Below are 57,671 nucleotides of genomic sequence, written 5' to 3' on the forward strand. Positions count from 1 at the left end.
ATTGTACCAATATTAATATGTGGTTTTACTCTTTCAAATGTTTGTTTGCTCATTTTATTCTCCTATATTATTATTTGTCTAATACTTGTTCTTTTACAGATTCTGGAACTTGTGCATAGTGGTCGAATTGCATAGAGTATGTTGCTCTACCTTGAGTTTTACTTCTTAGGTCTGTTGCATATCCGAACATTTCTGATAGTGGAATGAAGGCATCTAGAACGTGAATTCCATCTTTTGGATTCATTCCGTCAATCTTTCCTCTTCTTGATGAAATATCGCCCATTACATCTCCGAGGTATTCGTCTGGAGTTGTAATTTCTACTTTTTCTAGTGGTTCTAGTAGGATTGGGCCAGCTTTTGCTACTGCGTTTTTAAAGCCCATGCTTCCTGCAACGTGGAAGGCAACTTCTGATGAGTCGACTTCGTGGTAAGAACCATCTACTAGGATTACATGGATGTCTACCATTGGGTAGCCACCAAGGATTCCGCTTAGAGCTGCTTCTCTTACACCTGCTTCTACTGGCTTGATGTATTCTTTTGGTACAGCACCACCGACAATCTTAGATTCGAAGGTAATTCCTTCGCCTTCCTTGCCTGGCATAACTTGAAGTATAACATCACCATATTGACCAGAACCACCTGATTGTCTTACAAACTTACCTTGTGCTTCTGCTTCTTTGGTGATTGATTCTCTGTAAGCTACTTGTGGGTTACCGATGTTTGCTTCTACTTTGAATTCTCTTAGAAGTCTGTCTACGATTACTTCAAGGTGAAGCTCTCCCATTCCTGAGATGATTGTTTGACCTGTTTCTTCGTCTGATTTTGTTTGGAAGGTTGGATCTTCTTCTGCAAGTTTTTGAAGACCTACAATCATTTTATCTTGAGATGCTCTTGTTTTTGGTTCAATAGCAACTGAGATTACTGGGTCTGGGAATTCCATGTTTTCAAGGATTATTGGGTTATCTTGATCGCATAAGCTATCTCCAGTTGTTGTATCTTTAAGTCCTAGTAGGGCTACGATATCTCCAGAGAAACCTGTTTCGATTTCTTGTTGTTTGTTGGAGTGCATTTGCATGATACGTCCAACTCTTTCCCTTTTTCCTTTAGTTGCGTTGTAGATGTATGAGCCTGATTCGATTGTACCAGAGTAGATTCTTACATAGATTAGTTTACCTACATATGGATCTGTTACTACCTTGAAGGCTAGAGCTGATAGTGGTTGCTCATCTCCAGGGTGTCTTTCTAGGATTACTGAGTCATCTTTAGGGTCAGTTCCTTGGATTGCTGGTATATCTAGTGGGCTTGGCATAAATTCTACGATAGCATCAAGAAGGGCTTGTACTCCCTTATTCTTGTAAGCTGATCCACATAGACATGGGAATATTTTCTTTTCTATAGTTCCTTTTCTAATTGCAGCATTGATTTCTTCTACAGATACTTCTTCGCCTTCAAGGTATTTCATCATGATGTTATCATCAATTTCTGAAAGTTCTTCAAGTAGGTTAGCTCTGTATTCTTCTGCAAGATCTACTAGGTTTGCTGGAATTTCACCTTTGATTGGGTGAGCTCCAAGGTCTTCCGTGTTGTAGGTTACAGATTCCATAGTTACAAGATCAATTACTCCTTCGAATTGTTGCTCTGCACCTATTGGAATTTCTATTGGAACTGCGTTTGCTTTTAGTTTATCTTTAATAGTATCAACAGCCATGAAGAAGTCAGCACCAGTAGCATCCATTTTGTTAATGAAACAAATTCTTGGAATGTCGTACTTGTCAGCTTGTCTCCAAACTGTTTCTGATTGAGGTTCTACACCGCTTTTTGCATCAAATAGTGCAACTGCGCCATCTAGTACCCTTAGTGATCTTTCTACTTCTACAGTAAAGTCCACGTGGCCAGGAGTGTCTATGATGTTGATTCTGTTGTTGTTCCAATAACAAGTTGTAGCAGCAGAACCGATTGTGATTCCACGCTCTTTTTCTTGTTCCATGGAGTCCATTACTGCGGTACCATCATGAGTATCTCCAATTTTATAGATTTTTCCGGTATAGTATAACATTCTTTCTGTTACAGTTGTTTTACCAGCATCTATATGGGCCATGATACCTATGTTTCTGGTGTCCTTTAATGAGACGTCTCTTTTCATTTGTCCCCCTATTTCTAGTATCTATAGTGTGCGAAAGCTTTGTTTGCTTCTGCTGCTCTGTGCATTTCTTCTTTTCTTCTTACTGCTGCACCAGCGTTGTTTGAAGCATCTAATATTTCTTTAGATAATCTTTCTACCATAGTTTTTTCGCCACGTGCTCTTGCGAAGTTAACTAACCATCTAAGAGCAAGTGTTTGTCTTCTTTCTGGTCTTACTTCCATTGGCACTTGGTAGTTAGCACCACCAATTCTTCTGGCTTTTACTTCTAGTGTTGGCATTATATTTTCCATAGCTTGATAGAATACTTCTAAGGCATCGTTACCTGTTGTTTCATTAACGATATCAAAAGCTTCATAAACTATTCTTGTAGCAAGGCCTTTTTTACCATCTAACATTACGTTATTGATTAGCTTAGTAACAACTCTATCGTTGTACTTAGCATCAGGCATTACCTCTCTTTTTGGTATATGTCCTTTTCTTGACACTTTTCTTCCCTCCTTTACCAATTATGTGTAATATCTTGAGTACTCGATTACAAAGTAATCGTTAGTGTGCACATATACCTTGTATATAAATAGGTACATTATGCACTTATTTTGCTAAATACTAAGCTTTTTTAGCTCCGTACTTAGATCTTCCTTGTTTTCTTCCGTCAACTCCTGCTGTATCTAGAGTACCTCTGATGATGTGGTATCTAACACCTGGAAGGTCCTTTACTCTTCCACCTCTAATTAATACAACGCTGTGTTCTTGAAGATTGTGTCCAATTCCTGGAATGTAAGATAGTACTTCAGCTCCGTTTGTAAGTCTAACTCTGGCAATTTTTCTTAACGCTGAGTTTGGCTTTTTAGGTGTTACAGTTCTTACAGATGTACAAACTCCACGTTTTTGTGGTGATTGGTTTGGTGTAATTCTACTTTTAAGTGTGTTGTAGTTGTAACCTAAAGCTGGTGTATCTGATTTAGATTTTTCGCTTTTTCTACCTTTTCTAACAAGTTGATTGATTGTAGGCATAATGCACCTCCTTTTCTTTTATAATTAAATAATTGGCAATCTATGCCAATCTTTAAATATTTTACATGTATTATGCTTTATTGTCAAGTAAATTACTTATATTTCTTGACTTGATGGTCTTTGTGCTTTTCTTTTTTTGCTTCTTACTTTTCTTTCTATGAATGAAAGATATTTTAGGATTATAAAGTCTATTACTACATAGTATTGAGAAATCGGCGATATCTTCATCCTTTGGTTGAAGTCAAAGACTTCGTGAGTGACGAAGGCTATGTTGTAATCAGACCTGTGGGATATGGTGTTGTTGGATAGTTTGGTTATGGATGCTATGACCACGTTTTTATCAAGCCTATCTAAAAAGTCTATTAAGCTCTTGTTCTCTCCCCTAAAGGATAGGACAAAGAGGACGTCTCCTTCGCCAATCATATCTACATATTGTTCGTAGTCGCTGGCTTGGTCTATGATATTTACGATTTTTCCAACATTTAGGAAGTTTCTTTTGAGTTCTTCTGCTACATTGTGTTGGACATAGCCATTGCCTATTACGAAGATCCTTTCCGCCTCATTTAGGCTTTCAAAGAGTCCATCAAGGTTTAGAGAAGACATCATAGTCATAGTTAGGTTGATGTCATTTTTGGTATATTCTATCTCATTGTCATCGAAAGAAGAGCCCTGGATTTCTTCCTCGCTCCACTTGATTAGATATCTTAGTTCGCTATAGCCTTCAAGTCCCAACTTTTTGGTAAAGGTCATGATGGAACTTGTGCTTAGGTCAAGTTTATCGGCAAGTTCATTAATGGAAAGCTCATTGGCCTCGCTTTTGTTTTGTACTATGTAGGAATATATTCTAAGATCATTTTTGTTGAGCTTAGAATAGTTTTCCCTAATTAAATTCATCAATATCATGGCTATGCCTTTCTATAAATCCAGTAAAAAACTTTTCCAATTCTAAGATGTAGGGACTGATCAATCTTAATTTTCTATTTTCTTCTTTCAAGAATATATTGTAATCACTTTTTGTCATAGACCTATATTCGCTTCCTATTATAATTTTGCCACAGTTTATGCTTGCAATTTGAAACATAAGTTCTTCGCTTCTTTTATCATTGGAAAAGTCGACTATGATAACCAAACTATCTTCTAGCATTTTTTTGTCAAAGGCAACTATCTCCTCAGCCCCAGCGTAGCTTTCAGCGAGGATGCCTACGTCAAAGAGAAACCTTTTTATGGAATCCTTTATTATATTTTCATAGGCTCCATTTCCGTAGATAAAGGCTCTTTTGCTCGTTTCTAGTTTTTGGTAAGTTTGCTCTAACTTTAGGTCTTTTTTGCTTGAAGTTGATGTTACAATGTCAATCTTTTCGTTTAATATATAATATTTTAAGTCATTGTAACCATTAAAGCCCAGCTTTTTGGCAAATCTTAGGACAGAAGTCCTCGATGTGTAACAAATTCCTGCAAATTCATTGATGGTTAGCGAATAGGCAAGACCTCTTTGTAATATTTCATTGGCTATCACATAGTCTGTCTGGGTAAATTTGTGTTCATTATCCCTTATTAATTTTTCTAAACTGATAGTATCACCCCTATTGTTAAACTTATATATAAATTTTTCCACTAAAAAATCTCTACTAAGCATACTATACGCCAAGTAGAGATTTTTAATATTATATATTTACTATTAGTTTAGTTCTGGCCAGTAACCCTTGTTTGCTTCTATTAAATCATCAAGAAGTTCCCTCGCAACTTTTGCACTTGGTACTGTTTGTGAAAGGGTTAGGGCTTGCCACATCTTTAGGTAGCTTCCTTCAATCCAAGCTTCTACTACGAGTTTTTCTACTGAAACTTGTTGTTCCATTAGTCCTTTTTGGAATTGTGGAATTGGGCCTTGGTTGATTTTTTCGATTCCATTTTTACCAACTAGGCAAGGAATTTCTACCATTGCTGTTGGGTCGAAGTTTGGAATTGCCCCATTGTTTTCAACTATAAGTAGGAATCTTTCCTTTGTGTTTTCAGCAAGGGCAATGGCAAGGTCTACGATGTAGGTTGCGTGAGCGTCAAGTTCTATTTCAACTCCTTCTGCTGTTCCCTTATCGATTATATCTTGACAGAAACCAAAGACTTGTTTTTCTCTTCCTTCTCTTACTTCATCTACTCTTGTGTGTTTTGGATCGGTATGCTCCAATACAAAGTCTGGGTAGAAGTAGTATTTGAGGTAGGTATTTGGAATTGTTGCTGGGTCTAGGGCATAAACGTCTTTTGCCTTGGTGAAGGTTTCTACCCATGATGGATCAAGGTGTTGAGCTGTTCCTATTCCATCAGCAAAGCCATTAACTGAAACGTGCTTTTTGATTTGAGGCATAAGGTCATTACCCTCTTTGTCAGAAATCGCTGTAAACCAACCGAAGTGGTTTAGACCATAATAAGAGAAGTCAAGCTCTTGCCATTCTTTAAGTCCTACCATATCTGCCATCTTATACATTAGATCGATTGGCATATCGCAGATGTTGATGATTTTTGAGTTTGGTCTTAATCTTCTTGTAGCTTCTGCAACGATTGCAGCTGGATTTGAGTAGTTAAGCATCCAAGCATCTGGTGAGTATTCTTCCATATAGTCTAGGATTTCTAGAACTCCACCGATTGAACGCATACCATAGCTCATTCCACCTGGTCCGCATGTTTCTTGACCTATACAGCCATGTTTTAATGGAACTTTCTCATCCCTATCACGCATTTCATACTTACCAACCCTTAGTTGGGCAAGAACGAAATCAACATCGCTAAAGCCTTCCTTAGGATCTGTTGTATAAGTGAATTTAATTTCTGGATGTCTTTCCTTTATAAATATTTCAAGGGCCTTACCTATTATTTCTTGTCTTTGTGAGTCATTATCATATAACTTAACTGATCTTAGTGGAAATCTGTCGAGATTATCCAAGAGCATGCCGATAATTCCTGGTGTAAATGTTGATCCACCACCTGCGATTACGATTGAATGTTTTTGTGTCATAATTTTCTCCTTCTTTTGCTAAATTTTTCTTTTATTCTTTTCTATCTTTTCTTTTCTATTTATACTAATTCGCCAAAGGCGTCTGCTACATATTGGATATCCATTCCAACTATTACATGGACAGAATTTCCGCTTTTAGCAATTCCATAGGTTCCTATTTCCCTGAAATAAGAATCGTCAGCTACTTTTTCTGGGTCAATCACGTTAACTCTAAGTCTTGTTACGCAATTAGTAAAGTCTTTGATATTTTCCTTACCACCAAGGCCTGCTAGGATTTCGTCAGCCATTAACTCAAACTTATCTGCTTCTTTTACGATTTTTCCTTCTGTTCCTTCTTTTTGCTTTTTAGCCTTGTAGTCTTTCTTTGTATAAAGCTTGTTAGAGTCCTCTGAAGCAGTTCTGCCTGGTGTTTGGAAGTTAAACTTAACTATAAGGAAGCTAAATACAAAATACCAAACTGCTATTGCAATAAGACCGATTACTAACATGATTAGGTAGGTCTTCCAGTGATGAGCACCAAGAGGTATCCAGTTTAGGGATGCCATCTCTATAACTCCTCCAGAATATATTCCTACAACACCGAATATATTCATGACCATAGCCAAGATAGCTGCGAGGATTGCGTGAACTACGAATAATTGAGGAGCGATAAACAAGAAAGTAAATTCTATTGGTTCTGTAACTCCACTGAGGACTGCAGTAAGGACTACCGGAATCATAAGTCCTGCAATTTTCTTTTTGTTTTCTGGAAGGGCTGTCTTGTAGAAGGCAAGTCCAACACCGACACAGCCGAATATCTTAGACCAACCTGTTGCAGTTAATTGGGCATAAGGTGCAATTTCCTTTAGAGAGCCAGCTGCTTTTGCGATTTGTGGAAGATTTTGTGCCCAATAAGCATAAATTCCTCCAGGAACAACCAAGCTATCATAAAACATTGGTGCATACAACAAGTGGTGAAGACCAAAGGGAATCAAGAGTCTTTCCAAAAGAACAAATATTCCAACACCAGCTGTTCCAGAGTTTAGAATCACATCCCTAAAGATATTCATTCCAGCTTGAACCTTAGGCCAAATCAATACCGCTAGGAAAGCCACAGGTATCATTACTATAAAGCCAACTCCCAAAACAAAGGCTGAACCCTTAAATACTCCCAAGGCTTCTGGAAGTCTAGTATCGAAAAATTTGTTGTGTAGGTAAATAGCGATGCCAGATATTAAAAGGGCTCCCATCATTCCCATATCTAGGGTCTTGATATTTGCAATCATAGCAAGACCGCTTGCTCCGCCCACCTCTTGGGTGAAATCTACTCCAAAACTTCCTCCCCAATGTTTTAGAATTGTTGATACATAGTTTAAGAAAACTAGGTAGATAACAAAAGCTTCCATGCTCGCTCTGGCATTTTGCTTCTTGGCAAGTCCTATTGGAAGAGCTATTGCAAATAATAATGGTAATTGATTAAATACTACCCAGGCTCCGGATAGAATCATATCCCAAAATCCAAACCACAGTGTTCCTTCACTAGCTATTGGACCCATAATTACTTCAGTTGTAAAAAGGATTCCAAAGCCTATTAGTAGAGCACTGACTGCAAAAAGCATAACAGGTGTGAACATCGCTCCACCAAATCTTTGAATTTTTTCTTTCATGTGTATCCTCCTCAATACATATTTTTTTCTTACAATTATATGATAGCATCCCTAGTCTTCTAAGTCAATTAAGCTTGAATTTTAGGGATTTGTGTCGGAGATAGGAATTTTTTACATGCTAAGTGAAATTTCACAACCACTTAGAATAGGCAAAGAGCTAGCAAAGTAATTTATAAGATAAATTATTAGAATTTTTAAATTTAGGGTACTTTTTTAACATTATTTGGGTATAATAATTTTGTAAAAAGATATTTTTAGGAGGAATTATGAATATAACATTTGCAGGAAATAAAATAAATTTATTAGGTACACAAGTTAAAAAGGGAGATAAGGCAGAAGCTTTTACAGCAACAAAGAATGACCTTTCTGATTTCAACTCAGAAGATTTGAAGGGAAAGCTTGTTGTTTATTCAGTAGCACCTTCACTTGATACAAGTGTATGTGCTCTTCAAGCTAAGAAATTCAACAAGGATGCCCTAGAATTATCTGATGATATAGTAATTGTTACTATCACAGAAGACCTACCTTTTGCTCAAGCAAGATTTTGCTCTAACGAAGATATCAAAAACCTTGAAATGGTTTCTGACTACAAGGAAAGAGAATTCGGTTACAAGTACGGCTTCTTGATTGATGAGCTAAAGCTTTTGACAAGGGGAGTAGTAATCGTAGATAAAGAAGGAATTATCCAATATGTAGAATATGTTCCTGAAGTTACTAACGAGGTTGACTTCGATAAGGCTCTAGAAGAAGTTAAAAAATTAATCTAATTACAAACAAGGCTCGGGCTTAGGCTCGAGTTTTTTTTGTTAATAGATAAATAAATGTTATAATCAAAGAAAAAAGGAGAAATTATGCCAGTAATAGGAAGCGGAATTATCGGAGATTCCAATACATTTAACCTCAAACAAATTGACCTTAGCAAAGTTAGAAAGGAAGTCTTGGACTTTCTTGTTGGCGGTGAGGATATGGTTCAAGCTTTTGAAACTATAAGAGATCAGGTTATTTTTACTACAAAAAGGATTCTTGTTGTAAATGTTCAGGGAATAACAGGAAAGAAAAAATCCTACATTTCCTACCCTTATTCTAAAGTTCAATATTTCGGAGTAGAAAGTGCAGGTCTTCTCGATATAGATAGCGAACTTATCCTCGCCTTTACTGATGGAAGCAAGCTAAGCTTCGATTTTAGGTCTAACGTCGATATAATTAAGATTTCCAAATGTATAGCTCAATTCGTCCTATAATTTATTGACTTTTGGAAATTAAAATATAAAGTATATTCATCTAGTTTTAAAAACGAGGTGATTATGAAATTTATTAAAAAATATTGGAAAAGAATTATTGTCGCTTGCCTATTTCTTATAATAGGAACGACTTATTTTGTGGGTTCTTATTTTGTAAACTACGCCCTTGTAGCAAATGCTGGCGGAAAGAATAGGCCCAAGAAGAAAAACCCTACAGTTTATGAAGATATAAAGGAAAAGCGAAAGAAAGAATTGGAGAATAAGAGGGATGAATGGCTAGTAGATGTAAGAGAGCTAACTCGCGATATAAAGGTAAAGACTAAGGATGACTTGACCCTCTACGGACACATCTTTAAGCAAGCCCAAAAGACGGATAAGTGGATTATAGTTGTTCATGGCTACCAATCCAGCGAAAAGAAGGCCCAAATCCTTGCTGCAAACTTTTACGAGTTAGGCTACAATGTCCTAACCTATAGCTTGCGAGGTCATAAGCCTAGCCAAGGAAAATATATAGGCATGGGTGGTAGGGATAGTGAAGACTTGATGAATTTTGTAGCTTACATTATAAAGGAAAATCCAAAAGCCCAAATTAGCCTCCATGGTACTTCCATGGGAGCAGCCACAGTCCTAAATGCTTCAGGCTTTGATTTACCAAAGAATATTACATCAATTATTGACGATTGCGGTTATAGCTCTGTGTGGGAGATATTCTCCAAGGAATTAAAGCTAAGATTTAAACTTCCAAGCTTTCCAGTCTTAAATATGGCAAACACCATGGCAAAAATTAAGGCTGGTATCGACCTAAAAAAGATTAGGCCCATAGACCAAGTAGCCAAAGCCAAAGTCCCTATAATGTTTATCCATACTACTGGTGATGACTTCATCCCAAAAGAGATGACCGATGAAATGTTTGCTATAAAAAAGGGAGTTAAGGAGAAATTAATCATCCAAGGCTTTCGTCATGCTGATTCAGTCTATGCTGACAAGGACTATTTCAAAAAAATAGATGAATTTATTAAGAAAAATTCTACTGATATTAGTAAATAACTTAAAAATATGAAAATGAACTGATCTTGTTTGTTAGTTTTTGGGCTAACTTTTAAGGTCAGTTCATTTTTAATTAATGGCTTATTGATTAAGGGCAATCCTTTATTAAAATATTAACTTGTAAGAGTCTTTTCTTATTTTTTCGTAATAAATAGAAGAAATTACTAGATTTGAAAACCAGCCTATTGGTACTGCATACCAGACCATGGAAATACCTATCTTATGGGCAAGGGTCATTGAAAGAAATACTCTTAGGGATAGGTTAACTATATTAGCTAGGGTAAAAACTCTCACATCTCCCACTCCCCTTAGAACGCCGTCAACACAGTGCTTGCCTCCTACTAGGATAAAGAAAAAGGCTATAAATTTAAGATAGGAGTCGGCAGTCCTTATGGCAAGCTCAGATGAGTTCTCATTCATAAAGAAGGCTGTTATAGCTGAGTAATTTGTCCTAAGGATTATAAAGACTAAAAGGCAATAGCCTACAAGCAGTATTAGGGATGCCCTAAGCCCTTTTCCTATCCTATCTAGCTTTCTTGCTCCAACATTTTGCGAACTATAAGAAGAAATTGCATTACCGAGGCTTGTTATCGGTACAATAATCAGGCTTTCTACCCTAATGGCAGCCGAAAATCCCGCAAGACTTTCTACGCCGAAAGAATTTACAACCGCTTGGACGAGAAGCTGACCTATAGTTACAGTTGATTGTTGCAAGATTGATGGAAGGGCTAGCCTTCTTATTAGTCTAAGCTCCTTAAAGTCAAAGAGCTTATCAGGATTGACATCAAATTTTCTCAAATGTCTAATAAATACTAGAAAAGATAATATTGCTGAAAGACCTTGGGCAAGGAGGGTCGCATAGGCTGCTCCCTTTATGCCATAAGCTAAGTCCCTAACCATGTAAACATCCAAAATCACATTCAATACTGAAGAAAAAATCAAAAAGTATAGGGGGATTCTGGATTCTCCAAGGGCCTGATAGAGGGCTGAGATAATATTGTACATAAACAAAAAAGCTAGACCATAAAAATAAATGTCTAAATAAACAACTGACATATCCAAAATATCAGCTGGAGTATTTAGCATAGCCATTAATTTCCTAGAAAATATAAGGCCAAAGGCTGAAAGGCCTATGGCTATAATAAGGAAGGCAAGCATGGATGTAAAAATGGCACTCTTCATCCTTTTATAATCTCTTGACCCAAAATATCTAGCTATAAGAACCGAAGCTCCTGCCCCACCACCTACAGCTATACAAATAAAAATTGTAGTAAGGGCAAAGCTTGCTCCAATGGAAGCAAGAGCAGCTTCGCCCACATATTTGCCAACTACAGCAGAATCTACTAAAGTATAAATTTGTTGGAAGAAGGATCCTATAATCATAGGAAGGGAAAATTTGATAATGGCCTTGCTTGGCTTATCATCAGTTAGGTAATGATTCATAATAACTCCTAAAAAATCTGCGATTTATGCTAATATATGATAATACATAGAAAAGTCAATATAAATCAAGGAATTAAATTATCTCTTTTAATCTCATAGTATATCAAAGACTCCTATAAGTTTTACAATTGAAAAAAGCCCCAGAGGAGCTTTCTTCAATAACGATATTTCATTCGGATTAAAATTAATTCGGTAAGTTTACTAATTCTATTTGCTTTTTAAGTTAATCAATATCTACCAATTTTCCTGTTTCAAAGCTTTCCTTGCATTTGTAGGCTATATGAGATACTGCTGTGCCATCATAGACAGTTATTTCTGGCTTTCTATTTTCTTTTACGCAGGCTACAAATTCTTTTAGTTCATCTTTGAAACTTTCTGAGAATCTTTCTATAAAATCTTGGCTAATTTCTTTTCTTATGCCATTTTTATCATGATTTCTCCTTATAGCTGGTCGAGCATTATTCTTTCGACATTCATAGTTAGATAATCTGTTTCAGATATTAGTTCTACTTTTGTGTCGGTTGAATCTACCCTTCTTAGGTATTCCTTGATATGATTTTCCAAAATATGAGCGTTAGGGGCTACAAGTATGTGGGTATATTTTTCCTTGTTAAGCCTATCGACAAAGTCATTCAAGCTTGTTAATTCAACATAAGCGCATGACTTTGAGATATCTATAAAGTGTTGAAATTTTTCTTTAAATAGTTCTGCGGATATTCCTGTTTCTGCTATTATTAGAATTTTCTTTTTTACACTCATTAGTCAATCATCCTTACTTTGACTGCTTGTCCAGAATCTAGAGATTCTTTGGCAGCTATAGCAATTCTTTGAGCCATGATTGCATCTTCAATTGTTACTGATGTTTCTCTATCATTGAATACTGCATCAGCAAAGTCATTTATTTCTGCATTGTAAGCTCCTGTATATCTTTGTAGGAAGAAGAATTCAGGATTTGGTGCATGATAGCCGTCCTTGTCAGCAAAAATTACATTAGCTTCTAGGTCATTTTCAACCATAGCAGTTCCCTTTGAACCAAAAGCTTCTACTCTTTGATCGTAACCGTAGGCAGCTCTTCTTGAATTTAGGATTACACCTATTGAATCATCTTCAAATCTTAGATTGATAATTGCTGTATCTACGTCTATTCCTTCAATTTCTTTGTTGCATTTAACTGTTGCTTGGGTATAAACTTCTACAACTTCTTTGCCTGTCAAAAATCTTGCCATATCGAAATCATGAATTGTCATGTCCATGAAAAGTCCACCTGAAGATTTAACATATGATAATGGTGGAGCTTCAGGGTCTCTTGAGTCTACTCTTACTAATTCAAGTTCTCCTACTTTTCCATCATCAATTAATTTTTTGGCATAAGCGAAGTTTCTATCATATCTTCTATTAACACCGATTTGGAATTTTACTCCCGCTTCTTTTACTGCCTTGTAAGCTCTCATTGATTCTTCATCTGATAGAGAAACTGGTTTTTCACAGAAGATGTGTTTGCCTTTTTCAGCTGATTTTACTATATAGTCAACGTGAGTGTCTGTTGGTGTACAGATTAATACAGCTTCAATTTCTTCATCATTAAAGATAACTTCAGGGTCTGTTTCTAATTTTATACCGATTTTTTCTTCAAAGTCTTTTAACTTATCTGCGAATGGATCAACAATCCTTTTAATTTTGATGTTTGGATTGTTTACCAAGTTCATTGCATGGATTTGACCGATTCTTCCTGCTCCAAAAATACCTACATTTAATTTTTTCATAATTTTTCTCCTCTTTCTATTTATTTATTATACACTTGCAATTCCCATAGGTGAGAAGAACAAGTATGTTCCAACAACAACTAAAGTTATTATAATTGAGCAAATTGTAACCTTTGACCAAGGTTCTACTTCTACCTCCTGGGCAATCGAATAATCGCTCAAGTTAAAACCTTTTCCTTTAAAAGTTAATTTACTAACTACAATCATTACTAGGAAATCTATAAAGAATAGACCACTTAATACATATAAGAAATGTACATCTCTTAATACAATTTTTGATAGGGCATAAACAACAACATGGAATATCATTGTAGTTTTTGCTCCTATTGCAGTAGCTTCTTTATAATAAAAGGCACATAGAATCATTATTAATAGTGGCATGTTGTATAGGCCGTTAAATTCTTGTACGAAAGCGTATAGGCCTGAGCCTGCTTTTGAAATAAAAGGTGCAACTATTATAGAAATTATACCCAAGCTTACATTTGTTATTTTACCAATCCTTGCCATCTGTTTATCAGTAGCTTGTTTATTAATAATTGGTTTATAGAAGTCTAGGGCAAAAAGTGTTGATGTTGATGATAGACTTCCTGCAAATGATGATAGGATAGCACCAAATATAACTGCTCCAAATAAGCCCATAGCCCATTGTGGTAGGACATCTACTACTAATTGTGGATATGCGCCATCTTGTAAGCTTAAGAATTGATCACCAAACATATTTCTTGCCACTACTCCAGGAAATACTAGGAATAAGGCTCCAAATATTTTGAAGGTTCCAACTATTAAAGCTCCCTTTTGTGCTTCTTTCAAATTTCTAGCTGCAAAGGCTTTTTGAACTATCATTTGATTTGTACACCAGAAGAAAAGATTGTTAAAGAACATTCCAGTAAACAAGGTTGGCCAAGGAACAATTTTTGAATCAACCGCTCCTATTGAGTTTAACAATTCTGGTGTGTTTTGAGTTACATGTTCAATTCCTGATAGGAAGGAACCACCACCTAACAATTTCAATCCCAAAAATGGTATGGCAAGTCCACCTATGATTAAACCAAATTGGTAAATAGTATCTGAGTAAGCTGATAGGGTCATTCCTCCCAAAAATAGGTACAAGACACCAACTACTCCTATAAATATTACCATTAGGGTAACTGCTGATAGCTGAGAAATACCCAAAAGTTGGTCAACCCTAAATAATTTATTAAATACCAAGGCTCCAGAATACAATACAACTGGCATGAATGATACCATGTAGGTGATTATAAAGAGGATTGATACTATTCTTTTTGTTGCAGTATCATATCTAATCTCTATAAAATCGGAAATTGTATTTATACCATACCTAAAATATTTAGGAAGAAAAACTGCTGCAAGAAGAGCTATAGCAACAGCACTTGTTACTTCCCAAGCCATTACCTGCATTCCAGCAACATAGGACTGACCATTCTGTCCTACTATTTGTTCTGTTGAAAGGTTAGTCATTATTATTGTTCCAGCAACTACTGGGGCAGCTAATGATTTACCTCCAAGGAAATATCCTTCAGATGATGATGTATCTACTTGGCCCATAGTCTTCTTATAGGCGATAAAGCCTATAAGACAAACTATGATGGCGAAGCTCGCTATTACAAAAAACATAAGTCCACCATTATTTCTTAGCTATAAGTTTATTGGTTATTAACATATCCATAAAGTTTTTAGCTTTTTTATGATATAAGAATGGATTTGCTAGGGCTGGATCTTGTTCTGCTTCTACTACGATCCATCCTTCATAGCCATCTTCAAGAATCATATCTATGATAGTTTCAAAATCTATGCATCCATCTGAAGGTACTGTGAAAGTTCCTTGGAATACAGATTTTAGGAATGACCATTCTTCTTCTTTTGATTGTTTTTGTTTTTCAGCTCTTATATCTTTGAAGTGGATGTGTTTAATTCTTTTTGAGAATTTTTTGTAAAAGGCAATTGGGTCTTCCCCTGAAAATACTAGGTGGCCTGTATCATAGAGTAAGAATACTTTTTCAGGATCGGTCATTTCCATTAATTTTTCAACTTCTGCTGTTGTTTGAACACCTGTTCCCATATGGTGATGGTAAACTATCTTCATGCCTTTTTCTAGAGCAAGTTCACCTAGTTTGTTTAAGCCACAAGCTAGTCTATCCCATTCTTCATCAGTGAATGTAGGTTTTTTGCTAAATACTGGTGTATCCATTTGACCTTGGATTGAATGACCTTGTTCAGCTACAACGATAACTTTTGCTCCCATAGCATGGAGGAAGTCTCTGTGTTCAATAAAGGCTTTCTTAGTTTCTTCATATGGTTTTGTTGTTAAGAATGCAGAAAACCATGCACTTGCTACTTCTAGATTTCTTGGTTCTAGGTAGGATTTAAGAACTTCTGGGTCTCTTGGGTATTTGTTTCCAACTTCTGTTCCTTGATAGCCAGCAAGAGCCATCTCTGAGATACATTGTTCAAATGTATTTTCTTTCCCAAGTTCTGGTAGGTCGTCGTTAGTCCATGCAATTGGTGCGCAAGCAAATTTGATAGTCATAATATTTCTCCTCTTCTTTTAATATTTTCTAGCTTCGTTTCTTCCTTCAACAACTTCTTGGTAAACTTTTTCTTGTTCCTCGTTTTTACCAACTTCAGCTACACCTACATTCCACCAAGATTCATATCCATCAATCATAGTTTTTGGTATAACTTTCAAATCTATTAATACAGGTTCTTCTACATCTTTAGAGTCAGCTAAGGCTTTCTTAAATTCCTCCAAGGTCTTTACTGTATAACCCTTAAAACCATAAGCTTCTCCAACCTTGGTGTAGTCCGCTGTTAATAGGCCACCGTCAGGTCTTTGACCATTTCTTTTTCTAAACTCTGTCGCTAAACTTCCTACAGCATGATTCATTTGTAGGTTGTTTATACATCCAAAACCACTATTGTCGAAAACTAAAATATATACTTTTTTGCCTTCTTGAATAATTGTGGAAAGTTCACTATTTAGCATTTGGAAACTAGCATCACCAACTACAGCATAGACATCACTAGCTTCATCAGCCATCTTTACTCCAAGGGCGGCAGCTACTTCATAGCCCATACATGAATAACCATATTCTGCGTGGTAAGCGTCCTTTTTGTCAGTCCTCCAAAGTCTTTGTAAGTCACTTGGCAAGCTTCCTCCAGCTGTGATAACGATTCCTTTATCCTTGATAAAATCGTTAAGGGCTAGTATGGCAGATGTTTGTGTTATCTTTCCCCCAGTTTTTTCTATAAATTCATTTACAGTTCTAGGATCTTGTGGTTTTATTATTGTTTCGAAATTTTCGCCATAAGTATAATTTTTGAGTCTAAGAACTTCCTCATCCCACTTTTCTTTAGCTTCCTTTATCTCGTCTTTATAAGAAGATTTATAGGAAAGCTTGTCTAATTGCTCATCCAAAGCGTTGATTGCAAGTTTTGCATCTGCTACTATTTGATGGGCATCCATCTTGTAGGCGTCAAATCTATCGACATTTATTGTTATAAATTTTGCATCCTTATTTTTGAATAATCTCTTAGATGATGTTGTAAAGTCTGTAAGTCTTGATCCAATCGCTATTATTAAGTCTGCTTTTTTAGCTAGGATGTTTGCGGCATAGGTTCCTGTAACTCCTATTCCCCCTAGGCACATCTTAGATGATGATTTGATAGCAGATTTTCCAGATTGAGTTTCTCCGAAAGGTATCTCGTATTTGTTTAAAAATTCATCTATCCTCTCGCCAGCTTCTGAATATTTAACTCCTCCGCCTATAATAGCTAGTGGATACTTAGCATTTTTAATAAGCTCTGCTGCTTCTTCTATGTCCTCTTGTATTGGAATCCTTCTTTGAATTTTATGTATTCTTTTTTCAAAAAAATACTCAGGATAATCGTAAGCTTCACCCTCAACATCTTGAGGCATAGCTATTACACAAGCACCAGTATCTGCAGGGTCGGTTAACACTCTCATAGCATTGATTAGCGCTGTCATAACTTGCTCTGGACGATTTATCCTATCCCAGTATTTGCTTACTGGTTTGAAGGCATCATTAGTAGTTATTGTTAAATCATATGCTTGTTGAACTTGTTGTAAAACAGGATCTGGTTGTCTAGATGCAAATGTGTCTGATGGAAACAATAATAGTGGAATATTGTTTACAGTTGCTGTTGCGGCAGCAGTTACCATATTTGCACTACCTGGTCCTATGGATGCACTACAAGCTATGATTTTTCTTCTGTTGTTTTGTTTAGCAAAGGCTGTAGCTACATGGCACATTCCTTGCTCGCTTCTTCCCTGATAAACGTTTAAGTTATGATCATCTTGGTCTAGGGCTTGACCCAAACCAACTGCCATTCCATGACCAAATATTGTAAATATACCGTCTACGAATTTGCTAACTTCTCCATCGTATTTGATATATTGACTATCAAGAAATTTAACTATTGCTTGAGCCATAGTAAGTTTCATTATAAATCACCTCTTGCTACAAATTCTCCATGTTCCTCTTTGGCTTCTTTGATAAATTCTTCAAGCTCTTTAGTATTTGGCAAATCTGATGATGAGTTTGATCTAATCATCATAGAAGCTTCTGCTGAAGCATATTCTAGGCATTCAATCATGTCATGATCTGTAAATAAAGCATAAAGGAAGGCTGATGCATAGCCATCTCCACCACCAAAACCTTTTCTCGCCTTTACTGGGAATGGCTTGATTGAATAAGATTCGCCATTTTTCACATAGGCATTTGAACCTTTTTTGCCATGTTTTATTACCAAAATTTCTGCTGATTGGTCAAACCAAAGTTTTGCACTTTCTTCATCTTCTAGGGCCTTATCGACTATAAGTCTTTCAGTTAAGTCAAATTCTTCCCTAGAACCCATTATTATATCTGCTTGTTTTGCTACAATTGAATAATAGATAGAAATCTCATCTTCATTTTTCCAATTGTAATTTCTGTAGTCTACATCGAATATTACCTTACAGCCAGCTTTTTTAGCTAGTAAAATCGATTTCAATACTGCTTCTCTTGAAGGACTTTCTGCAAGGGCTGTGCCTGATACCAAGATTGCCTTTGCCTTTTTGATGTAGTCATAATCAATATCATCTACAGAAAGTGCCAAGTCTGCTATCATGTTCCTATACATCAATATAGAAGACTCATTTTCAGACTTCATTTCAGTAAAGGTTAGGCCTATTTTTTCACCATTTTGGGCTCTAACTATATGACTTGTATCTATATTTTCTTCGTTGTTCAAATGATCTAGGACAAAATCTCCTAGTTGATCATAAGAAATTTTTGCAATCATTCCTACTTTTAGGCCATGTCTATTAACACCTATGGCAGTATTTACTGTCGATCCGCCAATATATCTTTCAAATTTTACAACTTGACTTAGTGGCTTGAACCCTTCCTCTGGGGAAGGATTAAAGTCAACAGCCACTCTTCCAATAAGAATAAGATCAAGTTGCCTATCTTCTGGAAAATTAATGTATTTCATTATTTGTCAAACTCTCCTGTCTTTAGTTGGCTAGTAACAACCTTTCTTCTTGTATAGAATAAGATAGAGTCTTTACCATTGCAGTGAAGGTCGCCATAGAATGAATGTTTCCAACCTGAAAATGCGAAGAAGGCTACTGGAGCTGGAACTCCTAAGTTTACTCCCAACATGCCTGCGTCGATATTTTCTCTGAAATATCTTATAGCTGCTGCATTATTTGTGAATATACAAGATCCATTAGCAAATTCATTTTGGTGGGCAATCTCAATAGCTTCCTTTAGGCTCTTTACTCTTATTATAGAAACAAATGGAGCAAATATTTCTTCAGCCCAAATTTTCATTCCTACCTTACAATTATCAAAGATAGTTGGTCCAACGAAGAAGCCTTTTTCTGGAATATTTTTTCTACCATCTAAGATAAGGCTAGCTCCTTCTTCGATTCCTTTTTCTATATATCTGAAAGTTCTTTCTTGATTTTCTTTTCTTATAACAGGTCCTAGGAAGACATCATCATCCTTAGATGCATCTCCAACTTTTAATTCTTTAGCTGCTTTTGTAAACTTTTCTACAAATTCGTCTGCAATTTCTTCTTCTACTAGGATAACAGAGCCTGCCATACATCTTTCACCTGCAGAACCAAAAGCTCCACCGATAGCCTTAGTTACAGTATCTTCTATGTCGGCATCTTTAAGTATTATTGTATGGTTTTTAGCACCAGCTAGGGCTTGAACTCTCTTATCGTGTTGGCATCCTTTTCTATAAACTAACTCGCCTATGTTTTTACTTCCTACAAAGGAGATTCCTGCAACTTGTGGATTTTCTAAAAATTCATTAACAACTTCAACTCCACCATTTACGACATTCAAAACTCCCTTTGGAAGACCAGCCTCTTCGCAAAGTTCTGTAACTCTTTGCATTAAGATTGGTGTTTTTTCACTAGGCTTCATAACCACTGTATTACCACAAGCTATAGCCATAGGGAACATCCAGAAAGGTACCATCATAGGGAAGTTAAATGGAGCAATTCCTGCGATAACTCCTATTGGATACTTATAATTGTGAACTTCTACATCTGTAGCTATGGTTGAAAGATTATCACCCATCAAAAGATTTGCTATACTTGCTGCATGTTCAACATTTTCAATTCCTCTTCCAACTTCTCCCTTAGCTTCTTTGAAATTTTTACCATTTTCTAGAGTAATAAGTCTTGCTAGCTCATCGGTATGTTCGACTAAGATTTGTTGTAATTTGAATAATATTTTTTGTCTTGATAGAACTGAAGTTTTGCCCCAAGTTTTAAAAGTCTCTGCTGCATTTTCTATAGCTTCTTTTGTTTCATCTCTTGTTGATAGAGGGCATTTTGCAATAACTTCTCCATCACCTGGGTTATAAACATCTTCGAATTCTTTTGCCTTAGATTCAATCCATTGTCCATCTACATAGTTTTTGATAAGTCTCATTATTCTACATCCTTTCTATCTATAATCCATTCATGATCTTTTTCATTATGGAATTTCCACTCTTTATTTGGTCCTGCCATTACATTTAGATAATAGGAGTTATATCCATAAGGAACAGCAACTGGATGATATCCTCTTGGAACCATAACGGCGTCCTTATTATAAAGACTCATAGTTTCATCTAAAACCCTATCGTCTGTATAAACTCTTTGGAAGACAAATCCTTGTTCCTTATCCATCTCATGATAATAAATCTCTTCGAGGAAGGTCTCTGTTTCACTAGCTGTATCATGTTTGTGTGGTGGATAAGATGACCAATTAGCCTCATCTGTATATACTTCAACCACTATAAGCTTGTCAGAAATAGTTGATGAATCAGGAAGAATATTATTGACTAATCTCTTATTCATTCCCTTTCCTCTCTTTTCAACACTATTATCTTCTGCTTTAATTAACCTTGATTCTAAAACCTTATCTGAAATAGCATAGGAGATAACAACCCTAGCATTAGAATCAGAACTTATCTCAAAAGAATCCTTGTTTGTTATATAAACTGAATCAGTTGGATTCTTGTCAAAATTCTTCTCTCTTCTTCCAATATTCTTGTATTCGTTTTCCCCTACTTTAACATTAGCCTTTCCACATAAAACTGTAACGCAGGCTTCTTGTCCATCTAAGCTTTCCTTATATAATGATTTGTCATTTAACTCCAAGGCTCTTAATCCTATGTAGTTCAGAATTGACTTTTTTGCTTCAATATTTTGTAATAGTACATAATTGCCTAAATCTATATTTAGACATTCTTTTTTTAAACTTGCCAAAAAAACACTCCTTTCGAACAAAACTATCATTTATTTGATTAACTTTATCATTTACACCTAAATTATATGATTGTTTTGATAATATGTCAAGAGAAAAAAACGTTTTATTTGATATATTTGCTCATAAAAGTTATAATGTTATCAACAGAATGATTTAATACGGAGATTAATAATGAATAATGACAGAATTTCAAACATGGGAAAATACATAATAAATCAAGGAGAGGTCACTACAGAAGAGCTCTCCCAAAAATTTAACGTTTCTATAGTTACCATTCGAAGGGATTTGAAAAAGTTAGAAGAAGATAATATTATTACAAAAATATATGGTGGTGCAAAGGCAAGGTCAGATAAGTTAAAATCTTTTGAACAAAGAGAGAACCTAAAGAAAGATGAGAAGGCTCATATTATAAGTATAGCTAAGAATTTTATTACTAGTGGCGATAGGATTTTTATAGATTCTGGTACGACAACTGAAAATTTAATAAACGATTTAGACAATAATATTCATTTGACAATTTTTACTAACAACTTATCTATTATAAAAAAAGCTGCTAGTATGGAGAATGTAAATTTGTTCGTTGTTGGTAATTATTACAACCACACTAGTAATTCCTTCACATATTGGGGAAGCTCTCCTACCATCAAAGATTTTAATATAGACAAGGCCTTTATGTGTACTTCTGGTCTTACCATCAAGGATGGTCTTACTAACAAAAATCCTATTGAGCAAAGAATAAAAAGCACAATATGCTCTATTGTCGATCATATCTACTTACTAGTTGATGATTCAAAGATTGGGATAAGCTCTTTGATGACCTATGCTAAGCTAGAAGATATTGATACGATGATTACTAACAAAAGGCCTCCTGCCGAATACCTAGACTTTCTAAGAGATAAGGATGTAAAACTTGAATACTAATCAAAAGGGGCTGTTGCAGAATGAATAAATCGTCCCAATATCATTAGAAGAACCTCCACGGAAAGTCTCATAACGCCGACGGGCTAAATGCCTCCATCAGTCGGCAGGCACTAATATGCCCACCGGCAAGGAGAGGTAAAATTTCCTAAGAGAACCTTCTAATAATGGGACGATGATTATTCATAATTTTGCAAAACAGCGCCTATAATGTGCGAATACCGGCACGCCCCTATTGGAGCTGTCGAGTATTCCATCACATGCACCACTTTCCCAACTACTGCTTAAGCAGTTTTTTTATTTGTTTTTATTTGACTTCCTCTCCAGTAAACGGGTCATAGTATTCCTTTATACTTATTTGGTCAGTGTAATAGTCTTCTTTTGATTGATTTTGTATATATTCTTTTATTTTCTTTTCATTTTTTCCCACTGTATCTACATAATATCCCCTACACCAAAATGTCGGTTTCCATATTTATATTTTAAGTTCGCGTGTCTATCGAATATTATCAGCGAACTTTTTCCTTTTAAATACCCCATTATTTGTGATATTGAATATTTTGGTGGTATTTCTACAAGCATGTGTACATGATCTGGACATAGCTCTGCTTCTATAATGTTTATTCCTTTTCTTGATCCTAATTCTCTAAGTATGCTCCCTATGTCTTTTCTTAGTTGTCTGTATATTACTTGTCTTCTGTATTTTGCTGCAAATACTATATGATATTTGCATCTCCAACTTGTATGTGATAAAGTATCTTTATCCATGATTACCTCCTTATTTAATTGTGCATGTGACTATCACAATTATACTTTAAGGAGGTTTTCTTGGTGCTTGAAGCTAAAGCTAAATCCCTCCACCTGCATAGCAGGTGGTTTTTTGTTTCGCTCTCTTTCGTTCGCTCAACTCACTTAAGTGAACAATGAAATAAAGTGATGAGAAACTTTAAATATCTCATCACTTTATTTTCCTTTATACTTTTAATTTTTGCATGAAGCAATAATATCATTTAATATTTTTTCACCATTAATCATCCCATAGTCAGCCATATTTATAACATCAACAAAGGTGTTTTGTTCTTTATATATATTTTTGAGTTCATTGAGCTTAAACCTAACTTGTGGTCCTAACATTATGGCATCTATATGCTCTTTTCCATTAATTTCTTCTAAGCTAGATACTGGAACTGCCTTAATCTTTGCATTTATTCCCTTTTCATCAGCTGCTTTTTTCATATTCTCAACTACTAAACTTGTACTCATCCCTGCTGAACAGCACAATACTATATTGATTTCATCACTCATTTTTCTCTCCTTTTATAAGCTTGAATGGGTTTTTTTCGGATATCATATCCATAATCACTTGCTCATCAAAATTTAACCTACCGACTAAATTTCTTTCTCCAGTATTTTTGATTTTCTTTTTTACAATTTCGACTTCTCCCCTATAGTGAGAAAGATTGTTATTTACTATTAGGATATCTCCTTTTTCAAAGTATTCTTTCTTGCAGTTCCTATAGGGAATATCTTTGTCATTCCCATAAGATCTTGTGACACTACTTCTGATGAAATATTCAGATGAATCAATCCTATCGGAGTGAGTAAAATTGTACATAATTTCTTTTTCAACTTTAATTATATCATAATTTTCATCCACTTCTAAGCTTGGTATCGATAAGTCAATTTTACCAAGCTTTTCAAGTTCTTCTTCTGAGGCATAAGCATTTCCAATTATGATATCGTTAATTTTCCTGTTTGCAATCATATACCTCAATTGATATCCTATGTCTTTTCCCCTATGTTCTTCTAGTGTGCATAATCCCTTATATACTGGCCAAGGCCCAAATGTGTTTTCATTATTGCTTGATATAAATCCATGAACTGGTAGTGCTTGCTTATAATATTTATCTGTAAAATAGTCAAATCTTCTTTTGCTTAAACCTGTATATTCTTGTGGATAAAAATTATGGCATGTTGACATATTTGTCCTATTTGCTCCATTCTTTATCAACAAGTCAAGTGATATATCAGAGCTTGCATTAAATTCAATCAATATAGAGTATGGATTATTGGTAAGAATTATGTTTTCATAATCAGACATTGCCCAATCAAGCCTTATTATATCAACTCCCATTCTGGCAAAGACTGAAATATCACTAGCTGTCGCTCCAAAAAATTCAAATACTTCTCTATTGGTATCTACAGAAACCTTGAATCCCAGCTCATGAGCTTTTAAGATAAATGATTTAAAATTTTTTATTGTATTATCCTTTGTATCTTTTACAGATAAGAGGCAAGTAAATATTCTTGAAAACCCATTCCTAGATGCTAATTTAATATATTCATAATCTTTTTCCTCAGTTGAATGTTCGGGATAAATAGATATTCCTAGTTTTCGCATTATTTTTCCTTATTTTCCTTAATTAAATTTTCTTCTTGTAAAATATTGTTTTTATCCACAGCTACAACAAAAGGATAATAGATTATGCACCCAAGCACAATTAAAAAGACTTGCAATACAGCACCTTGCCAGTTACTTGATAAGAAACCTGATATAACGGGAGGAGTAGTCCATGGCATTATAATTCCATTTGTTATTGGAACTAAGCCAATACTCATCGTTATATATGTTATTATTATATTTATCATAGGTACAAATATGAAAGGGATTAACAATAATGGATTTAAAACTATTGGCAAGCCATATATAACTGGCTCGTTTATCCCAAATACAGCTGGGAGTATAGATAAACTTGATAATTGTTTTAATCTTTTAGATTTTGATATTAATACAGCTACTATCAATAATGATAGTGTTGAACCTGCCCCACCGAATGTTGCAAATAAATTCTGAAATTGTACATTGATTATGTTTTCTGGTAACAATCCTGCATTTACTTTTGCTAAGTTTTCTGCTGATAGTGCATATAGTACTGGCATAAATACAGAATCTGTAATATTTGTTCCATGTATTCCTAGAAACCACAATACATGGGCGAATAAATAAACCAAAATAATTGCTGGTAACGAGCCACCAACGTGTTGCAACGGCAATTGTAAAACACTATACACAAATGAAAAAGCATTTTCCCAAGGTGTTAATGAAAATATGAACCTAATTATTACAAAAGTAGCCATCACAAAAGTCGCTGGAAATAATGAGGCAAATGATTCGCCTACTGTAGGAGGAACCCCTGTTGGCATTTTGATTACTAGACCCCTATCGACCACCATTTTATAAATTCTTACTGCCACAAAAGCTGTTATGATGCCTATAAATACTCCTTTTGCTCCAAGCCAATCAAGGGATAAACCGCTTACTTTCAAAGCTTCTTTTCCATCCTCTGGGGTGAAGTCAAATTCAAAGGGCATAAGTATAAACCATGCTACTAGGGAAACTACTCCACTAAATAATGCATTTACCTTTATCCTACTTCCATAAGCATTTCCAATTCCTATTACTACAAAAATCGACATTATTGTAAAAGAAGCATTAGTAGCTGCTGAAAAATATGAGGCTATCGTGTTTCCATTAACTTCAGTATTTCTTAATAGATCAATCCATGCTTGAATTGGAAAATTTGATATTAGCATGAACATTGAGCCTATAATTAGTAAAGGCATAGCTAAGGCAAATCCGTCTCTTATTGATTGTAAGTGTACATTTCCACTAATTTTTGCAGCCATTGGCATAAGTTTTGCTTCTAATATGTCCATAAAATTTCTTTTTTTCATATACAGTCACCTCTTGTTTTCTAAATTTTCAATCCTTTCATAACATTTCATAAGTTCACTTGCTAGTATATATATAGTTTCACAAGCCATCATTTGATCTTCTGCGTGCATTAGTAGTACATTTTGTAAGGAATCTTCTATTTCATATTGTTCACCAAACATCTTCTGATGAATTTTATGACATTCATTATAGGCTGTTTGTCCTTCTTTTATAAGTTTATTTGCACTATTCTTATTGCCTAATCTTCTTTCTGCCATTGCCTCGATATAATATGACTTGGCAATACCAGCATAAGTTATTAACTGCATACACACATTTTCTAAAGTCGAATTTTCCATCTCAATCACCTCCCAACTTCATAAATTTCCTAAATTCTTCAAAATCTTTGATTTCAATTAATTGCTTAATTAGTTGCTCATTCCTTATAATTTTTGTAAAGATTGCTATTACCTTTTCAAAATCTCTATCTATTCCCTGAGGTGGCGAGATATAGAATACTATTCTTACATTCTTATGCAAATCATCCCAAAATATATCTTCACTCGATATAATTGTAAATATCTTTCCCTTAGTTTCTATTGGATGCACAGGATGTGGTATCGAAATAATATCCCCAAAAACTACACTTCCAAATTTTTCCCTCAAGTCTGTTTCCTGCTTATACATTTTCTGTATTTTCCCTTCATAGGACAATGATTTATATATCAAGCTTAATGCATCATTCCTAGAAATTCGTCTGCTATTTATATAAAAATTCTCTTGTGAAAAATACTTATCAAATAAATTATTTTTCACGTAACCCTCTGAAAAAAAGGATTTACTGTGTGATTTTTCATATCTTATCTCTTTAATTTTTCTATCTATTAAATTTAAATCATCTTCATCCAAGAACACACTTACTTTTACATAAGGAACTGGTATGAGCAGACCTTCTAAATCAATAGTGGAAATTATAAGGTCAATATCTATTAGGTTTTCTGAACTTAATTCATAGTACCCCAAAACGCCAACTATCCTAAAAGTTCTACTGTATTCATAGGAAATCCTTGTTTTAAGCATAAGACCTGTACTAAAACCTGAAGCACAAACAACAAGAATTTTAAGTTTATTATTGACTTTGTTTCTCTCTATAGCAGAAATTATATAAATCACCAAATAAGACCATTCATCATCAGTCAAATCTCTCCAACCTAAGAATTTATCGAAACTTTCTTTTACCAGATCCAAATACACTTTATACTTCGAAACAATCTTATCCGTCAATGGGTTGGAAACTAAAAATCCTGATTCCACTCTTTTTTCTAAAGAAGCTAAGTGTTCTAAAAAGCTATTTAGAAATACATCATCTTCCAATAAGTCAACCTTTAATTTTTTTGATATATGCTTTATTAATCCTATATATCTCATATCATCATTTGACTCAACGCTTAATATTGACGATTTTGTTTTTGATAGCAATTGTATAAAGATATAGTTTTTTTCCTTTACAGGTAAATCAATTCCAAAAGTTTTTGATATCCTTTCACATATATCTAGTGAAAAGTTATAAATATTTTTATTATCAATATATGTTAACTCAAAACAATCATTTATTATGCAATTTCTCTTTATTCGCTCTATAAGCAAAGCAAAATGCACAACCAAATTTTCTATAGTATAATCATTTACAGATATTTTATGATTTCTAACTTCATCTAGTAAAATCAAAAGAAGTTGTCTTATAATATCCTTATCAAAAATATCCACTTCATCCATATTACTTAAAAAAGAATTAGAAAATCTTCCAGAAAAAAAATAATCTAAGATAAAATGTCTCTTATCTATCTCCTCTCCTCTTACAGAAAGAGAATCATCTTTGTTTTTTTCTAAATATAGTTTATAATCCCTAAGCTTTCTATTCAAATTATAGATATCTCTTTGTAAAGTTGAGTCACTAACAAACAGCATTTTGGATGTTTTTCTAAAGTTTACACTACAATTTTCTAGCAGTAAAATTTCTAGAATATATTTTTCTCTTCCATCTTTGTCACATATCTGACCTCTCCCCTTTTTCAACTTGTATATCAAATCAATATATTCATTATAGTTATTAATAATCAAACGATATCCTTTTCCTCTAACAGAATCTATCTCAAATATTTTTTTAGATATCTTATTGCATATATCATTTATAGAATTTCTTATAGTTTTTTCCGAAAATCCAACATTAAAACCAATCGTATTGCTTGAAACATATTTACTTTGATTTTTATATAAAAATTTAACTATCTTAATTTCTCTATCAGAAAGCATGAATCACCTCTCTACAAATATACTTGCAAACTCATGTTAGCACATTCTATCTTTTACCGTTAGGATAACGGTAAAAGATGGTAAAAATAGCCCTATCTTAATGCTAATGTAACTCCATAAATCTGGACCTAAAACCAGAGTTAGAACTCAACTAGCTCTGGTATTTTTTTGTCATGGGGCTGTTGCAAAACTATGAATAATCATCGTACCATCGTTATAAGGTTCTCTTAGGAAATTTTCAGTGGTGCCTGCCGGCTGATGGAGGCAAAATTTCCGTGGAGGTTCTTCTAACGATAATGGTACGATTTATTCATTCTGCAACAGCCCCATTTTTATGCTGCATTCTTCTTTCTGTATTCTATTGGTGATAAGTATCCTAATTTTTCTTTTATTCTTTCCTCATTGTAATATTTTATGAAATCTTTTATTGTTTGTTTTAAGTGTTCATATGAATAGAATTTGTGTCCGTAATATATTTCTTGTTTTAGTATTCCAAAGAAGTTTTCCATTGGTGAGTTGTCTAAGCAGTTACCTTTTCTGGACATAGATTGGCTGATTTCATTTGTCTCTAACCTTGATGTGTATTGTTTTGTTTGATATGCCCAACCCTGATCTGAGTGGAATATTCTTTTTTCTTTGCTTTTATTAGTTATTTCTATGGCTTTGCCCAGGGCTTTTAGGATTGGTTCTATTGTTGCCTGTTTTGATATTTCATAGCTTAGTATTTCACTGTTGTACATATCTAGGTATGGGTTTAGATAAAGTTTCTTTATTTGATAGGTTCCTGTTTTTTCTTTTTCAAAGTACTTAAATTCTGTTGTTTCTGTTGTTATTTGCGTGTATGGTTTTTCTACTTTAAAGTTTCTTTTTATTTTATTATCAGCTATTTTTCCAACAGTTCCCTTGTAGGATGAGTTTTTATTGTTTTTCTTGAAAAGTTCTTTACTTGTATTTTTAATTTTTGAACTAATCTTTGTACTTTCTTTTTGTTTATTATTAGTCCTGATTTTTTAACATTGCTGTTATTCTTCTATAGCCATAGTTTGGATTGTCTTTTCTTATATTAAGTATTTTCTTTTCTGTTTCTATATCTTTATTTGGTTTATTTAATCGTTTTGCCAATACATGTATGTTGATTTGCCAATATTAAAGTATTTTAACAAGTCTTTTAGTTTGTATTTATCTCTTAAGTCTTCAATTGTTTCAGCAATTGTCTTATTTCTGTATCTGTCATTCGAGACACTTCTATCTTTTTTTATTGCATCATTTTCTAGTTGGAGCTAATAGTTTTTTTCTTCTAATTTCTTTATTTTTTCTTTTAATTGTGCTTGTGTTAATGATTCATTTTCTAAATTAGTTATGTTTGTTGATGATTTTATGTTAGTGTCTTTTGATCTATTTGGGGATTTTGGCATTTCTGAAGGTCTTCCTATCTTTTCAGATTTCAGTAATTCTATGCCTTTTTCTCTATATTCATTGACCCATCGGGTGATTATTGATGTATTATTGATTTTAAGATTGTTTGCTAGGCTTGATAGGACATTTCTCCTGTTTAGCACAAGTTTACTACATTTAACTTAAATTCCAAAGTGTATTGTGTATTTTCTCTTTTTACTTTTAGTCCTTCATAGCCTTGTGATTTTTATGCATTTACCCATCTTTTTACTATTTCCTGTACTACTTTCATTTTAAATTCTGTACTATATTTTTCCATTAAAAAACTGACCTCCTTTAGTTAGTTTTTTGGTCTAACTTTTGGGGGTCAGTTCATTCACTTTCCTAGTCTTTTTTATATCTTGGGATTTTTGCAACAGCCACTTTTTTTATATAATCTATATTATATATTATTGTATTATATATTTGTTTGTTCTATATAATATGATAAAATATAAACATCTAGTTTTCAAAACTAGATTGGAGGTTATATGAAAAAAGGAAAAAATATTTTAAAATTTATATTAATTATCCCTGTAATTCTAATACTAGCTATAGTATTAGTATGGAGAAATGAAATTTTTACTATTATGAGCATTAAAGAAATTATGCCAGAAGATAAAAATCACTCAGATGGTAAAGTATTGACAATTGATGCCAAAGGCGACTATTATCTTGACGACCTACTTAAACAAGGTGGAGTTAAATCGGATAAAGAATTAATCAATTTTTTAACCCGAAAAATCACTAAGGGTCTTTTTAAACTGTCAATTGAAGAATCAAATATTGGTTGTTCTTCTTATACAGCAAGTCTTGCTGATGGTGATAATATATTTGCTAGAAATTATGATATGAAAACAACGCACATAGCACTTGTACATACTAAACCATCAAAAGGTAGGTATGAATCAATTTCCACTGTAGATTTATCATTTTTGGGTGTCAAAGCTGAAGATAATCCAAATACATTAAAGAGTAAATTTAATATGCTAGCTGCAGCCTACACTCCACTAGATGGAATTAATGAGAAAGGCTTATCTGTAGGAATCTATATGTCTTACCAAGGACCTTCAAAAGAAGATTATCCAACTGACCAGAATACAGACAAAGATGATATAACATCTACAATTCTTCTAAGACTTATGCTTGATAAGGCTAAAACTGTAGAAGAAGCAATCGAAATTGCAAAGTCTTATGATATGCACGATTCTGCAGGTTCCTCTTTCCATTATATGGTTGCGGATGCAAGTGGAAATAGTGCAATTTTAGAATACATTGGCAAGTCTGATAAAACAGATACTGATGGTTCAAAAAGAGAATTAAACGTTATATATAACGATAAAAATAAGAACAAAAAAGGACAGGTAGTTACTAATTTCATTGTATCAAAAAACTACTATGATAATGATGATACAAAATTTGGACTTGATAGGTATGAACTCATAAATAAAGAACTTACAAATAAAAATTTTATTTTAGATGATGAAAATCACGCCATGGATATATTAGCAAAAGTTGGAAGAAGAAATTGGGATAATAAAGATAAAAATACAATCACTACCCATTCAGTTATTTATAACATGAACAAGTTAGAATCATATCTTGTTGCCAATGAGCACTTTGGTGATAAAAATTATGTATATAGATTTAAATTCAAATAAAAAGATGTGCAAATTGTCCTAAACACTAAATAAGGTGGCCCCATAAAGTTGACCTAATATCAGAGTTAGAACTAAACTAGCTCTGATATTAAGACTGTGGACCATTTTTCGGTTGACATTTACAAACCCATCTTGTTATCATTGATAGATTGTTTATCTTTAATTCATTTGCTAGGCCTTGATCGGACATTTCTCTTGTTAAATTCAAATTTACAACATTTAACTTAGATTCCAAAGTGTATTGTGTATTTTCTCTCTTTACTTTAAGTCATTCATAGCCTTGTCATTTGTATGCATTTAACTGTCTTTTTAATATTTCATGGTGAGAAATATTATACTTTTATGCTAAATTATTAAAGCTTATATTTCCTTTCAAATATTCGTTTACAATTCTCATTTTAAATTCGGTGCTATATTTTGCCATTAAAAAACTGACCTCCTTTAGTTAGTTTTCAATGTCTAACTTTTGGTGGCCAGTTCACTTGGGACTTTTGCAACTGTCCCTTTTTATTTGTCCTTATACTAGTGCTTTTTATTTGACTAATAGCTCGTATAAGTGCTCGTAGAATGGTTTAGATTTCATGATTTCTGCAAGGCTATAGGCAACTAGGCTTACTATGGATATTCCTAGTAGGTAATTGAAGGCTCCTCCTGTCATTTCTAGGACTAAAATTATTGCTGTTATAGGCGTTCTTACTATGGCAGAGAAATGACCACACATACCAAGAATACTAAAAATTAGTATATAGGATGGATCTAGTAAGCCGAGACAGACTAGGCTTGTCGCAAAGATATTTCCTACTAGAGATCCAATTACCAACAAGGGAACAAGACTTCCTCCAGGAACTCCAAGACCAAAGGCTAGGGCAAGGAGAAGGATTTTTGCAAAATAGAAAAATATCAGACAAGCTAGGCTAGGATTTCCTGATATAGGAAGGAAAATAAAATGCTCGCTTGATGAGAATAATTCTATGTCAATCATGAGGACTATGGCTGTAATTACGAAAGGAAGCATATATTTTATGTAGGGATTGATTTTTATTTTTGCGAAAAATCCCTTCGAACCTATTATACATGAATTGAAAAATACTCCCGATAAGCCAGCTACAAGGCCCAATAGGATTAGTAAGGCAATCATTGATAGGCTCATGACATCAAAGGCAGGTATGTCCTTTAAGGCTGGATTGTTTCCAAAACAAAGATCTGCTGTAATTACTGCTGTAAAGATAGTTATTCCTGTTGATAGAAAGACCTTCCTGTCCGTTTTTTTGAAAATTTCTTCTATGGTAAATAAAACTCCAGAGATGGGAGCATTAAAGGCTACTGCAATTCCTGCTCCAGCAGCTGATCCTATGAAATATTTTTTGTTTTCCCTAGATTTAGTCCTTCTATGAACTATATCGCCCACAAGTCCACCTATTTGAACTGAAGGACCTTCTCTACCGAGTGTAAGACCTATTCCTATGGTAAGGACGCTTGATAGAAATTTCCTGATTAAAGTTTTTTCTGAATCTACATCAAACTTGTCATCAAGCATACCATAGATTATCGGTATACCAGATCCTTTGATATTTGGGTCTTTCTTGGCTAGATAATAAATAAGGCTTCCTACAAGTATAAATAAAACAATAATAAAGATTTTGTAGCTAAAATTTCCCCTGGCTAGGGAAAACAAGAGAAGCATCTTATCTGATAGAAGATGGATGGATTTTTTGAATAAGCCAATCACAAGACCTACCAATATTCCCTGCAAGATAAGAGCAAGTATGCTTGTAAAATCCCCAGTCTTATAAAAATATCTGCGTTTAGATTTATCTGTCATATTTCCTCCTTAGCTTAAATTATATCAGAACTTTCTCTTTCAGTTAAGCAAATATTAAGTTGAATATAAGATTAAGTTCAAATATATGTTACTATGATAGCAAGAAGAAAGAAAGAAAGAAAGGACTTTATATGAAATATTTCTTTTTAGATGTTGGCTAGCTAATCTGACCATGGCTTGGTTTTTTCTCATCTTCAAGGACAATTTTATTTAACTGAAGCTTTTTCTAAAATGATTCATTAACCTAGTCATAAATTTATTTATCAAAATGGTCGTCTGGGTTTTTTCCTTATTCCAAGTTTTTTAATTTATCCTAACTCTAATAATTTTTTCTATTAAGTCATTGTTCTTATCAAAATTTTATCAGCTTAAAGTTTTTTAAGACAAGTTATAAAAAATCAGGGACTAAATAATATTTTAGACAAGAAAAAGCCCGCATTATATGCGAGCCTTTGTTTTTAGTTTTCCATAGCTTCTTCATTTTCAGCTTCTAGGGCTTCCATGTTCATAGCTATTTGTGCATCTTCTGCTTCTTTGGTTTCATAGTCTATTTCTACATCGTTGTAGGCTTTTAGACCTGTACCGGCAGGGATTAGCTTACCTATGATGATATTTTCTTTTAGTCCCTTGAGGTCGTCTATCTTACCCTTGATTGAAGCATCAGTTAGAACTCTTGTTGTTTCTTGGAAGGATGCAGCTGATAACCAGCTTTCTGTGGCAAGAGATGCCTTGGTGATACCGAGGAGCTCTTGGCTATAGGTGGCTGGATTCTTGCCTTCTTCTGTCATTTTTTCATTTTCTATGTCAACTTCACGTCTGTCTTGAAGGGAACCTGGTAGGAATCTTGTATCTCCTGCCTCATCTATTTTAACCTTCTTGAGCATTTGACGAGCTATGACTTCTATGTGTCTATCGTCTATTTCTACACCTTGAAGTCTATATACTTTTTGTACTTCTTTGGTGATGTAGTCTTGAACACCAACTTTTCCTAATACATTTAAGACATCGTGTGGGTCAAGGGAACCTTCTGTTAGCTGATCTCCCTTTCTTACAATATCTCCGTCTTTGACAAGTATTCTTGATCCAAAAGGTATATTGTATTTCTTAGCGAATCCATCGTCTGATAGGATTTCTACGTCTGTCTTCTTTTCATTTTGGATAAGAGTTACGACACCTGAGTTTTCTGCGATGTAGGCAAGTCCTTTTGGTTTTCTTGCTTCGAATAACTCCTCAACCCTTGGAAGACCTTGGGTGATTCCAACGCCTGCTATACCACCGGAGTGGAAGGTTCTCATGGTTAGCTGAGTACCAGGTTCTCCGATTGATTGGGCTGCTATGATTCCTACAGCCTCACCAGCATTGACGTGCTTTCCTGTTGCAAGGTTTCTACCATAGCAAGCTGCACATACACCGTGTTTGGCCTTACATTCAAGTACAGAACGTAGTTTTACTTCTTTGATTCCTGCATCAATTATCTTATCAGCCATATCTTCGTCTATTAGCTCGTTTTTGTGAACTATGACTTCGCCATTTTCATCTTTAATTTCTTCGAAAGATGTTCTACCGATAATTCTTGTTTGTAGGTTTTCTATAAGCTCATTGCCGTCCTTAAACTCGTGGGCTATAACATAACCATCTGTATGACAATCATCTTCTGTAACTATTACGTCTTGAGAGATATCTACCATTCTTCTTGTTAGGTAACCTGAATCGGCAGTTCTTAGGGCGGTATCTGTTAGACCCTTACGAGAACCGTGGGTTGAAATAAAGTACTCTTGTACTGAAAGTCCTTCCCTAAAGTTAGCCTTGATTGGGATTTCTATGATTTTACCATCGGCCTGACTCATAAGTCCACGCATACCACCAAGCTGTCTGATTTGGTTTGTAGAACCACGGGCACCTGAATCAGCAAAGATTTTGATGTTGTTATCTGATTTAAGTTCTGTAAGAAGGGCATCAGTTACAAGGTTTGTAGTCTTACCCCAAATGTCTATAACTTTTTCATATCTTTCTTGATCTGTTATAAGACCTCTTCTATAGAGTTTATCATATCTGTCTACTTCAGCATCAGCCTTAGCAATGAGATCCCATTTTTCTTTAGGGATATTTACGTCTGACATGGATACAGTTAAACCTGATAGGGTTGAGTATTTGTAACCTGTTTGTTTGATGTAGTCTAATACTTCGGCAGTTTTTATATTGCCATGCTTTCTAAAGCATTTATCTACTATGTCCTTTAAGGTTCCTGAATCAACAATTGTGTCTATTTCTAGAGAGTATGGATCTTCTTTTCTATTTACATAACCTAAGTCTTGTGGAATACCTTGATTGTAAATAAATCTACCTACAGATGATGTTACAATCTTACCTGGATCTTCCTTAGTCTTCTTAACTCTTACCTTGACCTTGCTTTGGAATTCAACATAACCTGCTTCTAGGGCCTTCATCATCTCATCAATTGATTCGAAGGTCATATTCTCTCCCTTGGCACCATCTTTTATGGTTGTTAGATAATAAGCACCAAGTACCATATCCTGAGAAGGGGTTGTAATTGGCTTACCATCTTTTAGACCAAGGATGTTGTTGGTTGACATCATTAGTAGTCTTGCTTCGATTTGAGCCTCATTTGATAGTGGCAAGTGGATAGCCATTTGGTCACCATCGAAGTCCGCATTGAAGGCGTTACAAGCTAGCGGATGTAGCTTAATTGCCTTACCTGCTACAAGCTTTGGTTCGAAGGCTTGGATACCTAATCTGTGAAGAGTAGGGGCACGGTTTAGTAAAACTGGGTGATCTTTGATTACTTCTTCAAGGATTTCGTAAACTCTTGGGTCTTTTTTCTCTACCATTTTCTTTGCAGACTTGAGATTGTGGGCCATACCACAATCAACAACCTTGTTCATAATAAATGGTTTGAAAAGCTCAAGGGCCATTTCTTGAGGAAGACCGCATTGGTTGAATTTAAGGTCAGGTCCTACTACGATTACTGAACGACCTGAATAGTCAACTCTCTTACCAAGAAGGTTTTGTCTGAATCTTCCGCTTTTACCCTTTAATAGGTCAGATAGGGACTTCATGTTTCTATTTGATGCACCAGTTACAGCACGTCCACGTCTTCCGTTATCTATTAGGGCATCGACAGCTTCTTGGAGCATTCTTTTCTCATTACGAACTATAATTTCTGGTGCTCCAATATCAAGAAGTCTTTTTAGTCTGTTATTTCTGTTTATTACTCTTCTATATAAATCGTTAAGGTCACTGGTTGCAAATCTTCCACCTTCAAGTTGAACCATAGGTCTTAGTTCTGGTGGCATTACTGGAAGGACATCTAGAATCATCCATTCTGGTTTATTGCCACTTGTTAGAAAGGCATCAACTACTTCTAGTCTTCTAGAAACTCTTACCTTCTTTTGTCCAGTTGACTCATCAAGCTCTTTTAGGAGAAGTTCGTATTCTCTTTTTAGGTCAATATTAGAGAGGAGTTCTTTTACAGCTTCTGCTCCCATAGCTGCCTTAAATTCTGTATCATCTGGATAAGCTTCTATTACGTCTTGATATTCATTTTCAGATATCTCTTGCTTTTCCATAAGGTCTGTTGAACCTGGGTTGATTACGACATATGAAGCAAAGTATAAAATCTTTTCTAGGACTCTTGGACTCATGTCAAGGAGAAGTCCCATCTTTGATGGAATTCCCTTGAAGTACCAAATGTGGCTTACAGGAGCTGCTAGCTCAATGTGACCCATTCTCTCACGACGTACTTTGGATTTAGTTACTTCTACCCCACACTTTTCACAAACTACACCCTTGTAGCGGATTCTCTTGTACTTCCCACAAGAGCACTCGTAGTCCTTGGTTGGTCCAAATATTTTTTCACAGAAAAGTCCGTCCTTCTCTGGTTTTAGGGTTCTATAGTTGATAGTCTCAGGCTTTTTTACTTCGCCATGAGACCATGATCTGATTTTTTCAGGGGATGCGATTTTCATCCTCATCCCATCAAATTGGTTTAATTCGCTCATTTATACCCCTATTCTTCTATCATTTCGCTAGCTTCGTCTGTATCTTCTTCTGAAGAAGCTTTCTCAGCGTTTGAATTATCCTTATTTAAAGCTCTAGTTAGGCTTTTGATTTTTGATGCGTCGATTTTATCAACTTGAGAGAATCTATCTTGCTCGTCTATATTTTCCTTTAGCTCGATTACCTCACCTTCACTATCCAATAGCTCAACATCTAGGGCTAGGGATTGAAGTTCTTTTACAAGAACCTTGAAGGATTCAGGTGTACCTGGTTCAGGAATATTTTCACCCTTTACAATTGATTCGTAAGTCTTAACCCTTCCTGTAACATCGTCAGATTTTACAGTTAGAATTTCTTGGAGGGTATGGCTTGCACCGTAGGCTTCTAGGGCCCAAACTTCCATCTCTCCGAATCTTTGACCACCGAATTGTGCCTTACCACCAAGAGGTTGTTGGGTTACTAGTGAGTAAGGTCCGATAGATCTTGCGTGGATCTTCTCTTCAACCATGTGGTGGAGTTTTAGCATGTACATTACTCCGACGGTTACTGGATTTTCAAAAGGAAGTCCAGTTCTACCATCACGAAGGGTAATCTTACCTGTCTTATTGACGTAAGGAGCAACCTTCTTAGCTTCTTCTAGAACTTCTTCGATTTCTGTATCGAGAGCTCCGTCGAATACTGGAGTTGCAATCTTCCAACCCATTGTCCTTGCTGCAAGACCCATATGAACTTCAAGAACTTGTCCAAGGTTCATACGGCTTGGGATACCAAGTGGATTTAGGCAGATTTGAAGTGGAGTTCCATCTGGTAAAAATGGCATATCTTCTCTAGGAAGGATTCTTGAAACGACACCCTTGTTACCGTGACGACCACACATCTTATCTCCTACCATAATCTTTCTTTTGGCAGCGACATAGACTCTTATTACTTTATTTACACCTGGAGCGAGTTCATCTCCATCTTTTTTGTTATATTCTTTAACATCTACTACGATTCCGCTTTCTCCATGAGGAACCTTGAGTGATGTATCTCTTACTTCACGAGCTTTTTCACCAAAGATTGCTCTTAGAAGTCTTTCTTCTGGTGATAATTCTGTTTCACCCTTAGGGGAAACTTTTCCTACTAGGATATCTCCACTCTTAACTTCAGCACCGATTCTTATGATTCCATTTTCGTCAAGGTCTTTTTTCATATCCTCTCCGACATTTGGAATATCCTTAGTGATTTCTTCTGCACCTAGCTTTGTTTCTCTAGCTTCGCACTCATGCTCTTCTATGTGAACTGATGTTAGGACATCATCCATAACAAGCTCCTCGTTAAGGAGCATAGCATCCTCGAAGTTGTAACCTTCCCAAGTTGTAAAGGCTATAAGGATGTTCTTACCTAGGGCAAGCTCACCATTTTCTGTTGATGGACCATCTGCAAGGATTTCATTAGCCTCAACCCTATCTCCTTTTTTTACAATTGGTCTTTGGTTGATGGTCGTTCCTTGGTTGGCTCTTTCAAATTTCAATAATTCATAATCTTCAATTTTGCCATCAGAATCTCTTTTTACCTTGATGTGCTCATCGCCTACATAGACTACTTCACCCTTTGACTTAGAAAGTACACATACACCAGAATCTTTTGCAGCCCTATGCTCTATACCTGTCGCTACAATTGGTGCTTCAGATTTGATAAGAGGAACTGCTTGCCTTTGCATGTTGGCACCCATGAGGGCACGAGTAGAGTCGTCGTTTTCAAGGAAAGGTATTAGACTTGCTCCTACTGATACAATCTGTTGAGGAGATACGTCCATGTATTGGATTTTCTCTCTTGGATATATATCATTTTCTCCCTTAATACCACGTCCTGATACTCTAGCATTTACGAATCTATTGTCGCTATCAAGAGGTTCGTTGGCTTGGGCTATGATGAAGTCATCTTCGATATCTGCTGTTAGATAGTCGATTTCGTCAGTTACATATCCACCTTCCTTAACTAATCTGTAAGGTGTTTCTATAAATCCATACTTATTAACTCTAGCATAGGTTGTAAGAGATGTGATAAGACCGATGTTTGGTCCTTCTGGAGTCTCTATCGGACAAATTCTTCCGTAGTGGGAATCGTGAACGTCACGAACCTCAACTCCCGCCCTATCTCTTGACAAACCACCTGGTCCTAGGGCTGATAGTCTTCTCTTGTGAGTCAACTCACTCATAGGGTTAGTTTGGTCCATGAATTGGGATAATTGGGATGAACCAAAGAATTCTTTGATTACTGCTGTTACAGGCTTGATATTGATTAGGCCTTGAGGGGTTGCAAGATCTGGGTCTTGGGTTGTCATTCTTTCACGAACAACTCTTTCCATCCTAGCAAGTCCTACCCTAAATTGATTTTGTAATAGCTCTCCTACTCCCCTAACACGTCTATTGCCTAAGTGGTCGATATCATCTACATGGCCTATTCCCTCAAAGAGGTTGAATTGGTAGTTTACAATAGCAAGTATATCTGACTTAGTAATGTGTTTTGGGCAAAGTTCCTTTTTCCTTCTTTCCATAAGAGTCTTAATCTCATCAATGCTCGCAGCCTCTTCAATTATCTCTTTCATAACTGGGAAGTAAACTTTTTCGCTAAAGTCATCAACATTAATATCAAGATCTTTTAGCTCATCAAAAGCGTTAATGTCGACAAAGTTATTGCCAACAACTCTTAAAATCTTATCTTCTTCAGAATAATCATCTTTCTTTATAACATCAACTGTTACTATGCCTGCATTTTCTATAGCCTTAGCAATCTCTTCTGTAATTAATTCTCCAGCAGATACAAAAAGCTCTCCTGTTTCAGCATCAATCACATCGTCTTTTGCTCTAAGACCAGCTATCCTGTTAGCTAGGGCAAGTTTTAGATTGTATTTATATCTTCCTACCTTAGCAAGGTCATACCTTCTATCGTCGAATAAGAGATTGTTGATTAAGTTTGTTGCAGACTCAACGCTTGCAGGATCTCCTGGCTTTAGTTTTCTGTAAATTTCAATTAAAGCTTCTTCGGCTGTCTCTGAATTTTCCTTCTCTAGGGTATTTCTCAAATGCTCGGTATCTCCGATAGCATTTATAATTTCTTCATCACTTTCAAACAAAAGTGCACGAACAAGGGTAGTAGCTGGAAGTTTTCTAGTCCTATCAAGTCTAACATTGACAGTGTGGCTTGCGTCAGTATCAAACTCAATCCATGCACCACGGTTAGGGATGACAGTAGAAGAGTACATCTTATCTCCGCTCTTGTCAGTTTCTTCAGCATAATACACACCTGGAGATCTAACTAACTGGCTTACTATAACTCTTTCAGCACCGTTAATTACAAAAGTAGCAGAATCTGTCATCATTGGGAAGTCTCCCATGAATACTTCTTGTTCCTTAACTTCTTCTGTCTCCTTATTTATAAGTCTTGCCTTAACCTTAAGATCTCTAGCATAAGTTGCATCCTTATATTTTGATTCTTTAACAGAATATTTTGTTTCATCGTCGAATTCATAGCCAATAAATTCAAGAATAAGGTTGCCATTGTAGTCTTCGATTGGTGAAATATCTTCTAATATTTCTCCAAGACCTTCTTTTAGGAACCATTCATATGAATCTTTTTGGACTTTTAGTAAATTTGGTAAATCTAATACTTGAGGAAACTTGGAAAAACTTTTTCTCTTAGTTCTTCCAAACATTTGTTCATGGAATTGGGCCATTAATCATTACTCCTTGTCTGTTTCGTAAGCTTTTCTCTGTCTAGAAAGCCCCTAGAAATAACTTCATAAAAAATAAAAAAATCTCGATTTATAGATTTCTAGCAATTGTTAATTATACCATATTATAATCAACTCTTCAAGTCCTTAGTCGAGATTTTCCTTTCTTCTTCTCAATTTTTTCTTTATTATATATTATTAGACTATGTAATTAGTCTTTATGTGGTGGTTTTTAATCTGTGCGTCGCCATCAGCATAACCTACAATAAGTCCGCTTATCGGATAAAAACCAGGATCAAGGTCAAGGTCTTTGATATAGGAGGCTTCTTTACCCAAGGCGTTTACTGAGCCTCTAATGTAGCAAAAAGCTAGACCCATTTCGGTGGCCTTTAGGCAAATATGCTCTATCACACAGCCCGCATCTTCATAAGCTGCACTAGTATCCTTGCTTGATGAAAATATTATAAACAAAGGCGCCTCGTAGAGGGGATTCTTGTCCTTATGAGTTTTTTCTTGATACTCTTTTACGAATCTTTCCATTAGAGATTTATCTTTAATAACGCTTAGCCTACACTCTTCATAAGCTCCGTTAGCAATCGGCGCCTTGTAGGCTGCATCCAAGAGCTTTTCGATTTCTTCATCAGTTGGCATATCTTTTTTATATGATCTTGCCGAATATCTTTTGTCCAAGACTTCATCAAATAGCATAAGAACCTCCTTGACTTAAACAAATCTTTGGGCTTATTATACTTCAATAAAAGATATAAACAAATCGATAATTTATGCTATAATAATATAAATGGAGGCAATATGAAAACAACTACAAGACTACTAACTTTTATAGGTGGACTATTTAGGTCTGTCATTACAATTTTATTTTTATTCGCAACTATTTTTGCAGGCTTTGTAGATAAGAAACTTTTGGCAGGCTTTTTGGATATAGTTGGCTTTTCGCCAATATCCCTAGGTTTTGTTAAGCCAATTGCAATAATTATCCTAATCTGTGGCTTTTTCTTAAATTTTAAAGTTACAAGAAATATTTTTCAATCTGGAAAAACTGGAGAGAAGTTCTTGTCCAATATTTTCTTTGCATGTTTCTTTATAATAATAGATTTGCTTATTCTTCTATTCATAAGGGAAAGATTAATCTATATCCCCCTTGTTCTAAACGCCCTAATAATTTTAGCATCAATTATGGGTATCTATAATAAATCTAGGGGAGCCTATCACAGTGGAAATTCTGATGAAGAAATGAAAAAGATTCAAGATGCTAATAAGGAAAAAATAAAAGAGAAAAAAATAGATATAAATAAAGCTCCTAAGCTAAGAAAAATAGAAGCTACTAGCAAAAGAAATACCCTTGCAAATAGTGAAGATGAACCAAAGCTTTACTCCCTAAATTTTGCAAGTGAGAAAAAAGAAGAGGCTAAGCTCGACAATGCAAAAGAAGATTCTAATCCTAGTAAAGAAGAAAAGAGCACTTTAACTATAAACAAGCTAGAAGAAAAATCTTCAAACGAAAATATTATAGAAGAAGAAAAAAAGGATGAGTAATTTCATTCTTTTTCTTTGAAATTTCCTACTAATGGGTATATAGCAAGTAAGAAGAAATGAGGGGAAATATGGACAACAATTATTTAAAACTATTAAAAGACATCTATCCAAGCAAATCAGCTATCAAAGATGAGTTGATTTCTCTAAACTCGAAGCTCTATCTTCCTAAGGGGACTGAGTATTTTTTCTCTGATATCCATGGAGAAAGCCAAGCCTTCCTCCACCTCCTAAGGTCTGCTTCAGGAAATATTAGAGATAAAATCAAAAAGTTCTATGGGGATACCTTAATACAAGAGGACCAAGACCAACTAGCGGAGCTTATCTATGATCCAAGCTATGTTATCAAAGAGTTTTCTGAAAACGATTTATTAACTGAGGACTTTCTAACAATCACCATTCACAGGCTAATCAATCTCTTTAGATTTGTATCTACCAAATATCCTAAGGCCTATGTAAAAAGCAAGTTTACCGGCTCCTACACCAATATTATTGACGAGCTTTTATATACCAACGATTCAGAGTTCAACAAAAAGGAATACTATGAATCTCTTATTGCAAATATTGTAAAATACAATTCTGCCAAGGAGTTTATAATCTCTCTAGCAAAACTTATCCAAAGAGTCTCAGTTGATAAGCTTCACATAGTTGGAGATATTTACGATAGGGGCCCTTCCCCACACATAATTATGGACGAGTTACTTGGCTTTCCTAATGTAGATATCCAATGGGGCAATCACGACATAGCCTGGATGGGGGCAGCTAGTGGCAATGAGGCTTTGATTGCTGCTTGTGTTGCGAATGCCATCTCTTATAATAATTTCGACATGCTAGAAGATGGCTATGGGATAAATCTTAGACCCCTTTATGAATTTGCCATCCACACCTACAAGAATGATCCTTGTAAGCTTTTCATGCCAAAAATTTTTGACAGAAATATTTATGACAATGTCAGTGGCGAAGTTGCTGCTAAGATGTATAAGGCAATTTCTATCATAAGATTTAAACTTGACGGCGCCCTCATAAATAGAAATCCTGAATTTAATGTAGATGATAGAAACTTCCTCAAATTTGTCGATTTTGAGAAGATGACCTACAAAAATGTCCCAATGAAGGATACAAATTTCCCAACTATAGATCCAAAGAACCCACTAAAGCTTAGCGATTCAGAAAAGTTTATAATAGATATCCTAAAGAGCGATTTTACCAAGGGCAACAGACTTAACCGCCATATGAGATTCTTATACAAGAATGGATCTATGTATAAGACAGAAAATGGATCTCTCCTCTTTCATGGTTGCATACCTCTTACAGAAGATGGCAAATTCAAGGAAGTAAAGATTAAGGGCAAGACATATACTGGCAGAAAATTAATGGATGCCTTCGATAAAATTGCAAGAGACGCCTACTTTACCGACTCTCTCTTTGCCAAGGATGTGATGTGGTATCTGATAAATGGTAAATATTCACCAATTTTCGGCAAGAGTCAATACTCATATTTTGAAAATATCTTTGTAGATGACAAGGACTTAAAAAAAGAAGTCTTTAACCCTTATTACAGGCTTTGTGATAAGGAAGAGATTGTAGATATGATCCTAGACGAATTCGAAATCAAAAACGAAAGAAGAAGGATAATTAATGGCCACGTTCCAGTAAAGGCAAACAAGGGTGATAACCCAATCAAGGCTAACGGCAAGCTCTATGTGATTGATGGCGGAATCTCCAAGCCTTATCAGGCAAAAACAGGAATCGCTGGTTATACTCTCATGTTTAACTCCCACCATGTAGCCCTCGCCGAGCATAAGTCTTACGAATCAATAACAGATAAGGTATCAAGCTACACACCAAATATCAAAGAAGTAGAAATCCTCTTGCCAAGGATGCTAAAGAAAGATACGGACGAAGGCAGAGATATTAGAGAAAAAATTGAAGTTCTAGAAAAACTTCTAGAAATGTACGATAGCACTAACTAAGCTAAAAAAGGGGCTGTTGCAGAATGAATAAATCGTCCCAATATCATTAGAAGAACCTCCACGGAAAGTCTCATAACGCCGACGGGCTAAATGCCTCCATCAGTCGGCAGGCACTAATATGCCCACCGGCAAGGAGAGGTAAAATTTCCTAAGAGAACCTTCTAACGATGGTACGATGATTATTCATAATTTTGCAACAACCCCTTTTTTGTTTCGCTCTCTTTCCTTCGCTCAACTCACTAAAGTTAACAGAAAGAAATTTCAAAACTCATTAAAAACCTTAGATTATGGATTTGGAGATGCTTTTGCATATTTAGCTAATGATGTAATCCATAGTAGACTTAGGTCAACTAACTGCTTAAGAAGACTATACAAAGAAGTTAGAAGACGTGAAAAAGTAGTTAGGATATTTCCTAATGAAGATTCAGATATTCGTTTAATAGCTGCAATCCTCATTGATATCAATTAGGATTGGATAACATCTTTTAAATTGTATATTAGAATTAAATAGCAAATATTGTACTAGTAAATTTACACAATATTATGGACTTGACTTATCACTAGCTAACAAAACCTAAAATTAAATACAAACAACCACTTGCAACCATGACCTTAATGGGGTCATAGTTTTTTTTATTCATGATTATAAACGCTCCTATAAATAAGCCTAGCATTTTAAAGTCAAGGTTTGCTATTGATATGAAGTTTACATCAAATAGGGCAGTTTTGAGTATATCAAGGCCAGCTATTAGGATCATCACAACAATGGCAGGTCTTAAAAATTTTAGGACTTCTGTCATCAAATCCAAGTCCTTGTACTTTTTATAAAAATATGAAAGGGCGCCAACTATTATGGCTGATGGCAAAATACAACCAATTGTGGCAGCAAGACTTCCCGGAAAACCTGCAACTCTTTGTCCTACAAAGGTCGCTGAGTTTAGGGCGATTGGACCTGGGGTCATCTGGCTAATGGTAATTAGGTCGTTAAATTCACTTACACCCAACCACCCATTTTGAGTAACTACTTCCTGTTGGATGAGGGGAAGGGCTGCATAGCCTCCTCCAAAGGAGAAGAGTCCGATTTTTAAAAAACTTATAAATAATTTAACTAACATGTCCCCTCCTTTTTGTAAGGGCATTTAAAAGGCCAAGTAAAATTAGACTAGCAATTATATAAACTATATTTACCTTCAAAAAATATCCCAAGATGAAGGCAAGTACCATAATTACTGGCACAAATTTTGACTTACTCTTAAGAAGATCCTTGCCCATATCATAGGAAACCTTAAAAATCAGGGCAGCAATAGCCCCCTGCATTCCCTTTAAAAATCTCGCTATATAATAATTTGCGATAAAGGCTTGGTAAAACATTGAAATTATCGAAATAATTACCAATGGTGGGATGGCCGTACCCAAAATTGCCACAAGCATTCCAAGAAGTCCCCCAGTTTCATAGCCAACAACTATTGACGCGTTTATAGCAACTGCTCCCGGAGCTGACTGGGCAATAGCAGTCATATCAAGCATCTGGTCCTTGTCTATCCACTTTAATTTATCTACAAAGGTATCTTTCATCAAGGTCAATATCACGTAGCCTCCACCAAAGGTAAAGGCTGATAGGTATAGGGTTGATTTAAAAATTCGCCATAATTTATTTTTCTTTTCCATAGATTTTCTACACTCTATCCCCCAAAATTTTAACATTTATACTTAATATGTAAGCTTAATCATCTAATTTGTATACAGTAAAATTTTAATCAATCTTTATAGAAAATTGTGCTTTAAATTCTTCCTTAACATTTAGAATATATGGATTATTTTTTTCTTTTGTAAATGAATTTCCATTAAAAGTTGGTTCTATACATATATAATTCTCTATAAAATCAGACCATATTGCGAAAACATTAAAATTATCTGTTAATATTTTCACTTCATTTTCACCTGTTCTAAAATTTATCTCATTACTTTTTACAAATATTGTTTTTCTTAAATCATCATGATTTAAATCTACTCCATCAATAAAGAAATTATTATCATAATAAAAATATGGATGGAAGCCAGGTGCCACCAAGAAATTATTATTTGATGTATTTTTTAAAGTCAGTTTTACATCAAACTTATTCTTATCCAGTGAATATTCTATCAATGAGTTCATCCCTTCATATCCAAAATGTCCATCCAAAGCCAATATAATTCTATTTTGATCTTCTTCAATGATTTCCCAAACTAAATCTCTTCCATAACCGTGAACCATCAATTTATTTATCTCACTGACCCCAAATTGTGGCAAACATGGATGCATCCCACCCCTTGGTTTCTGGATTCCATCAATATCAACTGTAAATCTAGGGTAAAAAATATTTTTTTCGCCAAAACAAAACTCATCAATAAAAGCTCCATTTATATTTATCACAACTTTAAGAACATCATTTCTAATAATTTTTTTCATAAAAATATAAAACCTCTCTATCCAAAAATACAAAACAATAAAATATTTACCTAAAGTAAATAACTCATTGTATATTACAAAATATTATTTAAATTAATTCGCTCTTACTTTTCTTTCCTTTAGAATAATATCTTTTAATTCAACGAGTTTTCCATAATTCCTTTTAAAAAAGTAATAATAACTTTCACAATAGATATTCAGATTTTCATTGTTTCTATACCTTCTACATCCATTCCTACATATTAATAAATATTCACATGACTTACATTGTTCTGGAATATTTATAGAACTAATTATAAATTCTTTAGATTTTTTGGAAAGAATAATATCCTCTAAAGCATTATTATTAATATTTCCTAAACGCCAAGTATCTAAAATATAAAAATCACAAGGATAAATTGAACCATCTGCTTCCATTACAAGGGTTATATCGCATTTACCTTGAGCATCGCAAGATTCTGGAGTTATGCCCATTAATATCATGATCAGATTTTCAAAATATCTAATTGAATAATAATTTTTATTTTTAATATCCTCATACCATAAATTAAACAGTTCATCTAGAAACTGGCCAAAATGTCTTGTATCCATATATTGGTATTGACCCACTTTTTTTATAGGTTCAATTGATGGAGTAAATTGCATGTAATAAAAGTCACTATCTTTATAAAACTTATATATCTCACTAACACTATCTACAATTTCGTTTGTTACAACGGTTAAAATATTAAATTGCACCTTATTTTTCTTAAGTAAATCAATTGCATCTAAGACCTTTTCAAATGTTCCACTCTTATTTTTATCCATCCTATATTTATCATGGGTATTTTTTATTCCATCAAGTGAAACTCCAACTAGGTAGTTTGAACTATAAAAATATTCAGCCCATTCTTGGTTAAGTAAAATACCGTTAGTTTGTATAGAGTAATTTACTTTTATTTTATTTTTATTGTATTTTTTGACTATTTTTTCAAATACCTTATAGAATTCTATCCCAATCAACATTGGTTCACCACCTTGAAAAAGAAATGAAACACTTTCTGTCACAAGGTTAAAAATTTTCATAAGGAAGATATCTATAGTTGAAATTGATATAAATCCATAATCAAACACTTCTCTATTTGCTGATTCATCATAATAAAAACAATACTCACACTTAATATTACAGTTTGAAGATGCCGGTTTTATTAGTACACTTATATTTTTCATTTTTAAATCTAACATTTTGCCACCTTCTATCATAATATCCCTCGAAAAAATTTCCGATGGATATTATTTTTTTATTAAAGTTCTAAGATAATTCTATATAGCCAGTTTTCTAAAGGATCAGAGATTCTAAGCATTTCATCGTGCATTTCTTCTAAAAGCTCTCTTTTTATGTCTTTATATTCATCATTATAGAACAAATTATTTAGCTCATCCGGATCATTCTTTACATCATATAACTCGCATAAATCAGATGCATTAAATACTAATTTATAATCTTTCCTATGCCACATTCTTTGCTCAAAATATACAAAATGGCCTGCTAATTGAGATAAAACACCTTTTCTATCATTATTTGCCTTATCCCTTATGATTGGTAAAATTGATTCACATTCAAATTCTTCAGGAATTTTCTTACCTGATATATCATATGCTGTCGCAGTTAAATCATGTAAATATACTAAATTATCATTAACTGCAGACTTATTTTTAGAATTAACATCTTTAACTATCATAGGAATCTTATATGTTGTGTCAAACATAAATTCACCCTTTTCAATCATCCTATGAGCTCCCATGGCATCACCATGATCTGCAGTTATTACTAAAAATGTATTGTCATATAAATTATTTTCTTTTAAATAATCTATGAAATCTCCAATGGCGTCATCAATTAGTGTAATATAACCCCAATATTTTGATATAACTTCTTTCCATCTAGCCTCGCTTGCTTCCCACATTCCCCACATCTTTGAAATTGATTTATAGTGACCAGGTTTGCCAACTAAAGGTTTGAAGAAACTATCATCCAATATAATATCATCAGGATTATACATTGAATAGTATGGTTCAGGAACAATACATGGTGTATGTGGACCCCAAAAATTTATCCATCCAAAAAATGGTTTAGATAATTCTGTAGATTCATTTACATATTTTTTCGCTTCATCAATTATGAAGTAAGGTATTGTTTCATTTTTAGTTCCAGATAATAATCCACACAACTCCTGTACTCTCAAATGAGGATTATCTCCAAAGTAAGCTTTTGAAACCTCAGGAATTTCATAGTCATTTTCAATTAACCATTCCTTATACCTATTGCTAACTCGAGTTGGTGGCTGATCAAAAACTAAATTTTTATATACGCCACTTCCCGGATATCCATAACCATCGAAATTATGTCCTTTTATATCATAATCTTTTGGGATTGATTTTGTTCCCACATGCCATTTGCCTGTAATAAACTTATAATGTTCATCTAATTGATTCATTATATTTGGTTTATCTTTATCTATCTCTCCAGAACCACCTTTTTCCCCATTTCTGATAATACCATGAGTTGATGGCATAAGACCTGTAAATAAAGATGTCCTTGCCGGTCCACAAACAGAGGCTGGTGTATATGCGTTAGTAAATTTTATACCTTCGCTTGCCACTTTATCAATATTTGGAGTTTTAACTATATCATGTCCGTATGTTCCCAACATATCCAGACGTATTTGATCCAATAAAATATATACTATATTATTCATGAATAGCAGTCCTTTTTGTTTTACTTATAAAAAATATAATTATCGCTATTTCTATAACTATATATCCAATCAATACATTTAATGGTTTTCCAGCTTCTGATGCTAATCCAATTGGAGATAGTAATGCATATAGTGCAATTAAACTTAACACAACTGTTGAAATTAATAAATTGATATACTTCCATTCGCACAAATCTACTCCAGATTTATTATCAGTTGAGGCTTCGTAAGGGGTATCTTTTCCCCAAATTTTACCTAAAAGTAGCATAGATATGACATCAAATACAAATAGTCCGCCCATTACGTGTTGGAAGTTCAAACTAACTTTAAATACCCATACTAAACTAAAATATAGTAATATGTGTAAGCCTACAGTTATGTTAGCGGCTTTTGATGATACTGTTTTATTGAATATTCCGACTACAAATAAAGCAACTATTGGAATATTGAAGAATCCAGCAAATCTTTTTGTAAATAAGAATACACCATCTGATCCATACATCAATAAAGGAGCTATAAACATTGTAATAATTGCCATTATTGCTGATACTTTTTTAGCTAGTTTTATTAAATCTTTATCCTCTCTTTTCTTCTTACTTACCATAGGTAATAAGTCGTTGCAAAATATAGTAGCTGCCGAATTCAGAAATGAATTAAATGTTGATAGAACAGCGCCAAATAAACCGGCTACAAAAAATCCTTGTAAATATTTTGGCATGACTTCATTTACTAATGTTGGGTAAGATAAGTCCATATTTTTAATGCCATCTCCAAAAATATGAAATGCTATTAATCCTGGTAAGTTCAATATTAATGGTAGTAACAATAAGAAGAATGCTGCTATAACTATTCCCTTTTGACCTGAAGCTAAATCTTTGGCTCCCATAGTTCTTTGAACTATAGCTTGGTTAGTTGTCCAGTAAAATAAATTAACTATAAATATACCTGTGAATATTGCTGTCCATGGCACTGCGTCAGTTGCACTTCCTATAGCATTAAACTTTTCAATATGTGATGATGTTATAACATCTATACCTTGAAGTAAATTACCACTTCCTAAGTATTTTAATCCAAAGTAAGGTACTAATAAGGCACCAATTACTAATATTACAGCATTTACAGTATCAGATACGGCAACTGCTTTTAGTCCACCAAATATTGCATATATAGCACCAACTAAACCTATAGCCCATACAGTTATCCACATTGCTTGAGCATAATCCAATCCAAATTGTTCCAAATTAAATATTTGATTGAAAGCTATCGCACCTGTATATAATGCTACTGGTATTGAAATGAATATATAGAAAAATAAAAATAAAGTTGACATTACAAGTCTAGTAGATCTTGCATACCTATTTTCAAAAAATTCTGGGATAGTTGTATATCCTTCCCTAAGATATTTAGGTAGTAAAACCTTTGCTAATATACATAAAGGAATTACAGACTGCACTGTCCAAGCAATAATTGAAAAATTGCCTACATATGTATTTGCATTGACTCCTATCATCTGTTCTGTTGATAAAGAGGTTAATACCATTGAGCAAGCTATTACAAATGCACCTAAACCCCTTCCCGCTAAAAAATAACCCTTTGATGTTGATAGATCGTCATCTTTGGTTCTAATCCAAGAAATTAACGATACTAACCCCGTAACAATCAAAAATACTATAACTGTTTGTAACATAATATCCTCCTTATATAGTTATTTAGTATTTTAAACAGTAACTTTGTTGCAAGAAAACTTATACTACAATTTTAAAGTTTTAGAAAAAATTTCAAAAACTTCAAAAACGATTTCCTATGCACGAGTGGTAACTACCATTTATTTAATTATAGAAAATAATGTCATCATTGTCAAATATTTTTTGAAATCTTTAACGGAATATTTATTTATCGTCTCGTTTTCCTAGAAATTACCCACACTAAAACCAGGATTGCTCCTGGTCTTTTTTTACATTTTAACTACTTCTGGATATTCCTTACCAAAGGTTTCTACGCTTGCTTGTTTGATTCTTACGTCTTCTTTTGGTCTATCTTGTCTATCAGTTTTGCTTGCTGCTATCTTATCTACCACGTCCATGCCTTCGATTACCTTACCAAAGCCTGCATATTGTCCGTCTAGGTGTGGGCTATCTTGGTGCATGATGAAAAATTGGCTGCCTGCTGAATCTGGCATGAAGCTCCTTGCCATGGATAGGACTCCTCTTTCGTGTTTTAAATCATTTTTAAAACCATTCATGTTAAATTCACCCTTTATTGCATAGCCTGGGCCTCCCATACCTGTGCCTTGTGGGTCACCACCTTGGATCATAAAGTTTTTTATAACCCTATGGAAAATTAGGCCATCGTAAAAGCCCTTTTTAATTAGAGAAATAAAGTTATTTACAGTGTTTGGTGCTATATCTGGATAGAGTTCTGCCTTTATTATATCGCCATTTTCCATTTCTATTGTTACTATTGGATTTTTGCTTTCCATATTTTCTCCTTAGTTTTTAAATGAGTGAACAGGGGCTGGTATATGGCCACCTCTTTTTATCATTTTTTCTGAATTTGAATTTCCTATATCAATTATTGGTGCATAGCCCAAAAGACCACCGAATTGTGCGTAATCTCCAACTTTCTTGCCAACAACTGGAATAACTCTAACAGCAGTTGTCTTTGCATTAATCATACCAATAGCTGCCTCATCAGCAATTATTGCAGAAATAGTAGCCGCTGTTGTATCTCCTGGTATAGCTATCATATCAAGTCCGACTGAACAGACACAAGTCATAGCTTCTAGTGTATCAAAGCTTAGATAGCCCCCATCTGCTGCCTTAATCATGCCCTCATCTTCACTAACTGGAATGAAAGCTCCGGAAAGACCACCTACTGAGGCACTAGCCATAAGTCCTCCCTTTTTAACCGCATCATTGAGAAGAGCAAGGGCTGCTACCGTTCCATGGCCGCCTACATTATCAATGCCTATCTCTTCTAGGATTCTTCCAACAGAATCTCCTATGGCAGGTGTTGGTGCAAGGGATAAATCGAGAATACCAAACTCTTTGCCAAGTTTTTCGCAAACTTCCCTACCTACAAGTTCTCCCATCCTAGTGATTTTGAAGGCTGTCTTTTTGATTATCTCACAAATTTCATTAATTGGTAAATTATCCTTATTTGATATAGCAGACTTAACTACTCCAGGACCAGATACCCCAACATTAATTACAGTTTCAGCTTCACTTACCCCATGGAAGGCTCCGGCCATGAAGGGATTATCCTCAACAGCATTAGAAAAGATTACAAGCTTAGCACAACCTAGGCTATCACTTGAAGCTGTTCTTTGAGCTAAATCCTTAATAACTTCTCCGCACATAGCAACTGCATCCATATTAATACCAGCCTTGGTAGAGCCGACATTTACGCTAGAGCAAACCAAGTCTGTACTTGCTAGAGCTTTTGGGATAGACTTAATTAAAATCTCATCAGCCTTAGTCATACCCTTTTGAACAAGGGCAGAAAATCCTCCGATAAAGTCAACTCCTATATCCTTAGCCGCCCTATCTAGGCATTGGGCAAAGGGAGTATAATCGTCAAGATCGGTACTAGCTGCTATCAAAGAGATTGGTGTAACAGATATCCTGTTATTAATTATTGGCACCCCATAAATTTTTGAAACTTCCTTGGATACCTTAATAAAATCCTTACTCTCTCTAATTAACTTGTTATAAATTTTTTCACAAGCGACTTTATAATCGCTATCTATACAATCAAGGAGGGAGATCCCCATGGTGAGGGTTCTAATATCGAGATTTTCCTCATCAAGCATCTTGATTGTTTCAATTATATTATTCCTATCCATACTTATATCCTGTGCATTGCATCAAAAAGCTTTTCGTTTTGAATTCTAATTTCTAGACCTGTTTGTTCGCTTAACTTATCAAAAGCCTTGCCTATCTCTGTAAAATCAGCATTAGCTTTGGATAAATCAATATTAAACATACCTGCAAATTGATCGACCATTATGGTTTGGCTTAAATCTAGGATGTTAATATTGTATTCGTAAAGTATTTTTGATACTTTATAGATTATTCCTGCTTGATCAAGTCCTATAACTGTTAATATGGCTTTCATTATTTCCTCCTGGATATTCTTATAATTATCATTTTACCCTTTTCTCAATTAGTGCAAAGAAAAATAATCTAGCAAATAAAAAATAGGAAGCCCTAAGGATAAACTTAGTAACTTCCTACTTTGATTTTCTATATATTATCTAATTAAGCAGATCTTCTAGGTATTTGGCCTAGGATAAGCCTTTTTCTAATTATCATAAGCTCCATAAGAATTGTAAGCTTATTTTTAATACCAACCGTTATTAGCCCAGAATGCTTGAGCATTTTCCCATGAACCATATCTTCCATATACATATGAATCTGCAGCAGCTTCTTGTTCTGCTGGACTTGCTCCGTAGCTTACTAGAGCTGGATTAAGTTGATACCTTCCGTAGTAACCACCATTTGGATTATAAGCTGTGTATGATCCACCAGATTCTCTTTGAGCTATCCATTCTTTTGCCCAGTTTGAATCTCCTTGGTAAGAAGAATTGTCTTCTCCGCTGTAATCTTGGGAACTATTGTTAGATCCATTGTCATAGTAAGTTACTTCTTCTGTATAAGTGTAGCTTGGTTCTTGGTAAGTTTGTGAATTGTTATTTGCTTTTTTAGCTACTTTTTTCTTTTCTTTAGCATTTTTATTTCTTTCGTTGAAAGATTTAAGAAGATTATTGTATATGTATCCTTCTTCGCCATTATGTTTAACTTTTACAAAGCCATTGTCAGCTTCTTCTATAACTTCTACTATATCACCTTCGTTTAGAACTTTAATTACCTTTGATGATAATTTTGCAGCATCTCTAAAGTTCGCTGGAGCTATAACTTCTGTTTCAGCTGTTAGTTTGAACCAAGATGTTCCTACGAATGCTTCTTTTCCTTCAAAGTCAATTCTATACCAGCCATTTGACTTGCCTAGGACTTCGTATGACTTGTTTGAGTCTTTGATTTGTCCTATAACATTGTTCTTTTCTTCAGCTGAATTTCTTACGTTAACTACTTTTGCTTTATTTGTATCTAGGTTAATTCTATCTGCCTTTGCTTCTTTCGATCCTATCGAGAATACAGTCGGTAATACTAGGGCTGCTGCTAGGGCATATTTTGTTAATCTGTTCATTTTTTCCTCTTTCTATATATCAATGATTATTTTCAAAATTTTCTTGTAACAATGGTTACAAATTATTAACAGTTCTTATTTACATTTGTTATTGTACCTTTTAATTGTGTGAAAATTATGTAGGTTTTAAATTTAGGCCATTTCCCCTTGCAGATGTTGATATATTACCCTTTAGCAAATTAAATTGACTAGGTTTTTTTAAAGAGTTAGCGTTTTTTCCCCTTATTTTTCTATTCTCTTATTAAAATATATCATATTTTCTCAAAATTAATTGTTACAAATGTAATATATTCCTGTTTCTATTCTGTAAGTCATAGGCTAATTCTTTAATTATTAGCCCATTTTTTCTTCAAGTAGTATAATCTTCATAGAATTTATATGAAAGAGAGCAAGTAATGATTAATGTCTATATTTTATGTGGAGGTCCTTCGAGTGAACATGATATTTCACTAAGAAGTGCCCTAAACATATCTAAGAATTTGAATGAAGAGAAATATAAAATTAAACTAGTTTATATTAATAAAGAAGGAGCTTATTCAGATAGCTTCGATAAGATAGATACAAGTGATGAATTCGACCTAGTTAGGGATATTAAGGTAAATAAGGCTAAATCCATAGCAAATTTCCTCGATAGCCTTAGCAAGGAAGATTTGAGTAAAACCATAATTATTCCCGCAGTTCATGGAACCTATGGAGAAGATGGAACTATTCAAGGTCTTCTTGATGTAGCTGGTCTTAAATATATTGGTAATGGCCTTCTTTCATCCGCTATTTGCATGGATAAGGTTACAAGTAATGATATTTTTGAGAAGAATAATTTGCGTCAAGCAAAATACCTCTATACTAATAGGGAAGGCTTTGGTGAAAGTTTCGCTCAGAAGTGTATTGATGAGATTGGCCTTCCTCTCATAGTTAAGCCTTCAGCTAATGGTTCATCTGTTGGTGTTAGTAAGGTTACTAGCAAAGAAGAACTCCTCGAGGCTGGATGTTTGGCTCTTAAATATGACAAAAAGGTCTTAGTAGAAGAGCTTATTGTCGGTCAAGAAATCGAATTTGCTGTAGTTGGCCATATGAATCCTGATGTTTCAAGACCGGGTGCTTATATATCCGATCATACTTTCCTAGATTATGATGCCAAATACTTTTCAAAGACTACCAAGGAATCTCTTCCTTATGACCTAGACGATGACAAGCTAAAAGAGGCCCAAGATTTTGTAAGTAAAGCTTATGAAGTCTGTGGTTGCGAAGGCTTTGCCAGGGTCGATATTTTCTATGGAGAAGATGGTAATTTTTATGTAAATGAAATAAATACCTTCCCAGGCTTTACTCCTAGTTCTTTCTTTGCGAGACTTTGCGAGTTGATGTATAAGAAAAACTTCTCAGAAGTTTTGGATATCTTGATTGAAGATGGCTTAGAAAGGTGGTCTAAATGATAGAAAGAAGTCTTGGTGAAATTTCTCGAATGTTAAAGGCTGAGCTTTGTGATAAGGCCTATGACTCCTACATGATAAAGGGCGTTTCAACTGATTCTAGGACCATCCAAGAAGGAAATCTCTATATACCCTTAGTTGGTGAAGTTTTTGATGGCAGACTTTTTATTAAGGAGTGCGAAGATAAAAAGGCAGCTGCCTTCCTTATAGATAAGGATTACAAGATTAAAAATAACATTTCCATCCCTTATATAAGAGTTGATGATACCCTAAAGGCCCTCCAAGCTTTAGCAAAGGCCTATAGAAATGAGCTTTCTTCAACTAAAATCATAGGCATTACTGGTTCTAATGGAAAGACTACTACTAAGGACCTCCTCTACGAAGTCCTCAAGAAAAAATTCAAGGTTCAAAAAACCATCGGCAATCTCAACAACGAGATAGGAGTTCCAAAAACCATCCTAAGTCTTCGTGAAGATTGCGAAGTTGCTATTGTAGAAATGGGAACTGATAGTTTCGGTGACATATCCCTAACTACAAGTATAGTTAAGCCAGATATAGCCCTTATCACTAATATCGGGGATAGTCACTTGGAGAAGTTAAAGACTAAGGAAGGAATCCTAAAGGCTAAGATGGAAATAGTTGAAGGCTTAAATCGAGAAGGATATTTTATCTATAATGGTGATGACCCCACTATCAAAAAAGATATTTCCTTATATACTATAAAGCAAAAAAAGATTAGTTTTGGAGAAAATGATGACAACGACTTTGTAGTAAAGGATGTGGGAGAAAAGCTTGCTAAGGTTAGCTTTAGCCATGACGGTGACGTTTATGAAATTCCCCTCTTGGGTAGCCACAATGTCTATAATGGTGGTGCCTGCCTCTTGATTTCTAGCCTTTTAGGCCTAAGTAAGGAGCAAATCAAAGAAGGTCTTTTGGAAGTAACTCCAGCAAATAACAGATCTAGAATTATAGAATTTGATGGCTTCGATGTCTTGGACGATTGCTATAAATCTAATCCCCAATCCCTAAGAAGTGGTCTTAATACTACAAAAATGTTGGGAGGCTACGATAATAAAATCCTAGTCCTTGGTGATATGCTTGAGTTGGGAGAAAGTGAAAAAGATCTCCACTATCAAGTTGGAAAAGAAATTGATCCAAAAGATGTTCATTACTGTTTGTTTTTTGGTGAACTCTCCTATTATATGTACCAAGGGGCCTTGGAGAATTTCCCAAAAAATAGACTCTTTCATTTCACCAGTAAGAATGATTTAATTGATAAGTTAAAATCCTTAATAACTAGATCAAGCCTAGTGTTTGTAAAGGGTAGCCATGGCATGCACATGGAAGAAATTATAGAAAGTATAAGTAAGCTAAAATTGTAATAGAAAAGAATAATAATAGTAAGGAGTAATAATGATTTATACCGTAACACTTAACCCATCCATCGACCTTTTCGTGGAGCTTAAGCACCTCAATCTCGGCCAGGAAAATGACATACTTTCAGAAAGATCTGTTCCTGGTGGTAAGGCAATTAATGTATCAAGGATTCTTTCTTCCTTGAGGATTCCAACCATAGCTACAGGCTTTGTAGGAGGCTTTCAAGGTGAGTTTATCACTGATTGGTTGA

Annotated in this window: 47 protein-coding genes and 2 pseudogenes (1 of these 49 running past the window's edge); 11 read left to right on the top strand and 38 right to left on the bottom strand. The window is 34.6% G+C overall.

The features are described 5' to 3' along the window. Positions 1-70: 70 nt before the first annotated feature. The 7 genes from fusA to P6936_RS03825 all read right to left on the bottom strand — a co-directional run bounded on the left by fusA (position 71) and on the right by P6936_RS03825 (position 7,810). Positions 71-2,143, bottom strand: coding sequence for an elongation factor G (gene fusA / locus P6936_RS03795; protein WP_276880887.1), 2,073 nt, complete (start codon positions 2,141-2,143; stop codon positions 71-73). Between the two features lie 14 nt (positions 2,144-2,157). Next, positions 2,158-2,628 (bottom strand): 30S ribosomal protein S7, encoded by a 471-nt coding sequence (gene rpsG, locus P6936_RS03800; RefSeq protein WP_060929289.1) that lies wholly within the window; start codon positions 2,626-2,628, stop codon positions 2,158-2,160. 121 nt (positions 2,629-2,749) lie between these two features. Next, entirely contained in the window at positions 2,750-3,157 is a 408-nt protein-coding gene (rpsL, locus tag P6936_RS03805) for a 30S ribosomal protein S12 (protein ID WP_004834930.1), read from the bottom strand. A 96-nt stretch (positions 3,158-3,253) separates the two neighbouring features. After that, complete coding sequence (locus tag P6936_RS03810; RefSeq protein WP_276880888.1) at positions 3,254-4,060, bottom strand: MurR/RpiR family transcriptional regulator; 807 nt, start codon at positions 4,058-4,060, stop codon at positions 3,254-3,256. Continuing rightward, positions 4,038-4,772: a MurR/RpiR family transcriptional regulator gene (locus P6936_RS03815; RefSeq protein WP_276880889.1), complete on the bottom strand. Its 735-nt coding sequence runs from the start codon at positions 4,770-4,772 to the stop codon at positions 4,038-4,040. Before P6936_RS03815 ends, P6936_RS03810 begins: the two co-directional genes overlap by 23 nt. A 63-nt stretch (positions 4,773-4,835) precedes the next feature. Beyond that, on the bottom strand, positions 4,836-6,164 hold the full coding sequence (locus P6936_RS03820) for a 6-phospho-alpha-glucosidase (protein ID WP_276880890.1): 1,329 nt from the start codon (positions 6,162-6,164) through the stop codon (positions 4,836-4,838). Positions 6,165-6,223: 59 nt separating this feature from the next. Beyond that, positions 6,224-7,810 carry an alpha-glucoside-specific PTS transporter subunit IIBC gene (locus P6936_RS03825; RefSeq protein ID WP_060929293.1) on the bottom strand — a complete coding sequence of 529 codons (1,587 nt, stop codon included), beginning with the start codon at positions 7,808-7,810 and terminating at the stop codon, positions 6,224-6,226. A gap of 266 nt (positions 7,811-8,076) precedes the next feature. On the opposite strand from P6936_RS03825, the gene tpx reads away from it, so the two are divergent. The 3 genes from tpx (at position 8,077) to P6936_RS03840 (ending at position 10,098) form a co-directional block, all read left to right on the top strand. Next, a complete protein-coding gene (gene tpx / locus P6936_RS03830) occupies positions 8,077-8,577 on the top strand; it encodes a thiol peroxidase (protein ID WP_276880891.1) in 501 nt (166 codons plus the stop codon). Positions 8,578-8,661: 84 nt separating this feature from the next. Next, on the top strand, positions 8,662-9,051 hold the full coding sequence (locus P6936_RS03835; RefSeq protein ID WP_276863624.1) for a PH domain-containing protein: 390 nt from the start codon (positions 8,662-8,664) through the stop codon (positions 9,049-9,051). A gap of 63 nt (positions 9,052-9,114) precedes the next feature. Then, the gene (locus tag P6936_RS03840) at positions 9,115-10,098 is read left to right on the top strand and encodes an alpha/beta hydrolase (RefSeq protein WP_276863622.1); all 984 of its coding nucleotides are present in this window, start codon (positions 9,115-9,117) and stop codon (positions 10,096-10,098) included. 105 nt (positions 10,099-10,203) lie between these two features. Here the strand turns inward: P6936_RS03840 and P6936_RS03845 are convergent, their stop codons facing one another. The 9 genes from P6936_RS03845 to iolB form a co-directional block, all read right to left on the bottom strand. Continuing rightward, positions 10,204-11,541, bottom strand: a complete 1,338-nt coding sequence (locus P6936_RS03845; RefSeq protein WP_276880892.1) for an MATE family efflux transporter — start codon at positions 11,539-11,541, stop codon at positions 10,204-10,206. A 441-nt stretch (positions 11,542-11,982) separates the two neighbouring features. Then, on the bottom strand, positions 11,983-12,300 hold the full coding sequence (locus P6936_RS03850; protein ID WP_004837170.1) for a hypothetical protein: 318 nt from the start codon (positions 12,298-12,300) through the stop codon (positions 11,983-11,985). Then, positions 12,300-13,304, bottom strand: a complete 1,005-nt coding sequence (gene iolG, locus P6936_RS03855; protein WP_004837169.1) for an inositol 2-dehydrogenase — start codon at positions 13,302-13,304, stop codon at positions 12,300-12,302. The genes P6936_RS03850 and iolG overlap by 1 nt, the downstream gene beginning before the upstream one ends. A gap of 27 nt (positions 13,305-13,331) precedes the next feature. Then, on the bottom strand, positions 13,332-14,939 hold the full coding sequence (locus P6936_RS03860; RefSeq protein WP_004837168.1) for a solute:sodium symporter family transporter: 1,608 nt from the start codon (positions 14,937-14,939) through the stop codon (positions 13,332-13,334). Positions 14,940-14,949: 10 nt separating this feature from the next. Continuing rightward, positions 14,950-15,852 carry a myo-inosose-2 dehydratase gene (gene iolE / locus P6936_RS03865; RefSeq protein WP_004837167.1) on the bottom strand — a complete coding sequence of 301 codons (903 nt, stop codon included), beginning with the start codon at positions 15,850-15,852 and terminating at the stop codon, positions 14,950-14,952. 18 nt (positions 15,853-15,870) lie between these two features. Further along, positions 15,871-17,787: a 3D-(3,5/4)-trihydroxycyclohexane-1,2-dione acylhydrolase (decyclizing) gene (gene iolD / locus P6936_RS03870; protein WP_276880893.1), complete on the bottom strand. Its 1,917-nt coding sequence runs from the start codon at positions 17,785-17,787 to the stop codon at positions 15,871-15,873. Then, positions 17,787-18,818: a 5-dehydro-2-deoxygluconokinase gene (iolC, locus tag P6936_RS03875; protein ID WP_276880894.1), complete on the bottom strand. Its 1,032-nt coding sequence runs from the start codon at positions 18,816-18,818 to the stop codon at positions 17,787-17,789. Before iolC ends, iolD begins: the two co-directional genes overlap by 1 nt. Beyond that, positions 18,818-20,278: a CoA-acylating methylmalonate-semialdehyde dehydrogenase gene (locus tag P6936_RS03880; protein WP_060929298.1), complete on the bottom strand. Its 1,461-nt coding sequence runs from the start codon at positions 20,276-20,278 to the stop codon at positions 18,818-18,820. Before P6936_RS03880 ends, iolC begins: the two co-directional genes overlap by 1 nt. Continuing rightward, positions 20,278-21,099: a 5-deoxy-glucuronate isomerase gene (gene iolB, locus P6936_RS03885; protein ID WP_060929299.1), complete on the bottom strand. Its 822-nt coding sequence runs from the start codon at positions 21,097-21,099 to the stop codon at positions 20,278-20,280. The genes P6936_RS03880 and iolB overlap by 1 nt, the downstream gene beginning before the upstream one ends. A 172-nt stretch (positions 21,100-21,271) precedes the next feature. On the opposite strand from iolB, the gene P6936_RS03890 reads away from it, so the two are divergent. Further along, positions 21,272-22,021 carry a DeoR/GlpR family DNA-binding transcription regulator gene (locus tag P6936_RS03890; RefSeq protein ID WP_004837162.1) on the top strand — a complete coding sequence of 250 codons (750 nt, stop codon included), beginning with the start codon at positions 21,272-21,274 and terminating at the stop codon, positions 22,019-22,021. Between the two features lie 304 nt (positions 22,022-22,325). On the opposite strand, the pseudogene tnpA reads toward P6936_RS03890, so the two are convergent. The 8 genes and pseudogenes from tnpA to P6936_RS03930 form a co-directional block, all read right to left on the bottom strand. Next, positions 22,326-22,786, bottom strand: a pseudogene (gene tnpA / locus P6936_RS03895) (IS200/IS605 family transposase). Between the two features lie 213 nt (positions 22,787-22,999). Further along, positions 23,000-23,311 (bottom strand): PTS sugar transporter subunit IIB, encoded by a 312-nt coding sequence (locus P6936_RS03900; protein WP_169304256.1) that lies wholly within the window; start codon positions 23,309-23,311, stop codon positions 23,000-23,002. A 4-nt stretch (positions 23,312-23,315) separates the two neighbouring features. Further along, a complete protein-coding gene (locus P6936_RS03905) occupies positions 23,316-24,419 on the bottom strand; it encodes a MupG family TIM beta-alpha barrel fold protein (protein WP_276862357.1) in 1,104 nt (367 codons plus the stop codon). Further along, on the bottom strand, positions 24,419-25,753 hold the full coding sequence (locus tag P6936_RS03910; protein WP_276862356.1) for a PTS sugar transporter subunit IIC: 1,335 nt from the start codon (positions 25,751-25,753) through the stop codon (positions 24,419-24,421). The genes P6936_RS03905 and P6936_RS03910 overlap by 1 nt, the downstream gene beginning before the upstream one ends. A gap of 6 nt (positions 25,754-25,759) precedes the next feature. Next, positions 25,760-26,092 carry a PTS lactose/cellobiose transporter subunit IIA gene (locus P6936_RS03915; protein ID WP_276862355.1) on the bottom strand — a complete coding sequence of 111 codons (333 nt, stop codon included), beginning with the start codon at positions 26,090-26,092 and terminating at the stop codon, positions 25,760-25,762. A 1-nt stretch (position 26,093) separates the two neighbouring features. After that, positions 26,094-28,046 (bottom strand): BglG family transcription antiterminator, encoded by a 1,953-nt coding sequence (locus P6936_RS03920; protein ID WP_276862354.1) that lies wholly within the window; start codon positions 28,044-28,046, stop codon positions 26,094-26,096. 332 nt (positions 28,047-28,378) lie between these two features. Then, positions 28,379-29,053: an IS3 family transposase gene (locus P6936_RS03925; protein WP_338079163.1), complete on the bottom strand. Its 675-nt coding sequence runs from the start codon at positions 29,051-29,053 to the stop codon at positions 28,379-28,381. 273 nt (positions 29,054-29,326) lie between these two features. Further along, on the bottom strand, positions 29,327-29,605 hold the full coding sequence (locus P6936_RS03930) for a hypothetical protein (RefSeq protein ID WP_276880895.1): 279 nt from the start codon (positions 29,603-29,605) through the stop codon (positions 29,327-29,329). A 366-nt stretch (positions 29,606-29,971) separates the two neighbouring features. Between P6936_RS03930 and P6936_RS03935 the strand changes: the two genes are divergently transcribed. Then, complete coding sequence (locus P6936_RS03935; RefSeq protein ID WP_004837151.1) at positions 29,972-31,141, top strand: carcinine hydrolase/isopenicillin-N N-acyltransferase family protein; 1,170 nt, start codon at positions 29,972-29,974, stop codon at positions 31,139-31,141. A gap of 532 nt (positions 31,142-31,673) precedes the next feature. Here the strand turns inward: P6936_RS03935 and P6936_RS03940 are convergent. From P6936_RS03940 to P6936_RS03955, 4 genes are all read right to left on the bottom strand, one after another. Then, positions 31,674-32,963 (bottom strand): ClC family H(+)/Cl(-) exchange transporter, encoded by a 1,290-nt coding sequence (locus tag P6936_RS03940; protein ID WP_004837149.1) that lies wholly within the window; start codon positions 32,961-32,963, stop codon positions 31,674-31,676. Between the two features lie 458 nt (positions 32,964-33,421). Then, positions 33,422-36,982, bottom strand: a complete 3,561-nt coding sequence (rpoC, locus tag P6936_RS03945; RefSeq protein ID WP_004837147.1) for a DNA-directed RNA polymerase subunit beta' — start codon at positions 36,980-36,982, stop codon at positions 33,422-33,424. A gap of 8 nt (positions 36,983-36,990) precedes the next feature. Next, entirely contained in the window at positions 36,991-40,698 is a 3,708-nt protein-coding gene (locus tag P6936_RS03950; protein ID WP_276880896.1) for a DNA-directed RNA polymerase subunit beta, read from the bottom strand. A 195-nt stretch (positions 40,699-40,893) separates the two neighbouring features. After that, positions 40,894-41,403 (bottom strand): nitroreductase family protein, encoded by a 510-nt coding sequence (locus P6936_RS03955; RefSeq protein WP_276880897.1) that lies wholly within the window; start codon positions 41,401-41,403, stop codon positions 40,894-40,896. Between the two features lie 102 nt (positions 41,404-41,505). Here P6936_RS03955 and P6936_RS03960 point away from each other — a divergent pair, with 102 nt between their 5' ends. From P6936_RS03960 to P6936_RS03970, 3 genes and pseudogenes are all read left to right on the top strand, one after another. After that, complete coding sequence (locus P6936_RS03960; protein WP_004837142.1) at positions 41,506-42,249, top strand: hypothetical protein; 744 nt, start codon at positions 41,506-41,508, stop codon at positions 42,247-42,249. Positions 42,250-42,317: 68 nt separating this feature from the next. Next, positions 42,318-44,219 carry a fructose-1,6-bisphosphatase gene (locus P6936_RS03965; protein ID WP_276880898.1) on the top strand — a complete coding sequence of 634 codons (1,902 nt, stop codon included), beginning with the start codon at positions 42,318-42,320 and terminating at the stop codon, positions 44,217-44,219. Positions 44,220-44,466: 247 nt separating this feature from the next. Next, positions 44,467-44,688: pseudogene (locus P6936_RS03970) on the top strand (transposase); the annotation flags it as partial. 91 nt (positions 44,689-44,779) lie between these two features. Here P6936_RS03970 and P6936_RS03975 read toward each other — a convergent pair. The 10 genes from P6936_RS03975 to P6936_RS04020 all read right to left on the bottom strand — a co-directional run bounded on the left by P6936_RS03975 (position 44,780) and on the right by P6936_RS04020 (position 54,614). Next, positions 44,780-45,334, bottom strand: coding sequence for a chromate transporter (locus P6936_RS03975; RefSeq protein ID WP_004837140.1), 555 nt, complete (start codon positions 45,332-45,334; stop codon positions 44,780-44,782). Then, on the bottom strand, positions 45,324-45,887 hold the full coding sequence (locus P6936_RS03980; protein ID WP_276880899.1) for a chromate transporter: 564 nt from the start codon (positions 45,885-45,887) through the stop codon (positions 45,324-45,326). The genes P6936_RS03975 and P6936_RS03980 overlap by 11 nt, the downstream gene beginning before the upstream one ends. A gap of 85 nt (positions 45,888-45,972) precedes the next feature. Next, complete coding sequence (locus P6936_RS03985) at positions 45,973-46,668, bottom strand: aldose epimerase (RefSeq protein ID WP_276880900.1); 696 nt, start codon at positions 46,666-46,668, stop codon at positions 45,973-45,975. A 93-nt stretch (positions 46,669-46,761) separates the two neighbouring features. Next, complete coding sequence (locus tag P6936_RS03990) at positions 46,762-47,892, bottom strand: anaerobic sulfatase maturase (RefSeq protein ID WP_276880901.1); 1,131 nt, start codon at positions 47,890-47,892, stop codon at positions 46,762-46,764. A 59-nt stretch (positions 47,893-47,951) separates the two neighbouring features. Continuing rightward, the gene (locus P6936_RS03995) at positions 47,952-49,406 is read right to left on the bottom strand and encodes a sulfatase-like hydrolase/transferase (RefSeq protein ID WP_060929123.1); all 1,455 of its coding nucleotides are present in this window, start codon (positions 49,404-49,406) and stop codon (positions 47,952-47,954) included. Beyond that, positions 49,399-51,093 (bottom strand): solute:sodium symporter family transporter, encoded by a 1,695-nt coding sequence (locus tag P6936_RS04000; protein ID WP_276862338.1) that lies wholly within the window; start codon positions 51,091-51,093, stop codon positions 49,399-49,401. Before P6936_RS04000 ends, P6936_RS03995 begins: the two co-directional genes overlap by 8 nt. A gap of 267 nt (positions 51,094-51,360) precedes the next feature. Next, positions 51,361-51,885 (bottom strand): peptidylprolyl isomerase, encoded by a 525-nt coding sequence (locus P6936_RS04005; RefSeq protein ID WP_004837133.1) that lies wholly within the window; start codon positions 51,883-51,885, stop codon positions 51,361-51,363. A 9-nt stretch (positions 51,886-51,894) separates the two neighbouring features. After that, positions 51,895-53,250, bottom strand: coding sequence for a PFL family protein (locus P6936_RS04010; RefSeq protein WP_004837132.1), 1,356 nt, complete (start codon positions 53,248-53,250; stop codon positions 51,895-51,897). 2 nt (positions 53,251-53,252) lie between these two features. Continuing rightward, positions 53,253-53,522 (bottom strand): ACT domain-containing protein, encoded by a 270-nt coding sequence (locus P6936_RS04015; protein WP_004837131.1) that lies wholly within the window; start codon positions 53,520-53,522, stop codon positions 53,253-53,255. Positions 53,523-53,747: 225 nt separating this feature from the next. Beyond that, positions 53,748-54,614 carry an SH3 domain-containing protein gene (locus tag P6936_RS04020; protein WP_276880902.1) on the bottom strand — a complete coding sequence of 289 codons (867 nt, stop codon included), beginning with the start codon at positions 54,612-54,614 and terminating at the stop codon, positions 53,748-53,750. Between the two features lie 395 nt (positions 54,615-55,009). Here P6936_RS04020 and P6936_RS04025 point away from each other — a divergent pair, with 395 nt between their 5' ends. The 3 genes in view from P6936_RS04025 to P6936_RS04035 are tightly spaced (at most 31 nt apart) and all read left to right on the top strand, a layout consistent with a single transcriptional unit that may run on beyond the window. Next, positions 55,010-56,047 carry a D-alanine--D-alanine ligase family protein gene (locus P6936_RS04025; protein ID WP_276880903.1) on the top strand — a complete coding sequence of 346 codons (1,038 nt, stop codon included), beginning with the start codon at positions 55,010-55,012 and terminating at the stop codon, positions 56,045-56,047. Further along, complete coding sequence (locus tag P6936_RS04030) at positions 56,044-57,426, top strand: UDP-N-acetylmuramoyl-tripeptide--D-alanyl-D-alanine ligase (protein WP_276880904.1); 1,383 nt, start codon at positions 56,044-56,046, stop codon at positions 57,424-57,426. The genes P6936_RS04025 and P6936_RS04030 overlap by 4 nt, the downstream gene beginning before the upstream one ends. A gap of 31 nt (positions 57,427-57,457) precedes the next feature. Continuing rightward, on the top strand, positions 57,458-57,671 hold the 5' portion of the coding sequence (locus P6936_RS04035) for a 1-phosphofructokinase family hexose kinase (RefSeq protein ID WP_276880905.1). Its footprint extends 719 nt past the window's final position; only the first 214 of its 933 coding nucleotides appear in the window; it begins with the start codon at positions 57,458-57,460; its stop codon lies off the right edge, out of view.

Origin of the sequence: Anaerococcus tetradius (genome assembly GCF_947087635.1) — a bacterium.
Taxonomy (GTDB): Bacteria; Bacillota; Clostridia; order Tissierellales; family Peptoniphilaceae; genus Anaerococcus; species Anaerococcus tetradius.

What these genes read in the sequence shown, in the direction of transcription:
- P6936_RS03820 (WP_276880890.1), bottom strand. Translation starts at nt 6,164, where the DNA reads ATGACACAAAAACATTCAATCGTAATCGCAGGTGGTGGATCAACATTT.
- fusA (WP_276880887.1), bottom strand. Translation starts at nt 2,143, where the DNA reads ATGAAAAGAGACGTCTCATTAAAGGACACCAGAAACATAGGTATCATG.
- P6936_RS03950 (WP_276880896.1), bottom strand. Translation starts at nt 40,698, where the DNA reads ATGGCCCAATTCCATGAACAAATGTTTGGAAGAACTAAGAGAAAAAGT.
- P6936_RS03955 (WP_276880897.1), bottom strand. Translation starts at nt 41,403, where the DNA reads ATGCTATTTGATGAAGTCTTGGACAAAAGATATTCGGCAAGATCATAT.
- P6936_RS04025 (WP_276880903.1), top strand. Translation starts at nt 55,010, where the DNA reads ATGATTAATGTCTATATTTTATGTGGAGGTCCTTCGAGTGAACATGAT.
- P6936_RS03935 (WP_004837151.1), top strand. Translation starts at nt 29,972, where the DNA reads ATGAAAAAAGGAAAAAATATTTTAAAATTTATATTAATTATCCCTGTA.
- P6936_RS03980 (WP_276880899.1), bottom strand. Translation starts at nt 45,887, where the DNA reads ATGGAAAAGAAAAATAAATTATGGCGAATTTTTAAATCAACCCTATAC.
- P6936_RS03985 (WP_276880900.1), bottom strand. Translation starts at nt 46,668, where the DNA reads ATGAAAAAAATTATTAGAAATGATGTTCTTAAAGTTGTGATAAATATA.
- P6936_RS03850 (WP_004837170.1), bottom strand. Translation starts at nt 12,300, where the DNA reads ATGAGTGTAAAAAAGAAAATTCTAATAATAGCAGAAACAGGAATATCC.
- P6936_RS04005 (WP_004837133.1), bottom strand. Translation starts at nt 51,885, where the DNA reads ATGGAAAGCAAAAATCCAATAGTAACAATAGAAATGGAAAATGGCGAT.
- P6936_RS03995 (WP_060929123.1), bottom strand. Translation starts at nt 49,406, where the DNA reads ATGAATAATATAGTATATATTTTATTGGATCAAATACGTCTGGATATG.
- tpx (WP_276880891.1), top strand. Translation starts at nt 8,077, where the DNA reads ATGAATATAACATTTGCAGGAAATAAAATAAATTTATTAGGTACACAA.
- P6936_RS03825 (WP_060929293.1), bottom strand. Translation starts at nt 7,810, where the DNA reads ATGAAAGAAAAAATTCAAAGATTTGGTGGAGCGATGTTCACACCTGTT.
- P6936_RS03845 (WP_276880892.1), bottom strand. Translation starts at nt 11,541, where the DNA reads ATGAATCATTACCTAACTGATGATAAGCCAAGCAAGGCCATTATCAAA.
- P6936_RS03990 (WP_276880901.1), bottom strand. Translation starts at nt 47,892, where the DNA reads ATGTTAGATTTAAAAATGAAAAATATAAGTGTACTAATAAAACCGGCA.
- P6936_RS03860 (WP_004837168.1), bottom strand. Translation starts at nt 14,939, where the DNA reads ATGTTTTTTGTAATAGCGAGCTTCGCCATCATAGTTTGTCTTATAGGC.
- P6936_RS03840 (WP_276863622.1), top strand. Translation starts at nt 9,115, where the DNA reads ATGAAATTTATTAAAAAATATTGGAAAAGAATTATTGTCGCTTGCCTA.
- P6936_RS03960 (WP_004837142.1), top strand. Translation starts at nt 41,506, where the DNA reads ATGAAAACAACTACAAGACTACTAACTTTTATAGGTGGACTATTTAGG.
- iolG (WP_004837169.1), bottom strand. Translation starts at nt 13,304, where the DNA reads ATGAAAAAATTAAATGTAGGTATTTTTGGAGCAGGAAGAATCGGTCAA.
- iolC (WP_276880894.1), bottom strand. Translation starts at nt 18,818, where the DNA reads ATGAAATACATTAATTTTCCAGAAGATAGGCAACTTGATCTTATTCTT.
- P6936_RS03965 (WP_276880898.1), top strand. Translation starts at nt 42,318, where the DNA reads ATGGACAACAATTATTTAAAACTATTAAAAGACATCTATCCAAGCAAA.
- rpsL (WP_004834930.1), bottom strand. Translation starts at nt 3,157, where the DNA reads ATGCCTACAATCAATCAACTTGTTAGAAAAGGTAGAAAAAGCGAAAAA.
- P6936_RS04000 (WP_276862338.1), bottom strand. Translation starts at nt 51,093, where the DNA reads ATGTTACAAACAGTTATAGTATTTTTGATTGTTACGGGGTTAGTATCG.
- P6936_RS03835 (WP_276863624.1), top strand. Translation starts at nt 8,662, where the DNA reads ATGCCAGTAATAGGAAGCGGAATTATCGGAGATTCCAATACATTTAAC.
- P6936_RS04010 (WP_004837132.1), bottom strand. Translation starts at nt 53,250, where the DNA reads ATGGATAGGAATAATATAATTGAAACAATCAAGATGCTTGATGAGGAA.
- P6936_RS04020 (WP_276880902.1), bottom strand. Translation starts at nt 54,614, where the DNA reads ATGAACAGATTAACAAAATATGCCCTAGCAGCAGCCCTAGTATTACCG.
- P6936_RS03920 (WP_276862354.1), bottom strand. Translation starts at nt 28,046, where the DNA reads ATGCTTTCTGATAGAGAAATTAAGATAGTTAAATTTTTATATAAAAAT.
- P6936_RS03905 (WP_276862357.1), bottom strand. Translation starts at nt 24,419, where the DNA reads ATGCGAAAACTAGGAATATCTATTTATCCCGAACATTCAACTGAGGAA.
- iolE (WP_004837167.1), bottom strand. Translation starts at nt 15,852, where the DNA reads ATGACTATCAAATTTGCTTGCGCACCAATTGCATGGACTAACGACGAC.
- P6936_RS03890 (WP_004837162.1), top strand. Translation starts at nt 21,272, where the DNA reads ATGAATAATGACAGAATTTCAAACATGGGAAAATACATAATAAATCAA.
- P6936_RS03810 (WP_276880888.1), bottom strand. Translation starts at nt 4,060, where the DNA reads ATGATATTGATGAATTTAATTAGGGAAAACTATTCTAAGCTCAACAAA.
- iolD (WP_276880893.1), bottom strand. Translation starts at nt 17,787, where the DNA reads ATGAAACTTACTATGGCTCAAGCAATAGTTAAATTTCTTGATAGTCAA.
- P6936_RS03910 (WP_276862356.1), bottom strand. Translation starts at nt 25,753, where the DNA reads ATGAAAAAAAGAAATTTTATGGACATATTAGAAGCAAAACTTATGCCA.
- P6936_RS04030 (WP_276880904.1), top strand. Translation starts at nt 56,044, where the DNA reads ATGATAGAAAGAAGTCTTGGTGAAATTTCTCGAATGTTAAAGGCTGAG.
- P6936_RS03915 (WP_276862355.1), bottom strand. Translation starts at nt 26,092, where the DNA reads ATGGAAAATTCGACTTTAGAAAATGTGTGTATGCAGTTAATAACTTAT.
- P6936_RS03880 (WP_060929298.1), bottom strand. Translation starts at nt 20,278, where the DNA reads ATGAGACTTATCAAAAACTATGTAGATGGACAATGGATTGAATCTAAG.
- rpoC (WP_004837147.1), bottom strand. Translation starts at nt 36,982, where the DNA reads ATGAGCGAATTAAACCAATTTGATGGGATGAGGATGAAAATCGCATCC.
- P6936_RS03940 (WP_004837149.1), bottom strand. Translation starts at nt 32,963, where the DNA reads ATGACAGATAAATCTAAACGCAGATATTTTTATAAGACTGGGGATTTT.
- P6936_RS03975 (WP_004837140.1), bottom strand. Translation starts at nt 45,334, where the DNA reads ATGTTAGTTAAATTATTTATAAGTTTTTTAAAAATCGGACTCTTCTCC.
- P6936_RS04015 (WP_004837131.1), bottom strand. Translation starts at nt 53,522, where the DNA reads ATGAAAGCCATATTAACAGTTATAGGACTTGATCAAGCAGGAATAATC.